This window comes from uncultured Marivita sp., assembly GCF_947488135.1.
Lineage (GTDB): Bacteria > Pseudomonadota > Alphaproteobacteria > Rhodobacterales > Rhodobacteraceae > Marivita.
In genome coordinates this window covers 284,751-328,170 of the sequence record NZ_CANKYW010000004.1, presented here as the reverse complement: position 1 = coordinate 328,170, position 43,420 = coordinate 284,751, and the positions used below count along the sequence as shown (strand labels likewise).

The 43,420-nt window shown below is 61.4% G+C and carries 40 protein-coding genes, 2 rRNA genes and 1 pseudogene; 22 read left to right on the top strand and 21 right to left on the bottom strand.

Annotation, left to right across the window (positions count from 1 at the left end; translation table 11 throughout):
- The 3 genes from Q1B16_RS14180 to Q1B16_RS14170 form a co-directional block, all read left to right on the top strand.
- Positions 1 to 107: ribosomal RNA gene (locus tag Q1B16_RS14180) — 23S ribosomal RNA — on the top strand; the annotation flags it as partial.
- Positions 108 to 252: 145 nt separating this feature from the next.
- Positions 253 to 367 (top strand): 5S ribosomal RNA (gene rrf / locus Q1B16_RS14175).
- A 194-nt stretch (positions 368 to 561) separates the two neighbouring features.
- Positions 562 to 1,083 carry an acyloxyacyl hydrolase gene (locus Q1B16_RS14170; protein ID WP_299789889.1) on the top strand — a complete coding sequence of 174 codons (522 nt, stop codon included), beginning with the start codon at positions 562 to 564 and terminating at the stop codon, positions 1,081 to 1,083.
- A 10-nt stretch (positions 1,084 to 1,093) separates the two neighbouring features.
- Here Q1B16_RS14170 and ugpC (Q1B16_RS14165) read toward each other — a convergent pair whose 3' ends face one another.
- The gene (gene ugpC / locus Q1B16_RS14165) at positions 1,094 to 2,146 is read right to left on the bottom strand and encodes a sn-glycerol-3-phosphate ABC transporter ATP-binding protein UgpC (RefSeq protein WP_299789887.1); all 1,053 of its coding nucleotides are present in this window, start codon (positions 2,144 to 2,146) and stop codon (positions 1,094 to 1,096) included.
- Entirely contained in the window at positions 2,127 to 2,966 is an 840-nt protein-coding gene (locus tag Q1B16_RS14160) for an IclR family transcriptional regulator (RefSeq protein ID WP_299789883.1), read from the bottom strand. Before Q1B16_RS14160 ends, ugpC (Q1B16_RS14165) begins: the two co-directional genes overlap by 20 nt.
- Before the next feature lie 150 nt (positions 2,967 to 3,116).
- Between Q1B16_RS14160 and Q1B16_RS14155 the strand changes: the two genes are divergently transcribed.
- The 9 genes from Q1B16_RS14155 (at position 3,117) to Q1B16_RS14115 (ending at position 12,759) form a co-directional block, all read left to right on the top strand.
- The gene (locus Q1B16_RS14155; protein ID WP_299789880.1) at positions 3,117 to 4,379 is read left to right on the top strand and encodes an ABC transporter substrate-binding protein; all 1,263 of its coding nucleotides are present in this window, start codon (positions 3,117 to 3,119) and stop codon (positions 4,377 to 4,379) included.
- 127 nt (positions 4,380 to 4,506) lie between these two features.
- Entirely contained in the window at positions 4,507 to 5,433 is a 927-nt protein-coding gene (locus tag Q1B16_RS14150) for a sugar ABC transporter permease (protein WP_299789876.1), read from the top strand.
- Positions 5,434 to 5,521: 88 nt separating this feature from the next.
- A complete protein-coding gene (locus Q1B16_RS14145; RefSeq protein WP_299789873.1) occupies positions 5,522 to 6,370 on the top strand; it encodes a carbohydrate ABC transporter permease in 849 nt (282 codons plus the stop codon).
- Positions 6,371 to 6,381: 11 nt separating this feature from the next.
- Positions 6,382 to 7,722 carry an alpha-glucosidase/alpha-galactosidase gene (locus Q1B16_RS14140; RefSeq protein ID WP_299789870.1) on the top strand — a complete coding sequence of 447 codons (1,341 nt, stop codon included), beginning with the start codon at positions 6,382 to 6,384 and terminating at the stop codon, positions 7,720 to 7,722.
- 1 nt (position 7,723) lies between these two features.
- Positions 7,724 to 8,497 carry an SDR family oxidoreductase gene (locus tag Q1B16_RS14135; RefSeq protein WP_299789867.1) on the top strand — a complete coding sequence of 258 codons (774 nt, stop codon included), beginning with the start codon at positions 7,724 to 7,726 and terminating at the stop codon, positions 8,495 to 8,497.
- The gene (locus Q1B16_RS14130) at positions 8,494 to 9,393 is read left to right on the top strand and encodes a 2-dehydro-3-deoxygalactonokinase (RefSeq protein WP_299789864.1); all 900 of its coding nucleotides are present in this window, start codon (positions 8,494 to 8,496) and stop codon (positions 9,391 to 9,393) included. Before Q1B16_RS14135 ends, Q1B16_RS14130 begins: the two co-directional genes overlap by 4 nt.
- Positions 9,390 to 9,995, top strand: coding sequence for a 2-dehydro-3-deoxy-6-phosphogalactonate aldolase (locus tag Q1B16_RS14125; protein WP_299789861.1), 606 nt, complete (start codon positions 9,390 to 9,392; stop codon positions 9,993 to 9,995). Before Q1B16_RS14130 ends, Q1B16_RS14125 begins: the two co-directional genes overlap by 4 nt.
- Positions 9,995 to 10,840 (top strand): SMP-30/gluconolactonase/LRE family protein, encoded by an 846-nt coding sequence (locus tag Q1B16_RS14120; RefSeq protein WP_299789857.1) that lies wholly within the window; start codon positions 9,995 to 9,997, stop codon positions 10,838 to 10,840. The genes Q1B16_RS14125 and Q1B16_RS14120 overlap by 1 nt, the downstream gene beginning before the upstream one ends.
- On the top strand, positions 10,837 to 12,759 hold the full coding sequence (locus Q1B16_RS14115; RefSeq protein WP_299789851.1) for a beta-galactosidase: 1,923 nt from the start codon (positions 10,837 to 10,839) through the stop codon (positions 12,757 to 12,759). Before Q1B16_RS14120 ends, Q1B16_RS14115 begins: the two co-directional genes overlap by 4 nt.
- Here the strand turns inward: Q1B16_RS14115 and Q1B16_RS14110 are convergent.
- The 3 genes from Q1B16_RS14110 to Q1B16_RS14100 are packed head-to-tail and all read right to left on the bottom strand — an operon-like array spanning position 12,756 to position 16,092.
- On the bottom strand, positions 12,756 to 13,724 hold the full coding sequence (locus Q1B16_RS14110) for a glucokinase (RefSeq protein ID WP_299789846.1): 969 nt from the start codon (positions 13,722 to 13,724) through the stop codon (positions 12,756 to 12,758). The genes Q1B16_RS14115 and Q1B16_RS14110 overlap by 4 nt on opposite strands.
- 1 nt (position 13,725) lies before the next feature.
- Entirely contained in the window at positions 13,726 to 15,054 is a 1,329-nt protein-coding gene (locus tag Q1B16_RS14105) for a GH1 family beta-glucosidase (protein WP_299789842.1), read from the bottom strand.
- A gap of 12 nt (positions 15,055 to 15,066) precedes the next feature.
- Complete coding sequence (locus Q1B16_RS14100; protein WP_299789839.1) at positions 15,067 to 16,092, bottom strand: substrate-binding domain-containing protein; 1,026 nt, start codon at positions 16,090 to 16,092, stop codon at positions 15,067 to 15,069.
- A gap of 239 nt (positions 16,093 to 16,331) precedes the next feature.
- Between Q1B16_RS14100 and Q1B16_RS14095 the strand changes: the two genes are divergently transcribed.
- From Q1B16_RS14095 to uvrA, 6 genes are all read left to right on the top strand, one after another.
- Positions 16,332 to 17,600 (top strand): ABC transporter substrate-binding protein, encoded by a 1,269-nt coding sequence (locus Q1B16_RS14095; RefSeq protein ID WP_299789836.1) that lies wholly within the window; start codon positions 16,332 to 16,334, stop codon positions 17,598 to 17,600.
- Positions 17,601 to 17,744: 144 nt separating this feature from the next.
- The gene (locus Q1B16_RS14090; protein WP_299789833.1) at positions 17,745 to 18,764 is read left to right on the top strand and encodes a sugar ABC transporter permease; all 1,020 of its coding nucleotides are present in this window, start codon (positions 17,745 to 17,747) and stop codon (positions 18,762 to 18,764) included.
- 14 nt (positions 18,765 to 18,778) lie between these two features.
- Positions 18,779 to 19,936 carry a carbohydrate ABC transporter permease gene (locus Q1B16_RS14085; protein WP_299789828.1) on the top strand — a complete coding sequence of 386 codons (1,158 nt, stop codon included), beginning with the start codon at positions 18,779 to 18,781 and terminating at the stop codon, positions 19,934 to 19,936.
- A gap of 73 nt (positions 19,937 to 20,009) precedes the next feature.
- A complete protein-coding gene (locus Q1B16_RS14080) occupies positions 20,010 to 21,668 on the top strand; it encodes an alpha-glucosidase (RefSeq protein ID WP_299789824.1) in 1,659 nt (552 codons plus the stop codon).
- Between the two features lie 25 nt (positions 21,669 to 21,693).
- Positions 21,694 to 22,782 carry a sn-glycerol-3-phosphate ABC transporter ATP-binding protein UgpC gene (gene ugpC, locus Q1B16_RS14075; protein ID WP_299789821.1) on the top strand — a complete coding sequence of 363 codons (1,089 nt, stop codon included), beginning with the start codon at positions 21,694 to 21,696 and terminating at the stop codon, positions 22,780 to 22,782.
- A 153-nt stretch (positions 22,783 to 22,935) separates the two neighbouring features.
- Entirely contained in the window at positions 22,936 to 25,800 is a 2,865-nt protein-coding gene (uvrA, locus tag Q1B16_RS14070) for an excinuclease ABC subunit UvrA (protein ID WP_299789818.1), read from the top strand.
- Between the two features lie 5 nt (positions 25,801 to 25,805).
- On the opposite strand, the gene Q1B16_RS14065 is transcribed toward uvrA, so the two are convergent.
- From Q1B16_RS14065 to Q1B16_RS14040, 7 genes and pseudogenes are all read right to left on the bottom strand, one after another.
- Positions 25,806 to 27,380: a Hint domain-containing protein gene (locus Q1B16_RS14065; protein ID WP_299789815.1), complete on the bottom strand. Its 1,575-nt coding sequence runs from the start codon at positions 27,378 to 27,380 to the stop codon at positions 25,806 to 25,808.
- Positions 27,381 to 27,526: 146 nt separating this feature from the next.
- The gene (mmsB, locus tag Q1B16_RS22365; protein WP_366140156.1) at positions 27,527 to 28,453 is read right to left on the bottom strand and encodes a 3-hydroxyisobutyrate dehydrogenase; all 927 of its coding nucleotides are present in this window, start codon (positions 28,451 to 28,453) and stop codon (positions 27,527 to 27,529) included.
- Positions 28,436 to 29,446 (bottom strand): annotated as a pseudogene (locus Q1B16_RS22360) (enoyl-CoA hydratase/isomerase family protein); the annotation flags it as partial. The gene mmsB and the pseudogene Q1B16_RS22360, both read right to left, overlap by 18 nt.
- A 108-nt stretch (positions 29,447 to 29,554) precedes the next feature.
- Entirely contained in the window at positions 29,555 to 30,694 is a 1,140-nt protein-coding gene (locus Q1B16_RS14055) for an acyl-CoA dehydrogenase family protein (RefSeq protein ID WP_299789805.1), read from the bottom strand.
- Positions 30,695 to 30,770: 76 nt separating this feature from the next.
- On the bottom strand, positions 30,771 to 31,898 hold the full coding sequence (locus Q1B16_RS14050; protein ID WP_299789800.1) for a carboxylate-amine ligase: 1,128 nt from the start codon (positions 31,896 to 31,898) through the stop codon (positions 30,771 to 30,773).
- A gap of 68 nt (positions 31,899 to 31,966) precedes the next feature.
- Positions 31,967 to 32,398 carry a hypothetical protein gene (locus Q1B16_RS14045; protein ID WP_299789797.1) on the bottom strand — a complete coding sequence of 144 codons (432 nt, stop codon included), beginning with the start codon at positions 32,396 to 32,398 and terminating at the stop codon, positions 31,967 to 31,969.
- A gap of 64 nt (positions 32,399 to 32,462) precedes the next feature.
- The gene (locus Q1B16_RS14040) at positions 32,463 to 33,962 is read right to left on the bottom strand and encodes a CoA-acylating methylmalonate-semialdehyde dehydrogenase (RefSeq protein WP_299789794.1); all 1,500 of its coding nucleotides are present in this window, start codon (positions 33,960 to 33,962) and stop codon (positions 32,463 to 32,465) included.
- A gap of 100 nt (positions 33,963 to 34,062) precedes the next feature.
- On the opposite strand from Q1B16_RS14040, the gene Q1B16_RS14035 reads away from it, so the two are divergent.
- The 4 genes from Q1B16_RS14035 to Q1B16_RS14020 all read left to right on the top strand — a co-directional run bounded on the left by Q1B16_RS14035 (position 34,063) and on the right by Q1B16_RS14020 (position 36,947).
- Complete coding sequence (locus Q1B16_RS14035) at positions 34,063 to 34,956, top strand: LysR family transcriptional regulator (protein ID WP_299789791.1); 894 nt, start codon at positions 34,063 to 34,065, stop codon at positions 34,954 to 34,956.
- 62 nt (positions 34,957 to 35,018) lie between these two features.
- A complete protein-coding gene (locus Q1B16_RS14030; protein WP_299789788.1) occupies positions 35,019 to 35,453 on the top strand; it encodes a CBS domain-containing protein in 435 nt (144 codons plus the stop codon).
- An 81-nt stretch (positions 35,454 to 35,534) separates the two neighbouring features.
- Positions 35,535 to 36,032: a pantetheine-phosphate adenylyltransferase gene (gene coaD, locus Q1B16_RS14025; RefSeq protein ID WP_299789785.1), complete on the top strand. Its 498-nt coding sequence runs from the start codon at positions 35,535 to 35,537 to the stop codon at positions 36,030 to 36,032.
- 3 nt (positions 36,033 to 36,035) lie between these two features.
- Positions 36,036 to 36,947 carry a hypothetical protein gene (locus Q1B16_RS14020; RefSeq protein WP_299789782.1) on the top strand — a complete coding sequence of 304 codons (912 nt, stop codon included), beginning with the start codon at positions 36,036 to 36,038 and terminating at the stop codon, positions 36,945 to 36,947.
- Positions 36,948 to 37,002: 55 nt separating this feature from the next.
- Here the strand turns inward: Q1B16_RS14020 and Q1B16_RS14015 are convergent, their stop codons facing one another.
- The 9 genes from Q1B16_RS14015 to gap (Q1B16_RS13975) all read right to left on the bottom strand — a co-directional run bounded on the left by Q1B16_RS14015 (position 37,003) and on the right by gap (Q1B16_RS13975) (position 43,259).
- Complete coding sequence (locus Q1B16_RS14015) at positions 37,003 to 37,167, bottom strand: hypothetical protein (protein ID WP_299789779.1); 165 nt, start codon at positions 37,165 to 37,167, stop codon at positions 37,003 to 37,005.
- Between the two features lie 167 nt (positions 37,168 to 37,334).
- Positions 37,335 to 37,802: a DUF2383 domain-containing protein gene (locus Q1B16_RS14010; RefSeq protein ID WP_299789776.1), complete on the bottom strand. Its 468-nt coding sequence runs from the start codon at positions 37,800 to 37,802 to the stop codon at positions 37,335 to 37,337.
- A gap of 148 nt (positions 37,803 to 37,950) precedes the next feature.
- A complete protein-coding gene (gap, locus tag Q1B16_RS14005; RefSeq protein ID WP_299789774.1) occupies positions 37,951 to 38,952 on the bottom strand; it encodes a type I glyceraldehyde-3-phosphate dehydrogenase in 1,002 nt (333 codons plus the stop codon).
- A gap of 100 nt (positions 38,953 to 39,052) precedes the next feature.
- Positions 39,053 to 39,196: a hypothetical protein gene (locus Q1B16_RS14000; protein WP_299789771.1), complete on the bottom strand. Its 144-nt coding sequence runs from the start codon at positions 39,194 to 39,196 to the stop codon at positions 39,053 to 39,055.
- 54 nt (positions 39,197 to 39,250) lie between these two features.
- Complete coding sequence (locus Q1B16_RS13995) at positions 39,251 to 39,769, bottom strand: LuxR C-terminal-related transcriptional regulator (protein ID WP_299789768.1); 519 nt, start codon at positions 39,767 to 39,769, stop codon at positions 39,251 to 39,253.
- The gene (locus Q1B16_RS13990; RefSeq protein WP_299789765.1) at positions 39,766 to 40,305 is read right to left on the bottom strand and encodes a cytochrome b/b6 domain-containing protein; all 540 of its coding nucleotides are present in this window, start codon (positions 40,303 to 40,305) and stop codon (positions 39,766 to 39,768) included. The genes Q1B16_RS13995 and Q1B16_RS13990 overlap by 4 nt, the downstream gene beginning before the upstream one ends.
- Positions 40,306 to 40,355: 50 nt before the next feature.
- Positions 40,356 to 40,604, bottom strand: coding sequence for a PepSY domain-containing protein (locus tag Q1B16_RS13985; RefSeq protein WP_299789762.1), 249 nt, complete (start codon positions 40,602 to 40,604; stop codon positions 40,356 to 40,358).
- 143 nt (positions 40,605 to 40,747) lie between these two features.
- Positions 40,748 to 42,016: an MFS transporter gene (locus Q1B16_RS13980; RefSeq protein ID WP_299789759.1), complete on the bottom strand. Its 1,269-nt coding sequence runs from the start codon at positions 42,014 to 42,016 to the stop codon at positions 40,748 to 40,750.
- A 238-nt stretch (positions 42,017 to 42,254) separates the two neighbouring features.
- The gene (gap, locus tag Q1B16_RS13975; RefSeq protein ID WP_299789756.1) at positions 42,255 to 43,259 is read right to left on the bottom strand and encodes a type I glyceraldehyde-3-phosphate dehydrogenase; all 1,005 of its coding nucleotides are present in this window, start codon (positions 43,257 to 43,259) and stop codon (positions 42,255 to 42,257) included.
- Positions 43,260 to 43,420 lie beyond the last annotated feature (161 nt).

Sequence of the window (43,420 nt, the reverse complement as noted above, 5' to 3'; positions counted from 1 at the left end):
AAGGTATCCCTGAGGGCCGTGGTAGACCACCACGTCGATAGGCCGGAGGTGTAAGCGCAGCAATGCGTTCAGCTGACCGGTACTAATGGCCCGATAGGCTTGATTTGATCCAGTAACAACGAAACCGTCGCGTTAAAACAAGAACGCGGCGCACTGGACCAATGATCAAAAGCACGACACCAAATACAGCGTACAAAACTTGGACAACACACGATGGGCCGCCAAAAACAGCCCATCGCGTCCTTTTCTCGGTTTGGTGGTCATAGCGTGAGCAAAACACCCGGTCCCATTCCGAACCCGGCCGTTAAGTGCCACCGCGCCAATGGTACTGCGTCTCAAGACGTGGGAGAGTAGGTCACCGCCAAACCTAGTAAAGGACGCAAAACGCGTATCTCTCAAAAACGATGAACAGAATTCAGCCCCTTCGGCACCCGCCGCAGGGGCTTTTTTGTGTCCTGATGCCTGCAAAACGCGCCACTGAGGATCGCGCCTCAACTGGACATCGGCAGCGAATTAACCCAAGTTCCCAAACCAGAGCACTCAGACAGAAAAGCGGGTTTCATGGCAGACGGCACTTTCGCGGCACTCCTCTTCATTATCGGCCTGACCGATATGGGTATGAACCATTGCGGCACGGAAACCGGCTGCCTTGGCGCCTCCGACACAACGCCGAGGTTCTCGATCTCGGGGGGCGAAGTGCTCGAACGCCGCGCCGATGCGGCAGCGGAAATTTACCTGCGTTACGATCTGGGTCAAAAACGTGGTCCGTTCGGGGGTGCCGCTGGTCTGTCTGTCGGTGAGGACGGGGAAACCTGGGTTGGCTTCGGGGCGACCTATGAAATCCCCTTCGGTCGCAGCGGGGCCTATGCGGAGCTGCACGCTATGCCGGGTCTCTATTTCGACAATGGCGGCTTCGATCTGGGGGGTCCGATCGCGTTTCGCTCTGGTATCGAACTTGGATACGAGACCTCGAAGGGCTGGCGCGTGGCCATGACCTATGATCATCGCTCCAACGCGGGGATTTACGATGAAAACCCCGGCGTCGAGACGGTGCAGCTCAAGGTGTCGATACCTCTCAACTGACCGTCATTTCCTAGCGCAGCCGCAATTCGCTCTTTGCGTCAAAGAGGTAGACATGAGCGGGATCGACCACGATGTCGACAGTGTCGCCATCCGATGAGCGATGATCACCGCGTTCTTCCACGATGAGTTTCTCTCCGTCAGGCCCGATGAGATGGGCGTAAGACACACCGCCAAGGCTTTCCGTCAAATCGACCCGGTGCGTCGACCCCGGTTTGAGTTCGAGATGTTCAGGCCGCAAACCGACCAAAACTTCTTGTCCGTCCTGCGCAGAGGTCGGTTTTGCAATCGGGTCGGACAGGCCGTCGGATAGGATCTCATTCCCCGACACCCGGCCGCGCACGAAATTCATTGAAGGCGAGCCGATAAAACCCGCGACAAAGCGATTGTCGGGATCGCGGTAGAGATCCATCGGGGCTCCGACCTGTTCGATCCGGCCCGCGCGCAAGACGACGATCTTGTCGGCAAGAGTCATCGCTTCGACCTGATCGTGGGTCACGTAGATCATCGTCGCGCCGATTTCCTTGTGCAGCCGCGCGATTTCGACACGCATCTCGACCCGCAGCTCGGCATCGAGGTTGGACAGAGGTTCGTCAAACAGAAACACCTCCGGCCCCCGCACGATGGCGCGGCCTATGGCGACGCGCTGGCGCTGGCCACCTGACAGGGCTTTCGGTTTGCGCTTGAGGTAATCGTCCAGTTTCAGAATGCGGCTGGCCTCGGCCACCTTGGATTTGATTTCGGAGGCAGGGTGTCCGGTCATCTTGAGCCCGAACCCCATGTTTTCCTCGACCGTCATGTGCGGGTAAAGCGCGTAGGTCTGAAACACCATCGACACGCCCCGGTCAGAGGGATCGAGCCGGGTCACGTCGCGGGTGCCGATTCGGATCTTGCCTTCGGTGGTTTCTTCAAGCCCCGCCACCATACGCAGAAGCGTGGACTTGCCGCATCCCGACGGCCCGACAAAAACGCAGAATTCGCCGTCCGTCACTTCGAGGTCTACCCCGTGGATGACCTGCGTGTTGCCGTAGCGTTTGATGACGGACTCAAGGATCACTCCGGACATGGGACATCTCTCCGTTGTTATGGGCCGCCGGTGGCGGTGATGTGCGGGGGAAAAGCCAGCTTTCCGCGTCACGCGCGATGGCGTGGGCCGCGGCCTTGAGGCGGGGGCCGAGGGTGCGCAACGTGTCGAGATCCGTGCGCCGGGTCGTTCCCGTCACCGAAAGCGCGCCCAAGGGCCGCATCTGGCTGTTCAGGATCGGAGCGGCGACGCAGACGATCCCGGTCTCATGTTCCTCGCGGTCGAAGCTGAGCCCGTCTTCGCGGATCTCGGCAAGTTCGCGGCGCAGACTGTCGGACGATCCATGTGTGGTCGCCGTGAACCGGTGCCAGCTTTGCTGGGCGAGGGCGGTTTCAAGTTCGGCCTCGGGCAGGAAGGCGAGCATGGCTTTGCCGACCCCGGTGCAATAGGCCGGGCCGACCTTGCCGGCCTGGCTGAACATCTCCACCGGGTCGCGGGCGTTGCGCTTGTCGACATAGAGCACCTGCGCGTGGTCGAGCTGCGCCAGATGCACGGTCTCGCCGGTTTCGGCGCTCAGCGCGTCGATATGGGGGCGCGCGACCGGAGCCAGCGAGGATTGCGCCCAAGCTGTATGGGCCAGGCGCACGAGGCGCAGGCCGGGGGCGTAGGTCTGGCGATCGGGATCGTATTGCAACATGCCCTGGTTGGTCAGGGTTTGAACGAACCGGTAGAGCGTGGCTTTCGGCATGTCCGACTCTGCCAGCAACTCGCCAAAGCGCACGGGCCGTCCGTAGGACGCGATTTGGTCCAGCACGGCCAGCGCCTTGCCCACGGTTCCGTCGTTTCGTTCGACCGCCGTCATCGTCGCGATATCCCTCCCATGCCGCAGGTCGCGTGCCGACGGCTGTTGACAAGCATAGGCGAGTCGCTGTTATGATTTCAATATGCAAAACAAGGTTTCGAATAATGGAACCAATCTTGCACCAGAGTTGGGAGCATAAGGGAGGATACCATGCGTTCCACATTGACGGCGTCGGCACTGGCGCTCACGGCTGCATTTGCGGCCTCGACAGCGTTTGCTCAAGGCGATGCGCTGAGTGGCGATCTCAAGATCTTTCTCGACACGTCGAACCCGGCACCGCGCGCCACGATGGAAGCGATGATCGACCGCTTCGGCGAAATGCACCCGGAGCTGAACATCGAAACCACGGTAATCGACCGCGAGGCTTACAAAACTCAGATCCGCAACTTCCTGACCGCCGACGCGCCCGATGTGGCGACATGGTATGCGGCCAACCGGATGCGCCCCTATGTGGAGGCGGGTCTTTTCGAGGATGTGTCCGACCTTTGGGCCGAACCGGAAATCGCCGACAACCTCGCCTCGACCAAGGGCGCAATGACCATCGACGGCAAACAGTGGGGCGTGCCCTATACCTACTACCAGTGGGGCATCTATTACCGCAAAGATCTCTATGACCAGTACGGTCTGTCCGAGCCTGCGACCTTCGACGAGATGAAATCCAACTGCCAGACGCTTCTGGACAATGGCGTGAAGTGCTACACCATTGGCACCAAGTTTTTGTGGACCGCCGGCGGCTGGTTCGATTACCTGAACTTGCGCACGCATGGCTATGATTTCCATATGGAAATGGCAGCCGGGGAAGTGCCGTGGACGGATGATCGCGTGCGTCAGACCTTTGCAAATTGGCGCGAGCTGATCGACATGGGGGCCTATGTCGACAATCACCAGAACTACTCCTGGCAAGAGGCACTGCCCTTCATGGTCAACGGCGATGCCGCGGCCTACCTCATGGGCAACTTCGCCGTGGCGCCACTGCGCGAAGCTGGCCTGAGCGACGATCAGATCGATTTTTACCAGTTCCCGGCGATAACCGAAGGTGTCGAGATGGCCGAAGACGCGCCGACCGACACGTTCCACATCCCGGCCAATGCCTCCAACAAGGAAGCGGCACGGGAATTCCTGCGTTTCGTGGTGTCGGCAGAGGAGCAGACCATCATCAACAACGGTGAAAACCTTGGCCAGTTGCCGGTGAACGCGTCTGCGTCGATCGACGATGACAAGTTCCTCGAGCAGGGCTTCGCGATGCTGTCGTCGAACAGCCCCGGCGGCGTCGCGCAGTTCTTCGACCGCGACTTCCCGGCTGAGATGGCAGCCGAGGCGATGCAAGGCTTCCAGGAATTCATGGTGTTCCCGGACAACCTTGACGACATCCTTGCCCGCCTCGAGCAAGTGCGCGAGCGCGTCTACAAGTAAGCAATGGGGGTGCGTGAGATCACGCACCCTACGCCCAATCGGCAGGGTGCGTGGTTTACGCACCTTGCCCTTCGGCCCATCCGCAAGCCCAAACGGGTTTTCGCATGTGCCGTCAGGAGATCCGACCATGACCGTGACAGCCTTACCCGACACAGAGCCGCCGAAACGCGGCTGGTACAAGCGCAACGAGATCGCGGTCACGCCGTGGCTCTTCCTTGCGCCCGCGATCCTGTTCTTCGCGGTCTATGTCGTCATCCCGATCTTCCAGAGCTTCTCGATCTCGCTTTACGATTGGGACGGGCTGGGGCAGGCGGAATATATCGGCCTCGGCAACTATGCCGAACTGATGAACGACCGCGCCTTCGAGGTGTCGCTCTGGAACAACCTGAAATGGCTTGTCTTCTACCTCTTGGCCATTCCCGCCGGACTGTTCATCGCGCTGTTTTTGAACCAGACGGTGACGGGCATCCGCATCTACAAGTCGTTGTTTTTCTTTCCCTTCGTGCTGAGCCAGGTCGTTGTCGGGCTTGTCTTCGCGTGGTTCTACCTGCCCAACGAAGGGCTCTTGTCGAACATGCTTGCGCTTGTCGGCTTTGGCCCGGTCAACGTGCTGGGCGATCCGACCTGGGCCACCTACGGGATCATTGCCGCCGGTCTTTGGCCGCAGACGGCCTATTGCATGATCCTCTACCTGACCGGCCTCAACGCCGTGGACCCCGAACAGGTCGAGGCCGCGCGGCTGGACGGTGCGAAGGGCTGGAAGATGCTCTGGTACGTGATCATCCCGCAGCTCAAGCCTGCGACCTTCATCGCCTTCGTCGTCACCATCATTGGTGCGCTTCGGTCGTTCGACCTCATTTCGATCATGACCAATGGCGGCCCGTTCGGTCAGACCCGCGTGCTGTCCTTCTACATGTTCGAAAAGGCGCTGTCGGAATACGGGTTCCGCATGGGCTACGGCGCGGCCATCGCGGTGGTGCTTTTCCTCATCATGCTGGTCTTCATCAGCTATTTCCTGTGGTCGATGTACCGCGACGAGCAAGGGGGGCGGTGAGCATGTGGGATCTGACGGGAGCCTCCGGCGGGAGTTTATCTGGCAAGATGAAGGTCATGCCGTGTTTCAATGATCGGGGGGCGGTCTAATGTTCCCGCGTCCGATTCAGCAGGCGAGCGCACCAGCGCAGACCGCTTACAAGACGATGCTGCCCATCGCCCTCATTCTGTGGCTCTTGCCGCTCATCGCGGTGGCTGTGTTTTCGGTCAAACCGGCCTCGGATTTCACCCAGGGCAACTACTGGGGTGTGCCGGGGTCGTTCAACATTATCGAGAATTACGGTCAGGTGTTCTTCAACTCGGACATGCCGCGCTACATGCTCAATTCGGTGTTGATCACGGTGCCAACGGTCATCGGTGCCGTGGCGCTGAGCGCGATGGCGGGGTTTGCGCTTGGCATCTACAATTTCCGCTCGAACCTGTGGGTGTTCTTCATGTTCGTTGCGGGCAATTTCGTGCCGTTCCAGATCCTGATGGTGCCGGTGCGCGACCTGACTTTGGACCTTGGGCTCTACAACACCAAGACGGGTCTCGTGTTGTTCCACATTGCGTTCCAGACGGGGTTCTGCACGCTCTTCATGCGCAACTTCATCCGCGCGTTGCCGTTCCCGCTGATCGAGGCGGCGCGGGTCGAAGGCGTTGCGGAATGGCGTATCTTCTGGTTCGTCGTGCTGCCCCTGATGAAGCCCGCGCTTGCGGCGCTGGCGGTGCTGATCTTCACCTTCATCTGGAACGATTATTTCTGGGCGATCGTGCTGACGCAAGGGCCGGATGCGCAGCCCGTCACCGCTGGGATCACCAGCTTCAACGCACAATACCGCGCCGCCTATCACCTGATGAGCGCGGGCAGCATCGTGGCGGCCCTGCCGCCGGTGCTGATGTTCTTCCTCATGCAGAAACACTTTATCGCGGGCCTGACACTGGGCGCGGTGAAATAAGGACCAGGACCATGACACGTATCGCTTTTATCGGTGCGGGCTCGACGATCTTCATGAAGAACATCGTCGGAGATGTGCTGCACTTTCCGGCGCTGGAGGGGGCCACCTTTGCGCTGATGGACATCAACGAGCAACGGCTGGAGGAATCCGCGCTGGTCGCGCGCAAGCTGATCGCGGCTTCGGGACGGTCTGCGCAGGTGGAGACGACCCCCGACCAGCGCCGCGCGCTGGCCGGGGCGGATTTCGTTGTCACCGCGTTTCAGATCGGGGGCTTTGAGCCGTCCACCGTGATCGACTTCGACATTCCCAAGAAATACGGCTTGCGCCAGACCATTGGCGACACGCTGGGCGTGGGGGGCATCATGCGCGGCTTGCGCACAGTGCCGCATCTCTGGAGCGTCGCGGCGGACATGGCGGAACTCTGCCCGGAGGCCACCCTTCTGCAATACGTCAATCCGATGGCGATCAACACCTGGGCGCTGGCAGAGCGGTATCCCCATGTGAAGCAGGTGGGCCTGTGCCATTCGGTGCAAAACACGGTTGAGGAACTCGCTCATGATCTGGACCTGCCCAAGGACAAGATCCGCTACCGCGTGGCCGGTGTGAACCATGTGGCGTTCTTTCTGGACCTTACGCATCAGGGCCGGTCGCTCTATCCGGTGCTGCGCGAGGGCTACCGCAATGGCAGCCTGCCCAAACCGCCGCTGCTCATGCCGCGCTGTGCCAACAAGGTCCGGTACGAGGTGATGGACCATCTGGGCTATTTCTGCACCGAAAGCTCCGAACATCTGGCCGAATACGTGCCTTGGTTCATTAAGTCGGGCCGCGACGATCTGATCGAGGCTTTCAGCGTGCCGCTTGACGAATACCCGCAACGCTGTATCGAACAGATGGCCGATTGGGCGGAACAGGCCAGGGCGTACCGCACGACGGATCAGATCGGGTTCAAAAAAAGCCACGAATTCGCGGCCGAGATCATGAACGCGATGGTCACGAACCAGCCCTACACGATCTACGGAAACCTGCCGAACCGGGGGCAGGCGCCGCAACTGCCCAAGGGCGCGGCGGTCGAGGTGCCCTGCATGGTCGATTCGAACGGTATCAAGCCTACGGTGATCGACGACATCCCGCCGCAACTCGTGGCGCTGATGCGCACCCAGATCAACGTGCAGGAACTTGTCGTCCGCGCTTTGGTTGATGAAGAAATCGACCACATCTATCACGCCGCCATGATGGACCCGCACACAGCCGCCGAATTGGACCTGCGCCAGATCCGCAGCCTTGTCACCGATCTGCTGGTTGCGCATGGCGACATGCTCCCGCAATTTGCCCGACAGAAAAAGGCCGCTTGATATGACCTCCAACGCAACATTTCATGATCTGAAGGACACATCTGTTTTCATCACCGGCGGCGGCTCGGGCATCGGCGCGGCACTGACCAACGGGTTTCTGGAACAAGGTGCCAACGTCGCTTTCGTTGGCCGATCGGACGCGTCCAACTTCGTGACCGAGATGGAGGCCAAGCACGGCACGGCGCCGCTTTTCATCCAATGCGACATCACCGATACGAACGCCCTGCGCGACGCCATCGAGAAGGCTACCGATACAAACGGCCCGATCCGCGCATTGGTCAACAATGCCGCCAACGACGAGCGCCATACCGCGCTTGAGGTCGACCGAGATTACTGGGACTGGGCGCTGTCGATCAACCTCGATGCCTATTTCTTTGCCTGTCAGTCTGTGATCCCGACCATGCAAAAGGCGGGCGGTGGGGCGATCGTCAATTTCAGCTCGACCAGCTATATGATCGGAAACGCGGGATACATCGCCTATACAACTGCGAATGCAGGCATCACCGGCATGACCCGCTGCCTTGCGCGCGAATTCGGGCCGGTTAAGGTGCGCGTCAACGCCATCGCTCCGGGCTGGGTTCTGACGCCCAAGCAGAAAGAGATGTGGGCAGATGAAAAGTCATTGGCCGCGCATCTGGACAAGCAGTGCCTCAAGGAACACCTCGTGGAGCAGGACATCGTCGATGCCGTGCTTTTCCTTACCTCGGACACCAGCCGCATGGTGACGGGGCAGACGCTGGCGGTGGATGGCGGCGTGGTCACGGTGGCGGCATGACCGATTGGCTGGCTGTCGATTGGGGCACGTCGCATCTGCGCGTCTGGGGCATGTCCCGCGCAGGCAGCGTGACGTTCCGCACCTCCAGCGATGCGGGGATGGGCAGCCTGAACCGCGCCGGATTCGAACCGGCGTTACTTGCCCTTGTTGGCGACAGGCTGACCGACAAGACGCCGGTAATCGTCTGCGGCATGGCCGGATCGCGGCAGGGATGGGCCGAGGCGAAATACGTCGCCGTCCCGTGCATCCCGCCGGGCATTGATCGCGCGACCCAGGTGCCGACCGACGATGCCCGCCTGTCGGTCCACATCCTGCCCGGCGTCAAGCAGACGAGCCCGGCGGATGTGATGCGCGGCGAGGAAACGCAGATCGCGGGGTTCCTTGCGCTCAATCCCAAGTTTGATGGCGTGATCTGCCTGCCCGGCACGCATACCAAATGGGTTCATATCAGCGCGGGTGAGATCGTCAGCTTCCGCACTTTCATGACCGGAGAGCTCTTCGCGCTGTTGTCGCAGCAGTCCGTCCTGCGCCACACGGTTGCCGGTGACGGCTGGGACAGAATCGCCTTTGACGAGGCGGTATCAACCGGCATGTCCAATCCCGCCGAACTGGCGGCGCGGCTTTTCTCCATACGGGCCGAGGGGTTGCTGAATGATCTTCATGCGGGTCAGGCGCGTGCGCGCCTGTCCGGCCTGCTGATCGGCGCAGAGCTTGCCGCGGCGCGACCCTATTGGCTGGGCCAGCATGTGGCGCTGATCGGCGATGATGCGTTGTGCAAAGCCTATGGAGATGCGCTCGGTGCACAAGGGTTGCCGGTGGAGCGCACGGATGCAGAGCGCATGACGCTGGAAGGGTTGAAGGCCGCCTATGCGGGCCTCAAGGAGACGACACAATGAGCCGCAAGATCATCGCCATCCTGCGCGGGATCACCCCGGACGAGGCCGTGCCGATCACCGAAGCCCTGATCGACGCCGGGATAACACGCATCGAAGTGCCACTGAACTCGCCCGACCCGTTCACCTCGATCAAACGAATGGTTGATGCGTTCGGTCAGTCGGCCCTGATCGGCGCCGGCACGGTCCTGAACCCCGATGATGTTCTGCGACTGCACCGGATCGGCGCGGGCATGGTGGTGTCGCCCGATTGCAACCCGCGCGTGATCGTGGCGACGAAACAGGCAGGTATGAAAAGCTTTCCCGGCGTGATGACACCCACGGAATGCTTCACCGCGCTGCGCAACGGCGCGGATGGGCTCAAGCTGTTTCCCGGGTCTCTGATCGGACCCGAGGGGTTGAAGGCGATCAAGGCAGTTTTGCCGCAAGGCACCCAGACCTTTGCCGTGGGCGGGGCCAGTCCGGCAAATTTTGCCGACTGGTTCGCGGCGGGCGTGGACGGGTTCGGCATCGGATCGGCGCTTTATGCGCCGGGGTCATCCGTCGCCGACATCAGCGCCCGCGCCGTCGACATTGTCGCGGCCTATGATGCAGGGGTGGCGTGATGGCCGATGTGTTCAGCAGTACGGTGTGCAAATTGGGCGAAGGCGCGCTTTGGCACTCGAAGGAACAGGTGCTCTACTGGTTCGATATTCTTGACAAACGGCTTTACCGTAGTGACGGGACGGATGAGGAAAGCTGGGAGTTCGACGAACATGTCTCGGCGGCGGGATGGGTGGATACTGGCGTTCTGCTGATCGCCAGCGAAACGTCGCTGTCGGTGTTCGACACGGCGACGGGCGAAAGCACGTTCATTCATCCGCTGGAATCCGACAATCCGGTGACACGCTCGAACGATGGCCGCGCCGACCCGTGGGGCGGGTTCTGGATCGGCACGATGGGCAAGAATGCCGAACCCGGCGCGGGCGCGATCTATCGCTACTACGACGGTACGCTGACCAAGCTTTTCGACAAGATCACCATTTCCAACGCGATCTGCTTCACGCCGGGTGGCGGCCATGCGTTCTACACGGACACCCGTAAACGCAAGATCCTGCGTGTGGCGCTGGATGACGAGGGCTATCCAGAGGGCAAACCCGCGCTCTTCGCCGATCTGACCGAGGCCGAATTGAACCCCGACGGTGCGGTCGTGGATGCCGAGGGCAACCTCTGGGTTGCGCAATGGGGGGCGGGGCGTGTCGCCTGTTACGGCACGGATGGCACCCTGATCCGGGCCATTACCGTGCCCGGCGTACAGGCCAGTTGCCCGGCTTTCGGTGGGCCGGACCTGAGCACGCTTTTCGTCACCACAGCCTCCGTAGGCCTGAGCCCGGCAGGCGGCAGCGATGGCATGACATTTGCTGTCCCGTCGGGCACCAAGGGCCAGAAAGAACACCAAGTCATCTTATGAAACGAACGCTTGGCACCTGCTATTATCCCGAACATTGGCCGCGCGAGATCTGGGAAGAGGACGCCGCGCGCATGGCGGCGCTTGGCCTCACCTGGGTGCGGATCGGCGAATTCGCGTGGTCCCGCATTGAACCTGCGCCGGGCGAGTTCCAATGGGAGTGGCTGGACGACGCGATCGACGGGCTCGGGGCGGCGGGCCTGAAGGTCGTGCTGGGCACACCCACCGCCACGCCACCGCGCTGGGTCTGCGACAAGGACCCGGATATGTTCGCCGTCGATGCGCAAGGCCGCCCGCGTGGGTTCGGGTCGCGGCGGCACTACTGCTTCAGCCACCAGGGCTACCTCAACGAATGTCGGCGCATCGTCACCGAACTGGCCAAGCGGTACGGGCAGAACCCCAATGTCGCCGCGTGGCAGACCGACAACGAATACGGCTGCCACGACACGATCCTGTCCTACTCGAACGCCGCGCGACAGGCGTTCAGGGGTTGGCTGCGCGCGCGTTATCCGGGGCAGGGCAACGATGGCGATATCGATGCGCTCAACGCCGCGTGGGGCAATGTGTTCTGGTCAATGGAGTATGGCGATTTCGACCAGATCGACCTGCCGAACCTCACCGTGACCGAACCCAACCCGGCCCACGCACAGGCGTTCCGGCGGTTTTCCTCGGATCAGGTGGTGGCCTTCAACCGCGCGCAGGTCGAGATCATCCGCCAGTATTCCGACGCGCCGATCTCGCACAATTACATGGGGCGGATCACGGATTTCGACCATTTCGCGGTGGGTGAGGATTTGGAGATCGCCACATGGGACAGCTATCCGCTCGGGTTCCTGGAAGACCGCGTCGGCGCAACACCGGAAGACCAACGCCACTACGCGCGCCAAGGCGACCCGGATTTTCAGGCGTTCCACCACGATCTTTACCGCGCCGTGGGCAAGGGTCGCTGGTGGGTAATGGAACAGCAGCCCGGCCCGGTGAACTGGGCGCCCTACAATCCCGCACCCTTGCCCGGCATGGTGCGCCTCTGGACGTGGGAGGCGTTCGCGCATGGGGCCGAAGCGGTATGTTACTTCCGGTGGCGACAGGCCCCCTTTGCACAGGAGCAGTTGCACGCGGGGCTCTTGCGTCCCGACAGCGTGATCGCGCCGGGCCATGCCGAGGCCGAACAGATGGCGCAGGACCTGGCCGGGGCCCCCGATGTGGCAATCGCCCAAGCGCCCGTTGCGTTGATCTTCGACTATGACGCCGCCTGGGCGTGGGAGGTGCAGCCGCAGGGGCAGGGCATGGATTATTTCGGCCTGGTCTTCGACCTCTACCGCGCGTTCCGCCGGGCGGGGGTGAGCATCGACATCCTGCCGCCGACGCAGCGGGATTTCGGCGGCTACCGCATCGTCGCGGCCCCCGGCATGATGGTGATGCCCGATGACCTCAAGACCGCGCTGGCCACAAGCGGTGCGGAGGTGCTGATCGGCCCGCGCTCTGCCGCGCGCGACCGGGATTTCCGCATTCCGGTGCCGCTGCCGCCCGCATGGCCGGATCTCGAAGTGACCGTAACACGGTTGGAGACGTTGCGGCCCGATATGCCGATCCCGGTCAAGGGCGGCGGCCACGTGAAGAACTGGTTTGAACATCTTGAAGGTGCGGCAGAAATCATCTTCGCTACAGAAGAAGGAATGCCCGTCGCGATGCGATCGGGGGCCGTAACCTATTGCGGCGGTTGGGGCGACGATGCGTTTTTTGACCGTTTGGTAAAAGATCTATGCGCACGGGCCGAAGTGGCGACCACGGCGCTGCCACGCGGCGTGCGTTTGCGTGATACCGGGGCAGAGCGATTCTGGTTTAACCACAGCCCGCATGACGTTGAGATCGCGGGAAAAACCCTTGGTCCTGCCGGGATATTGCGCGAGGCGAAAGCCTAACCCATCAGCTCCATCAGATGCGCGGCCGATCCAGTCAGTGCCGCGTAATCGTCATCGACCAGATGGACCGGGAACTGCTCCATAAACCCGGAAAACCGGCCCTTGTCGTAGAACGCCTCGCGGAAGCCCAGACGGTCGAGATGCGGGGCGAAATGGCGGGCCACGCCGCCGATCAGGTAGATCCCGCCGAAGGGCAGATGCACCAGCGCCAGATTGCCCGCCGCGCGGCCCATCATGCGGATGAACACCCGCGCGGCCTCTTCCGCGATCTTGTTGGATCCGTCATTGACCGCCTGCATGATCCCGCTCGCGTCCAAAGGCGCATCCACTCCGGCCTCGTCGCAGAGCCATTCGTAGACCCGTTCGAAGCCGCGCCCGGACAGCACGTCCTCGAACCCCGGTGTGCCGTGCTTTTTCGCGATCCAGTCGAGCAGGCGCAGCTCATCGGAGTTCTGCGCGGGCAGGGACACGTGGCCCGCCTCGGATGGGGGCACCAACGTGCGCTCGTCCAGCCGGTAGACGGCCGCGGCGTTCATGCCGGTGCCCACGCCGATCACCAGACGCGCCGCGCGATCCCCGGCTTTCTGCCCCGGCAGGATGGTTTGCAAAACGTCCGACCTAAGATGGTCGAGCGCGTGGCCCTGTGCCTGAAGATCGTTCAGCACCGCAACAGTTGCAGCCCCCGTCGCCTCGGCCACGAGCGCGCGATCCACCGACCAGTTCAGATTGGTCAACTCGCCAACACCGTCTCGGACCGGCCCCGCCATCGCGACGCAGGCGGCATCCGGCACCACGCCTTGTTCCGCCTTATAGGCGCGCAGCACCGACAACAGGTCGGGATGGTCGGCGTTTCGGAAGCGTTTGATGGTCTCGGTCCGTACCGTGCCGCCGTTGGTGAGGCCGACGCGGGTGTTCGTCCCTCCCAGGTCGGCGACCAGCGCGGTGAATGTCTTGGTATCGGTCATATCAAGTCCCGGTCAGCGCGGATTTGAGCGCGTGATAGGAGGATTTGGGCGTCCGGTCCAGTGTGTCGAAATCCACGTGAACCAGCCCGAAGCGTTTGTCGTACCCCAGCGCCCATTCGTAATTGTCCATCAGCGACCAGATGAAGTAGCCCTTCACCGGCGCACCATCCGTTATGGCGCGCTGGACGGCGGCGACGTGTTGATTGAGGTAGTCAATGCGGTGCGGATCGGCCACCGCTCCGTTTTCGATCACGTCCGGGGCCGCCATCCCGTTCTCGGTCACGTAGAGCGGCAGGTCTCCGGTGTAGTCTTTCGCAGTGCGGGTGAGGAAATTGTAAAGCCCTTCGGGATAGATCTCCCAATCCATGTAGGTCTTCGGCAGGGGGCCTTCGACCTCTTCATGGCTGGGCCAGGGGCCGTCATTGGGCGCGATGATCTTGCGGGTGTAATAGTTGATCCCGCACCAGTCGAGCGGGGCCTGGATCACGCCGAAATCATCCTGCCAGCCCTTGGGCATATGCGGCTCAAGTCCCTCCATTACATTGGCGGGGTATTCACCCTTGAACACGCCGGACATGAAGAAGTGGTTGTAGTATCCGTCATAAAGCGCCGCGGCTTTCCGGGCGGCGTCGCTTTCATCGACCGGCGTGGCCCATTCCATGTTGAACACGCCGCCGAGGTTCCCCATGCCCAGCCCGCGCATCACCTTGATCGCCGTGCCGTGCGCCTTGAGCACATGGTGCATCGCGTGCGCCGTCGCGCGAATGTCACGCAAACCGGGCGCATGATGGCCCAGGAAATGCGACAGCCAGCCGACGCACCACGGCTCATTGATCGGCGCGACAGAAAACATCCGGTCGCCGATGCGGGACATGATGATTTCGGTGAACTCGCCGAACCATTTGGGCATGTCCGGGTTGCGCCAGCCGCCCAGATCGGCAAGGTCCACGGGCAATTCCCAGTGATAGAGTGTGGCGCAGGGTTTCAGGCCGCGCTCCAGCATGGCGTCGGTCAGCCGGTCGTAGAAATCCAGCCCCTCGGCATTCGGCGTGCCGCGCCCCTCGGGCAGCACCCGCGCCCAACTGGTGGAAAAGCGATAGGCGTCGAGACCGGCGGCGGCCACCAGATCAAGGTCGTCTTCGAACCGATGATAGTGGTCACAGGCCCGATCCCCGTTTTCGGCGCGCACGACATTGCCCGGTGTGGCCGCGAAGGTGTCCCAGTGGGTCTTGCCCGCGCCGCCGAAGGCATGGCCCTCGATCTGGTAGCTGGAGGTGGCGGTGCCGAAAAGGAAATCGTCAGGAAAATCCTGCCGTTTGAAGTTTAACATGACCGGAGTCCTTCAGGTTGCGGCGGGTCCGGTGGACCGGCCGATGATGAGATCCGCCTCGAGCAGGCGGGTTTTCGGGGCGCTCTTGGGCACGGCGATCAGCGACAGCAACATCTCGGCGGCCTCGCGACCGGCATAGCGCACGGACGACCGCAGCGCGGTGAAGATCGGCACATCGTCGCCGTTCTGAAGATAGCTCAGCGCGTCGTCATGCGTGATGATCGACACGTCCCGCGCCAGAACGAGGCCCGCGTCATGGATCGCCCGGCGCACACCGATGGCGGTGATGATCGAAGAACAGACGAAGGCTGTCGGAGTTTCGGACCGCGCAAGCATCTCGCGCGCCGCGCGGTAGCCGTAGACCTCGGTCATTTCCTCGCTGCGCATCAGGGACGCATCGACCGACAGGCCGTTGTTGCGCAGGGCGGTCTCGTAGCCCTTGCGCCGGCGAAAGGCGAAATCCATGTGCTCCAAACCGTTCAGCAGCGCGATGCGGCGATGCCCAAGTTCGATCAGGAATTGCGTGCCGCGTTCGAAGGCGCCGCGGTTGTTCACGTCGATCCAGGAGTAGGGCAGGTTCACATCGGTGGAGCGGCCATGCACCACGAAGGGCAGCCCGATGCGCGACAGAAGTGCGATACGTTCGTCGTTGATCACGGGGCCATGCACGATGATCCCGTCAACGGTGCCGCGTGACCGGATATCCTGATAGGTGCGGGCCTCTTCCTGATCGGGCACCAGCGTCAGCATCATGTCGTAGCCTGCCTTGGCATAGCTTTCGCCCGCTCCGGCGATGAAATCGCCGAAGACCGGATTTACCATCTCGTGCTGGGTCGAGACCGGGATGACATGGCCGATCGCCAGCGCGCGCCCTGTGGCCAGCCCTTTGGCCCGGATGTTCGGACGGTAATTTAGGTCCTGCGCTGCCTTGAGAACACGGCTGCGCGTGTTCTCGCTGACTTCGGGGTAGCCGTTCAGCGCACGGCTTACCGTGGTCTGGGACAGTTTGAGATGCTGCGACAGTTGCTTGAGATTCACGACCGGTTCCAAAGCGCTTTGAATTGTGCGCTCGAGTAAGCCACAAAAGCGAAACCGATAAAAGCCCCTTTGCGCGCGTAAAGTTTCTGCAAAGCAGCGTAATTGTTGGGTTTTTCTGCGTATGCACTGGATTGACAGACTCAGGCAAATCAGGGACTTTGACGCATCCAAAGCGCTTTGGGGTGATTCCGGGGCGGGGAAAAGTCAGGCGCTAACATGCGCAACTTGGGAGGTTACTCATGAAAAAGACACTCACCACGAGTGCGGCCGTCGCAGCGTTGTGTGCAAGCGCCGCAGCAGCCGAAGATGTCACTGTGTTCGGCCCGTGGCTTGGCCCGGACCAGGAACTCGTCGAGGCGGTTCTGTCCGACTTCGCTGAAAAATCCGGCCACAATGTCAGCTATGTCGGCTCCGACAGCTTCGAACAGCAGATCGTCGTGGATGCCGAAGCAGGCTCTGCGCCGAACGTGGCGGTGTTCCCGCAGCCGGGTCTCGCATCCGACATGGCGGCGCGTGGGTTCCTGACGCCGCTCCGGGACGGCACGGCCGAGTGGGTCTCCGAGAATTATGCGGCGGGTCAATCCTGGGTCGATCTGGGCACCTATGCGGGCCCTGACGGGGAAGAGGACCTGTACGGCTTTTTCTACAAGGTCGATGTGAAATCGCTGGTCTGGTACTCGCCCGAGAACTTCGAGGACGCGGGCTACGAAATTCCGGAGACGATGGAAGAGCTCAAGGCGCTGACAGACCAGATCGTCGCCGACGGCGAAACGCCGTGGTGCATCGGCCTGGGATCCGGTGGTGCAACGGGTTGGCCCGCGACCGACTGGGTCGAAGAGATGATGCTGCGCACGCAGCCGCCAGAGGTCTATGACCAGTGGGTGGCCAACGAGATCCCGTTCGACGATCCGCGTGTCGTCGCCGCGATCGAGGAGTTCGGCTATTTCGCCCGCAATGACGATTACGTCGCCGGTGGTGCCGGGGCTGTGGCCTCGACCGATTTCCGTGACAGCCCCAAGGGTCTCTTTGATGCGCCGCCGCAGTGCTACATGCACCGTCAGGCCTCGTTCATCCCGGCCTTCTTCCCGGAAGGGACCGAAGTGGGGCTGGACGCCGACTTCTTTTACTTCCCGGCTTACGAGGAAAAGGATCTCGGCTCGCCGGTTCTGGGGGCTGGCACGCTTTGGGCCATCACCAACGAGAACGAAGCGGCGCATGACCTGATCGCCTATCTCCAGACGCCCGAGGCGCACGAGATCTGGATGGCAAACGGAGGCTTCCTGACACCGCATACCGGTGTGGACCTGTCGAAATTCTCGACCGAGGCGGCCGCCAACATGAACCAGATCCTCCTGGATGCCACGACCTTCCGCTTTGACGCCTCCGACCTGATGCCGGGCGGTGTGGGTGCGGGCACCTTCTGGACCGGGATGGTCGACTATGCCGGTGGCGCGGACGCTGCCGAAGTGGCGAGCGACATCCAGGACAGCTGGGACTCGCTGAAGTAGGTACGTTTTGCAAAAATGCAGGGCTGCGCGGGCAATCGCGCGGCCCATCCCGACAAAGCTGCAAAGCCAAGACCCCGGATAAGGGGCCGCCGGTGAAACGCACCGGACCCGCCAATCACTGGCCATCATTTTGGGAGGGACAGCATGAATCCCGCACTACAAGGTCTTCTGACCATCGCCATCGGCGTCGGCGGATGTCTGGGCTACTTCTACTTCTCGAACCAGTTTCTCGACAAGGTGCTGTTCCCTGCCAAGGGGCCGAACGCAGGCAAGAATATCAACCGCGCGAACCTGGTGCGCCCGTGGCTGTTCCTTCTGCCGGCACTTCTCGCGCTTGGGCTGTACCTGGCCTACCCGGTGGTCGAGACGATCCGCCTGTCGCTGACCGAACGTGAGACCATGCTGGACGGGACGACCGTCTACAATTGGGCCGGGTTGGACAATTACCGTCAGATGGCGTCCGAGCCGAAATTCTGGGAAGCGATGCGCAACAACATGCTCTGGCTCATCGTGGTGCCTGCGCTGTCGACCGCCTTTGGCCTTCTGGCGGCGCAACTGACCGACCGGATCAAGTGGGGCAATATCGCCAAGTCGCTGATCTTCATGCCGATGGCGATTTCTTTTGTGGGTGCCGCCGTGATCTGGAAACTGGTCTATGACGCGCGCCCACCGGGAACCGAGCAGATTGGCGTGCTGAACGCGATCTATGTCTGGATGACGGGCAATGATCCGCAGCAATGGCTGACCATTCCATTCTGGAACAGCTTTCTGCTGATGATCGTGCTCATCTGGATCCAGACGGGCTTTGCGATGGTGATCCTGTCGGCCGCCCTGCGCGGTATCCCCGAGGAAACCATCGAGGCCGCCATCGTGGACGGGGCCAACCCGTTCCAGATTTTCTTCAAGATCAAGATGCCGCAGATCGCGGGCACCATCGTGGTGGTCTGGACGACGATCACGCTGGTGGTTCTCAAGGTCTTCGACATCGTTTTCGCGATGACCAACGGCCAATGGGAAACGCAGGTTCTGGCAAATTACATGTTCGACAAGCTGTTCCGCGCCAATGACTGGGGTGTGGGGTCGGCCAGCGCCATCGTGATCATGTTGCTGGTGACGCCGATCCTTGTCTGGAACGTGCGCAACGCGCGCAATGAAATGCGCTGAGGGAGACCGGGACTATGGATAATATCGCTGGAACCAAATCCTCTCTCACATGGGCGGTTCACATCTCGGTGGTGGCGCTGGTGGCGCTGTGGCTCTTCCCGACGGTCGGTCTCTTCGTGTCGTCCTTCCGCACGGCGGACCAGATCTCGACATCGGGCTGGTGGAAAGCCCTGTTTCCCACCGAGCAAAGCCTGACACTGCGCACCGCGGCACCCGACGAACAGGTGCTAGTGAACGGGGTCTACGTGATCGAAGGGAACCTCTTTGCCGGCGAAGACCTGTCGGATGAAATCGACATGTCGGCTTGGGGCACCTCGTCCCGTGACGTAGCGGCCTACGTGCCCGGCGACACGGCAGAGCTGCGCGACGGGGAAACCATCACCGTCGAAGCCAATGGCGACTACAGGCTGGAAAGCCCTGTCGAGATGGAGGGCGGACGGGGGCAACGGATCTTCGTCACCGCCGAACTGCCCCCGGACTTCACGCTGGAAAACTACCAGCAGGTGCTGTTGTCGGGCAACGCGACCGACAGCATGGCAAAGGCGTTCTTCAACACGCTGACCGTGACCATCCCGGCGACGATCATCCCCATCGTGGTGGCGGCCTTCGCGGCCTACGCGCTGGCCTGGATGGATTTCGCCGGCAGGGCGCTTTTGATCGCCGTGGTGGTGGGCCTTCTGGTGGTGCCGCTGCAACTGGCGCTGATCCCGCTTCTCAAGCTGCACTTGGGCATCGGTATCGGAAAGGGGTATCTGGGCACCTGGCTCGCGCATACCGGGTTCGGGCTACCGCTCGCGATCTACCTCTTACGAAACTACATGGTCGGTCTGCCCCGTGACATCATCGAGAACGCCCGTGTCGATGGCGCGACGGAATTTCAGATCTTCGTCAAGATCATCCTGCCACTGTCCTTCCCGGCACTGGCGAGCTTTGCGATCTTCCAATTCCTCTGGACATGGAACGATCTGCTTGTCGCCAAGGTGTTCCTGATCGACGCCACGGGCCAGACCACTGTGATGACCAACCAGATCGTGGAGCTTCTGGGCACCCGTGGCGGCAACTGGGAAATCCTCGCGACCGCGGCCTTTGTGTCGATCGCGGTGCCCCTACTGGTGTTCTTCGCGATGCAGAAATACCTGGTGCGCGGCCTGCTGGCTGGCTCTGTCAAATAACGCGTCCCGCCATATGGCGGGGCACCTTCTTCTCTAACGGCGCCCGCATAGGTGGGTGCAAGGATACAGGACGATGAACGTGGCAAACACCTTGGCCGCCAAGAACCCCGCAATTGACGCCGATTGGTGGCGCGGTGCCGTGATCTACCAGATCTACCCGCGCAGCTTTCAGGACAGCAATGGCGACGGCGTCGGCGATCTTCTGGGCATCGCGCACCGGCTTCCCTATGTGGCATCCCTGGGTGTCGACGCGATCTGGATCAGCCCCTTCTTCACCTCTCCGATGAAGGATTTTGGCTACGATGTCAGCGACTATTGCGACGTCGATCCGATGTTCGGGTCACTCGCTGATTTCGACGTGCTGGTGCAGACCGCGCACCGGCTGGGCATCCGGGTGATGATCGACCTTGTGCTGTCGCACACCTCGGACCAGCACCCTTGGTTCATCGAAAGCCGGTCCGACCGTACGAATGACCGCGCTGGTTGGTACGTTTGGTCCGATCCCAAAGAGGACGGCACGCCACCCAACAACTGGCTGTCGATCTTCGGCGGCCCGGCCTGGCAATGGGACGCGCGGCGCGAACAGTATTACTTGCACAACTTCCTGACCTCGCAGCCCGACCTGAACTTCCACAATCTGGATGTACAACAGGCGCTGCTGGACGTGACGCGCTTCTGGCTGGATCGCGGCGTCGACGGCTTCCGTCTCGACACGATCAACTTCTACTTTCACGACAAGGATCTGCGGAGCAATCCGGGCCTGCCCAAGGAAAAGCGCAACGCCAATATCGCGCCGTCGGTGAACCCGTATAATCACCAGGAACACCTCTATTCCAAGAACCAGCCCGAGAACCTCGCCTTTCTTGAACGGTTCCGCGCGCTGCTGGACGAATACCCCGGCACCACGTCCGTGGGCGAGGTGGGCGACGCGCAACGCGGGCTCGAGATCATGGGCGAATACACCAAGGGCGAGAACCGCGTGCATATGTGCTACGCGTTCGAATTCCTGTCAGGGGTGGAGCCGACGGCGGATCGCTTCGTCGAGGTGCTGGGCCAAGTTGACGAGGTGGCTGCCGATGGCTGGGCGTGCTGGGCGTTTTCCAACCACGACGTTACGCGCCACGCCTCCCGCTGGAACCTGTCACCGGCGGCACAGCGCCTGTTCGCCACGCTGATGATGTGCCTGCGCGGATCGGTGTGTCTCTATCAGGGCGAAGAGTTGGGATTGAACGAGGCCGAGGTCGGCTTCGAGGACCTGCAAGACCCATACGGGATCGAGTTCTGGCCAGAATACAAGGGCCGCGACGGCTGCCGCACCCCGATGGTCTGGGAGCCGTCGAACCAGAATGGCGGCTTCACCAGCGGCCAGCCGTGGTTGCCCGTCAGCCACGAACACCTGCACCGCACGGTCGCGCAGCAGGAAGACGACCCGGCGGCGATCCTGCACCATTACCGCCGCGCCATCGCCTTCCGCCACGCGCAACCGGCGCTGGCCAAGGGCGACCATGATGGCGTCAAGAGCTTGGACAGCATCGTCCACTTCAAGCGCAGCTTTGAGGGCACAACCATCTTCTGCGCCTTCAATCTTAGCGACCAGCCCGCCACGATGGACATGCCATCGGGCAACTGGGCGCAGATCGGTCTGGAACTGGGGAGCGCCGGACCGCAGGCGGATGGAAAATTGCATCTTGGCCCGTGGCAGCCGTGCCTCGCGCTAAAAATGAATTCCTGACAGATCAGGACAGGGAGGGACGGACATGGCCAATTTGAAGCTGACGGATGTCGAAAAGACCTATGCGGGCGCGGTCAACGTGCTCAACGATATCAATCTCGACATCAAGCAGGGGGAACTGATTGTCTTTGTCGGCCCGTCGGGCTGTGGCAAGTCCACACTTCTGCGGATGATTGCGGGGCTGGAAAAGATCACCGGTGGGACGCTTGAGATCGACGGGCAGGTGGTCAACGATATGCCGCCCGCCATGCGCGGGATCGCCATGGTGTTCCAGTCCTACGCGCTCTATCCGCACATGACCGTGCGCGAGAACATGAGCTTTGCGCTCAAGATCGCGAAGAAACCCCAGTCCGAGATCGACGCGGCGGTGAACCGTGCCGCGAAGATGCTGCAACTCGATCCGTATCTCGACCGCTTGCCCAAAGCCCTCTCGGGTGGTCAGCGTCAGCGTGTGGCGATCGGGCGGTCCATCGTGCGCGACCCGAAGGTGTATCTCTTCGACGAACCGCTCTCGAACCTCGACGCGGCGTTGCGCGTGGCTACACGGATCGAGATTGCGCAGCTCAAGGAACAGATGCCCGAGTCGACGATGATCTACGTCACCCACGATCAGGTCGAAGCGATGACACTCGCCACCCGCATCGTTGTGCTGGCCAACAAGGGCATCGCCCAAGTCGGCGCGCCGCTCGAGCTTTACGAACGGCCCAACAGCGAATTCGTCGCGCAATTCATCGGCTCGCCGTCTATGAATTTGCTGCCCGGCGAGATCGTCGGCACCGGTCAGCAAACGACCGTCAAGATGGACGGCGGCGGCACAGCCGTGTCGGATTACCCGTCCACCGATCCGGATATGGGACTGAAGGTGAATGTCGGCGTGCGGCCCGAGGATTTTCTCGAAACGGACGGGGACTACATCTTCGAAGGCAAGGTGAACATCACCGAAGCTTTGGGCGAGGTCACGTTGCTTTACTTCGAACAGCAAGGCGACGCCCACGCGGTGATCGGCAAACTGCCCGGCATTCACGCTGAACTGCGCGGCAAATCGGTCAAGCTGGGCGCAACCCCGGACAAGGTGCACGTTTTCCACAACGGCACCTCTTTGTTGTACCGTTAACGAGTGACGTGTCGTACCGGACGGCTTCGGGGCGACCCGGGGCCGTCCTCTATTTCTGTGGACACTTTCAGGTGTTCCACATTCGTTCTCATTTTTCGATTGGCGAAACCGGCACCAACCCCTATGTGTTAACCAAGCGTATCGGGGGATAGCATGGCCGAGCTTAAGAATATCGAGGTGCGCGGCGCGCGCGAGCATAACCTCAAGAACATCGATGTGGACATTCCGCGCGATCAACTGGTGGTGATCACCGGACTTTCGGGGTCGGGCAAATCATCGCTGGCGTTCGATACAATCTACGCCGAAGGGCAGCGCCGTTACGTTGAATCGTTGTCGGCCTACGCGCGGCAGTTCCTCGATATGATGGAAAAGCCGGATGTGGATCACATCTCCGGCCTTAGCCCGGCAATTTCCATCGAACAGAAAACGACCTCCAAGAACCCGCGCTCGACCGTCGGCACCGTGACCGAGATCTACGATTACATGCGCCTTCTCTTTGCGCGCGTCGGCACGCCCTATAGCCCCGCGACCGGCCTGCCCATCGAGGCGCAGCAGGTGCAGGACATGGTGGACCGCGTCATGGCGATGGAGGAGGGCACGCGCGCTTACCTTCTGGCCCCGATCGTGCGCGACCGCAAAGGTGAGTATCGCAAGGAATTTATGGAGTTGCGGAAGCAGGGCTTCCAGCGCGTCAAGGTCGACGGTCAGTTCTACGAATTGGACGAACCACCGACGCTCGACAAGAAATTTCGCCATGACATCGACGTGGTGGTGGATCGTCTCGTGGTGAAAGAGGGGCTGGAAACGCGCCTCGCCGACAGTTTCCGCACGGCGTTGGACCTTGCAGACGGCATCGCCATCCTTGAAACCGCGCCCAGCGAGGGCGAACCGGAGCGGCATACGTTCTCCGAAAAATTCGCCTGCCCGGTCAGCGGCTTCACGATTTCCGAAATCGAACCGCGCCTGTTCTCGTTCAACGCGCCTTTTGGGGCCTGCCCGGATTGTGACGGTCTTGGGGTCGAGCTGTTCTTCGACCCGAACCTCGTGGTGCCCGACACCACCCTCAAGATCGCCGATGGCGCGTTGGCCCCGTGGCGGAAGGGGAAAAGCCCTTATTTCCTGCAAACGATCGAGGCTCTGGCCAAGCATTACGAGTTCAACAGATCGACCCGCTGGAAAGACCTGCCCGCGCATGTGCAGCAGGTTTTCCTCTATGGCTCCGGCGACGAGGAAATCGCCTTCCGCTACGATGAGGGCGGGCGTATCTACAACGTCACGCGGACGTTTGAAGGCGTGATCCCGAACATGGAGCGCCGCTACCGCGAGACGGATTCCAACTGGATCCGCGAAGAATTCGAGCGCTACCAGAACAACCGCTCCTGCGGCACCTGCGGCGGCTATCGTCTCCGGGAAGAGGCGCTGGCGGTCAAGATTGCTGACCTGCATATCGGGCAGGTCGTGCAGATGTCGATCAAGGAAGCGTTCGACTGGTGCAACACGGTTCCCGAGCGACTGACCGCGCAGAAAAACGAAATCGCAAAGGCGATCCTCAAGGAAATTCGCGAACGTTTGGGGTTCCTGAACAATGTCGGCCTTGAATACCTGACGCTGTCGCGCAACGCGGGCACACTGTCTGGCGGCGAAAGCCAGCGTATCCGTCTGGCCAGCCAGATCGGCTCTGGGCTGACAGGGGTGCTTTACGTTCTGGACGAGCCGTCCATCGGCCTGCATCAGCGCGACAATGACCGGCTGCTCGGCACGCTGAAATCGTTGCGCGATCAGGGCAACACGGTGATCGTGGTCGAACATGACGAGGAAGCGATACGTGAGGCGGATTACGTGTTCGACATCGGCCCGGGCGCGGGTGTTCACGGTGGACAGGTGGTCAGCCACGGAACGCCGAAACACGTGGCCGACGACCCTGCTTCCTTGACCGGTCAGTACCTCAGTGGCGCGCGTGAAATCGCGGTGCCCGCCGAGCGGCGCAAGGGCAAAAAGGGCAAATCGATCAAGGTGGTCAAAGCGTCGGGCAACAATCTTCAGAATGTCACCGCCGAATTCCCGCTAGGCAAGTTTGTCTGTGTGACCGGGGTGTCGGGTGGTGGCAAGTCCACGCTGACCATCGAAACCCTGTTCAAGACCGCCTCCATGCGGCTGAATGGTGCGCGCCAGACACCCGCGCCCTGCGAAACGATCAAGGGCTTGGAACATCTGGACAAGGTCATCGATATCGACCAGCGACCAATTGGGCGAACTCCGCGGTCGAATCCAGCGACTTACACGGGTGCCTTCACCCCGATCCGCGACTGGTTCGCCGGTCTGCCCGAGGCAAAGGCGCGTGGCTACAAACCGGGACGTTTCAGCTTCAACGTCAAGGGTGGGCGCTGCGAGGCGTGTCAGGGCGACGGCGTTATCAAGATCGAGATGCATTTCCTGCCCGATGTCTACGTCACCTGCGAGACCTGCAAAGGTGCGCGCTACAACCGGGAAACTTTGGAAATCAAGTTCAAAGGCAAGAGCATAGCCGACGTTCTCGATATGACGGTTGAAGACGCGCAGGAGTTCTTCAAGGCGGTGCCCAGTATTCGTGAAAAGATGGACGCTTTGGTGCGCGTCGGTCTTGGCTACATCAAGGTCGGCCAGCAGGCGACCACACTATCCGGTGGCGAAGCGCAGCGCGTGAAGCTGTCGAAAGAGTTGGCGAAACGGTCGACGGGACGCACTCTGTACATCCTTGATGAGCCGACAACTGGCTTGCATTTCGAGGATGTACGCAAACTTCTTGAAGTGCTGCATGAACTTGTGGATCAGGGCAATTCCGTCATCGTGATCGAACACAACCTGGATGTCATCAAGACGGCGGATTGGCTGATCGACATCGGGCCGGAAGGCGGTGATGGCGGTGGCCAGATCGTGGCGACCGGTACGCCCGAGCAGGTGGCAGAGGTGGTCGAATCCCACACGGGACGGTATCTCAAGCCGATGCTCAGCTCGAAAAAGCAGTTGGCGGCGGAATAAGTGATTTACGAAGTGCGCGCTTGAAGGGCGTGTGCTTCGTAGGTTTTCAGGATCGGTCGGGCCGCGCTCCAGCCGGATGAATCGATCTCCGCAAGCTCAGGGAAAAGCGTGATAATCTCGTCGCAGCATTCCTGCGAAAAGGCGTGTTTCATCATCGGGCCGGGCAGGTAGCTTTCAGAAAGCAGCCCCTGCGATGTCAGGATCTGATGTGCGTCGAACAGGAGGTGCACGTAAGTCACCGACGTATCGCGCTCTTCCCGGCGTACGGTCTTGTCGTTCACCAGGTCCTTGGCTTTCACCAAAACCTCGGATTCTCCGAACAACAGCTCTGCCCAGATGTCGCGCACCAGCACGCGGTGCTGCGGGGACAGCCAGACGTCCTGAGTGGCTCCGTAGCTTCCGGCACTGATGCAGATGGGCGCGAAGTCGCCTTTGGCGTCGATCTCGCGCGATCCGGCCCAGCGAATGGGCTGCGCCCCATCGTCGAGCGTGAACACAATATCGCCGGGGCGCAATGTTTCGACGGGCACAGGACCGCTGGGCGTGTCGATCAGGGTGCCTGCCACGAAGCAGGGGAGCTGGTCGACCTGGACGATTGCTGTGTCCTGCTGACCCAGTCCATTGTTGACCGTGTAGGTGAAATACGCGGTTTCCACGTCCCCATCGGACAGGACAGTCAGCGTACCGTCGGCATTCAGGGTGACGACCTGCCCGGAGGTGAGCGTAATGTTGGAGCCGACACTGACCGCGACGCCGTTGATATGGGTGATGGTCAACGTGCCGCCGGTCGAGCTGTCATTGTCGAGAACGGCGATTGTCTTGCTGCTGTTCAGCCCGATATTCGCCGCGTCGTCGACGGCGACGAGGGACGCCTGTGCCGATCCGCCTGCGATCAGGAGGTTGGTGTCATAGGTCGCGTCCGATACGTCGGCCACACCGATCTTGATCGTGTTCGGGACGCCCGCGTTAACGGGCGCGGCAACGCTGAGCGTGACAGTAAACCCGTCCATCTCGGTGTTGAACTGGTCGGACGTGTTGTCGTTGTAGAGGTTCGCCGCGGTGTTGCCATTGATGTTGCCGACCGACACGTTGCCGTTGCCGACGGTCACCGTGGCCTGAACACCGTTAACCCAGATTCCGACGACGTCGAGGAACGCCGAGTTGATGTATTCCGGGTATTCTTCGGAGCTGATGACAAAGTCGAGAGTCAGAAGATTGCCGTTCGGCGTGAAATTGACCTCGAGGAACGACGCGTCAAATGTATTCAAACCCCCTGAAATCGCGGTAAAATCGCTGTCACCGGGCTGGCCGTTATTGGTGGATCGACCACCTGTCGTGTTGGTGTTCAGCGAGCCAGAGTTGTTTGTGATCCCGGTCGCGCGACCGGTGGACAGAATGACGCCCGTGTCGCCGGGGGTGAGTTCCGGTGAGATCGCGTCGCCATTGCTGTAGATGCCCGACGCAAGGCCCGCGCCCGTATAGGTCGCGCTATTGACCGTGATGCCCGCGCCGAAAATGGTGTTTGCCATCTGGGTCGCGGTTGCGCCCGTGTTGATGGGAAGAGCCTGTGCGATAGGCATGGGGATGCCGCCTTACCTTTGGTCACGTTTGACCGAAGGTATGACGAGGCAAGGCGGCTATTCTTTGCGCGAATTGAGTTAACTTTTAGGTAGTTGGCACTCCAAGTCGTTGAGAATTTGTCGAAATATGGCGCGGATGCATTGCGTTATTCGCGCCCGCGCTTTTCGAACCGGGGGAGCATGGCGGAGAAATCGCGCCCGGTGCCGTCCTCTTCCTCGACGAAGCGCCGGTAGAGGTCCGTCGCCGCCTTGCCCAGCGGCGTGTCCGCATCCGACGCCTCGGCGGCCTGCTGGCTCAACCGCAGGTCCTTGAGCATCAATTCGGCAGCGAAGCCCGGCTTGTAGTCATTGTCCGCAGGGCTTTTCGGCCCGATCCCCGGAGCGGGGCAGTAGGCGTTCATCGACCAGCTGTACCCGGACGACGTGCTGACCACGTCGAACATGGCCTGCCGATCAAGGCCGAGTTTGTCCGCCAAAGCGAAGGCTTCGCAGGTGGCGATCATGGTGACGCCAAGGATCATGTTGTTGCAGATTTTGGCCGCCTGACCGTTTCCGGATGGGCCACAATGGACGGATTTCTGCCCCATTGTCTCGAAAAGTGGTAGGGCGATCTGGTACGCCTCCTTGGATCCGCCCACCATGAAGGTCAACGTTCCGGCGGCCGCACCGCCGATCCCACCGGAGACCGGCGCATCGAGCGGCAGAAGACCGGCGGCGTCTGCATCAGCGGCCACGGCCCGCGCGCTTTCCACATCGACGGTTGAACAATCGAGCAGGACCGCGCCATTTTTCATGGCGGGAATGACCTCAGCGGCGACCGCGCGCAGGATCGACCCGTTGGGCAGCATCGTGATGACCACATCCGCGTCGGAGGCCGCTTCGGCGCCGTTGCGGGCGTTGGACACGCCGTTGACCGTGACCGTCGCCATGTCGTAGCCGATCACCTCGTGGCCCGCCTTGGCGAGGTTGGCGGCCATCGGCGCCCCCATGTTGCCCAGACCGATAAATCCGATTTTCATCCCTTGCGCCTTTCGTTCGAACGTCAGCTTTTCGCCGGTCACGGGGCGCAGCATCGTGTCGATCGCGTCAGCGGGCACCCCGCCCAGATCATGACTCCAGTGCGGGGATTTGTCTTTGTCAATAATCGCGGCGCGGATGCCTTCGATGAAATCGCCATGCTCCATCGCGCGGGATGTGAACCGGTACTCCAGATCAAAGGCATCGCGGATATCCAGTTGTTCGCGGCGCAGGCGATGCAGGATTTCCACCGTACAGGCCATCGACAGCGGCGCGTTGCGCGAAACGCGGGCCAGAGCGTCCGCCGCAAATTCGTCGGTGTCGCCCTTGAGCGCGTTGACGATGTCGCCAAGGCTTTGCCCGCCGAAAAGCGCGTCGATCCTTGGTTGCATCGCCGCAAGACGCGCGTCCGGTGCGGGCTGGGCAGCCTCGTTGAGCGCGGCGACGTTGCCCTCGGCGCAGATCGCCGCCTTGACACCGGCCCATGACTCTTCCGGCACATAGAGGTCGGCAAACCCCGCGTGGATGGCATCGCCCGGTCCCATGCGATCCGTCGTCAGCCCGAGATATTCCCCGAGCCGACCGGGCGCGTGGGCCAAGAGGTATGACCCGCCGACATCCGGGATCAACCCGATCCCGCATTCCGGCATCGCGATCCGGCTGCTGTCTCCGACGACGCGGTGCGAGCCGTGACAGCCAACGCCGACACCGCCGCCCATTGTGAAGCCTTGCAGGAAGCTGACAACCGATTTGGGATATTCGGCGATCAGGGCATTCATGCGGTATTCATCACGCCAGAACCGTTGGCCATAGCCGAAATTTCCGGCGGTGCCGGTGGCGTACATCTCGGCGATATCCCCTCCGGCGCAGAACGCCTTGTTGCCTTCGGCGTCGATCAGCACCAGCTTGACCGTCGGATCATCCCGCCACGTCCAGAGCGCCTCTTCGATGGCGAGACACATCTCGTAGGTCAGGGCATTCAGTGCCTTGGGACGGTTCAGGGTGATGCGGCCAGCGTGGCCGTCTTTGCGGATGTCGATATCTGTCATGTCGATCTGCCGTTTCGTATCAGGTGGACGGGGAAGCGGGGCGCTGCCCCCGTCCGCCGAAGGCGGACTCCCCCGAGGTATTTTGAGCCCAAAGAAGCCGGGGAGGTGTCAGTGCGCCAGCATCTGTCGCGCCACGATCAGGCGCATGATTTCGTTCGTGCCTTCGAGGATCTGGTGGACGCGCAGGTCGCGGACCAGTTTCTCGATCCCGTAATCCGCCAGGTAGCCGTAGCCGCCGTGCAGTTGCAGGCATTGGTCGACCACTTTGCTTCCCGCTTCTGTGACGAATTTCTTGGCCATGGCGCAGAACTTGGTGGCATCGGGCTGTTGCGTGTCGAGCTTCCATGCCGCCTGTCGAAGGAAGGTGCGCGCGGCTTGCAACTCGATCTCCATATCGGCGAGCCGGAACTGGAGCGCCTGGAACTGGTCGATGGATTTTCCGAACGCCTTGCGTTCCGCCATATAGGCCAAGGTCGCGTCCAGACCGGATTGCGCCGCCCCCAGCGAACAGGCGGCGATGTTTAGCCGTCCGCCGTCAAGCCCTGCCATCGCATACGCAAAGCCACGGCCTTCTTCGCCCAGCAGGTTTTGTGCCGGGATCTTGCAATCGTCGAACTGAACCTGACGTGTCGGTTGCGAGCGCCAGCCCATCTTGTCTTCCAGCCCGCCGAAGCTCAGCCCCGGTGTGCCATCCTCGATCAGGACCGCCGAAACGCCCTTTGGCCCGTCTTCGCCGGTGCGCACCATGGCCACGTACAGATCCGAATAGCCGCCGCCCGAGATGAACGCCTTGGTGCCGTTGAGCGTGTAACCTTCGTTGGTCCGATCCGCGCGCGTTTTCAACGCAGCCGCGTCCGAGCCACTGCCGGGCTCTGTCAGGCAGTAGCTGAGCACGGTCTCCATCGTCATCGCCTTTGGCAATACGCGGGATTTCATCTCGTCGTTGGCGAAACTGTCGATCATCTTGGCGCACATGTTGTGGATCGACAGGAACGCCGCGACCGAGGGGCAGGCCATGGACAGCGCCTCGAAGACCAGCGTCGCGTCCAAGCGGCTGAGACCCGATCCACCGCTCTCTTCGGAGACGTATAGCCCGGCAAAGCCCAGTTCGCCCAAGCGCGGCCAAAGATCTTTCGGGATGGTGCCCTGGGCCTCCCAGTCGCGGGCATGCGGCGCGATATGGTCCTGCCCGAAGGCGCAAGCCATGTCGAAAATCGCGGTCTGTTCTTCTGTCAGGGCAAAATCCATCGCGCCGTCCCTCCCTTGGAGCAAGTGAATTGAACGCTTGTTTAATTCCCAACTGTTTCAGAATTCTTGCACAAGGTCAAAGCCCCGCGTGAAATTCCTCGACCAGGTGGCTGACCACCGCGCGCATCTGTTCGTCGCTGTCTTTACCGGCCTCTTTCGCTTCGGCCACGATGGCGCGTTGACGCGCGGTACCGTTGCCCTTTTCCACGATATCCCGGCTGTGTTCCAACTCGCGCAGGCAGCGCAGGATGCCCGCATCCTGTTCGATCAGTTCGATCAGTTCTTCGGTCAGTTCCGGCATCGGGACGATCTCACCGCGGCCGAAGTCGATCAATCCGTCGCTGACCCCGTAACGCTGCGCGCGCCAGCGGTTTTCGGCAATCAGAAACGGATCGTAGCGCCGCCAGCGTTGGTTGCGCACCCGAAGCCGCCAGAGCATCCGCATCAGGCACTGGTTGATCGCCGCCAATGTCAGGGTGTCCTCCAACCGGGGTTGCACATCCATGATGCGCGTCTCGAGCGTCGGGAAACTGTGCGACGGGCGCAGGTCCCACCAGATTTTCGAGCTGTCCTCGATCAGGCCCAGATCGATGAGCACCTGAACCGAGCGTTCGTATTCCTCCCAATTGTCGAATTGCGGAGGGAGGCCGGTGCGGGGCAGGTTGTCGAAGACCGAGATTCGGTAGGACGCAAGCCCGGTGTCTTCGCCCTGCCAGAACGGGGAGGAGGTGGACATGGCCAGAAGATGCGGCAGGAAATAGGCCATTTGCCCCATCAGGTCGGCCCGCAGCGCGTCGTTGTCCAGCCCGACATGCACATGCATTCCGCAGATCAGCATCCGGCGGACCACACCGCCCAGAGCATCCTGAAGGTCATTGTAGCGGTCCTTGTCGGTGTGATGCTGGTTCTTCCAGTCGCCGAACGGATGGCAGGACGCGGCAATCGGGGCCAGGTTGTGCTCTTTCGCGCAGCGCGCCACGGTGCTGCGCAGGCGTTTGAGATCCTCGCGGGCGTCGTTGATATCAGCGCAGACCTTGGTGCCGATCTCGATCTGGCATTGCAAAAATTCCGGGCTGACCTGCTTTTCCAGCTCCGCCGCGCAGGCCTCCATCAGCCCTTCCGGTGCTTGTGCCAGCGCCATGCTGTCGAGATCGACCAGAAGGTACTCTTCTTCGATGCCAATGGTGAAATCCGGTTCCTGCATGGCGCGTCTCCCAAGCCTGTGGTGGGGCAGTTTAAATCCTTTCGCGGGCTTGTCACCTTCCGGCGCCGCTAGGCTGGTCGGGATTGCTGCGCATTCAACAAAGCGTCCAGACTGTCATGCGACAGGCCGAGCGCGTCGAGTGCCGTGCGTTCGGTTTCCTGTACGATGGCGACGACACCCTGACTTGCCGACCAGCCGTTCTTGGCCAGTGCTGCCGCTTTCAGCGACAGGGGGGTGTTGGCGAAATAGACCATGAGTGTCTCGGCTTCGCGCATGGCCAGTTCGGCCCCCTTGATCGCCTGCAATTGCATGATCTTGGCAAAGTTGGCCTCCATCTCCGTGATCCGCGTGAGATCGATCAAATGGCGTTGCCCGGGACGGGCGTCGGGATGCTGCGCATAGGCGGCAAAGGCCTTGAGACTGTCCTCGACCAGCATTGTGCCGGTGTAGCGTACATAAACGAGATTGTGGGACGGGAGAATCTGGAACGTCGCGGGCATGTCACCTCAAATAAAAAGGGCGGCATTGACCGCCGCCCTTAGGTTCATGATTTCGCGCCGAAAATCAATCCATCGCCTTGAAATTGAACTCGCCGCCTTCCTTGATCCCCGACGGCCAGCGCGAAGTCACGGTCTTGGTGCGCGTGTAGAACTTGAACGCATCCGGCCCGTGCTGGTTCAGGTCGCCGAAGACCGATTTTTTCCAACCGCCAAAGGTGTGATAGGCCAGCGGCACCGGGATCGGCACGTTGATGCCCACCATGCCGATATTGATCCGGTTGGCGAAATCCCGCGCCGCATCGCCGTCGCGGGTGAAGATCGCGGTGCCGTTGCCGTATTCGTGGTCCATGGCCAGCTTGATGGCTTCCTCGTAGCTGCCCGCGCGCACGGTCGACAGGACGGGGCCGAAGATCTCTTTCTTGTAGATGTCCATATCCGGCGTCACGCGGTCGAAGAGATGCGGGCCAACGAAGAAGCCATCTTCATATCCCTGAAGGCTGAAATCGCGCCCGTCAACGACAAGCTCTGCACCTTGGTCGACACCCGACTGAATCAGTCCAAGGATGTTTTCCTTCGCCGCCGCCGTTACGACCGGTCCGTAATCCACATCATCGCCAGCGGTATAGGGGCCGACCTTCAGCTTCTCGATGCGCGGCACCAGCTTTTCGATCAGGCGGTCGGCGGTCTCGTCGCCCACGGGAACAGCCACGGAAATCGCCATGCAGCGTTCGCCAGCCGCGCCGTAGCCCGCGCCGATCAGCGCATCTGCGGCCTGATCCATGTCGGCGTCGGGCATGACGATCATGTGGTTCTTGGCGCCGCCGAAACACTGCACGCGCTTGCCGTTGGCGCAGCCCGTGCCGTAGATGTATTCCGCGATCGGGGTCGAGCCGACAAAGCCGATGCTTTGCACGACCGAATGATGCAGCAGCGCATCCACCGCTTCCTTGTCGCCGTTGACGACTTGCAGCACACCCTTGGGCAGGCCCGCTTCCTCCATCAACTCGGCCAGCATCAGCGGCACCGACGGGTCGCGCTCGGAGGGTTTGAGGATGAAGGCGTTGCCGCAGGCCAGGGCCGGGGCGAACATCCACATCGGGATCATGGCGGGAAAGTTGAAGGGCGTGATGCCAGCCGTGACCCCGAGCGGCTGTTTCATCGAATACATGTCGATGCCCGGGCCCGCGCTGTCGGTATATTCGCCCTTGAGCAATTCCGGCGCGCCGATGCAGTATTCCACCACTTCCAGACCGCGCTGCACATCGCCCTTGGCGTCGGGCAGTGTCTTGCCATGCTCGCGGCTCAGAGCCTCGGCCAATTTGTCCATGTCGCGGTTGAGCAGGCCGACGAAGGCCATCATCACCCGTGCGCGGCGCTGCGGGTTGGTGGCAGCCCAGGCGGGTTGCGCCTTGGCGGCGATCTCGACGGCTTTGGCCACCTCATCGGTCGATGCAAGCGGCACCTTCGCCTGAACTTCGCCGGTTGCGGGGTTGTAGACATCGGCAAAGCGGCCGGACGAGCCTTTGACGTGCTCTCCGCCAAGATAATGGGTCAGTTCTTGCATGGGATCCTCCTTGGGTGATTGCGCGCAGTCTATCCTTGCAAAAATGCTGGGCAAAGGGGCAATATCTCAATGAGTTTTGCAAAAATGCAAAGGGTAGAGCGTGCAGAGCTGGGATGACGTGCGCATTTTCCTGTCCGTCGCGCGCAGCGAAACCCTGTCTGGCGCGGGGCGGGCATTGCGGATGGATCCGGCGACGGTGGGCCGACGCGTTGCGCGGTTGGAAGAAACGCTGGGGCAGGCGCTTTTCGTGAAAAGCCCGCTGGGCTACACCCTGACCGAAGCCGGAACGCGGCTTGTCGATCACGCCGAACGGGCCGAGGCCGCGATGCAGGGGGCGAGCGCCGTTCTGTCGGGTGATGCCGAAACCCTGTCGGGCCAGATCCGCATCGGCGCGCCGGATGGCTGCGCGAATTTCGTGCTGCCGCGTGTGTTCGCCGATCTTTCCGAAGCCAATCCTGACCTGGATCTACAGATCGTCGCCCTGCCGCGCGTTGTGAACCTGTCCCGACGCGAGGCGGATATGGCGATCACGGTCAGCCCGCCCACGGCGACGCGGCTGTCGTATCAGCGGATCACCGATTACAAGCTGCATCTTGCCGCCAGCGAGACCTACCTGTCGACCAAACCGCCGATCCAAAGCGTCAGCGATCTGCATCAGCACCGGATCGTCGGCTATATCCCGGACATGATCTTCGACAAGGAACTGGACTACCTGAGCGACCTCACCCTCGATCGAGTCGCACTGGCCTCGAACTCGGCTTCGGTCCAGCTTCAGCTCTTGCGCCAGCATGGCGGCATCGGGATCGCGCATGATTTCGCGCTGCCCTTCGCCCCGGGCGTGCGCCGGGTTTTGACCGATGCCCTGTCCTTCACCCGGAGTTTCTACCTTGTCCGACATGCCGAGGACCGCCGCCTCGACCGCATCAGCCGCTTTGCCAAAGCATTGGTTCAAGGGGTCCGTTCTGAAGTGGCGCGACTTGAGGCGCTGCTTTGAAACACTTGACAGAACCCGGGCCAGTGAGGACGCTGGGGTGAACCGGGACCGGAGGACAGACCATGCAAGTACATCACATTCTCAAAAGCAAGGCGACCGACGCCGTTGTGACAGTGACATCCGGAACCACCATTTCCGATGTCGCCAAGATCCTGTCGGAAAAGCGGATCGGCACCGTGGTGATTTCGAACGACGGCGAAACCGCTTTGGGCATCCTGTCGGAACGCGACATCGTCCGCGAACTGGCGAACCGGGGGGCGACCTGCCTGACGGACACTGTCGACACCTACATGACAACACAGCTCGTCACCTGCGGCCGCAACGATGATGCCGACCACATCCTGTCCCAGATGACCGAAGGGCGTTTTCGCCACATGCCGGTTGTCGAGGATGGAAAACTGGTCGGGTTGATCACCATCGGGGACGTGGTCAAGGCCCGCTTGACCGAACTGTCGATGGAGCGTAACGCGCTGGAAGGTATGATCATGGGTCATTGACCCGGCACCCGTCATCTACTTGAACTCCCTGCGCATTTGATGCCAGACAGACGCAACCTGACGACACTGCGGAGATGGCCCATGCGCATCGGTCTTTATCCCGGGACTTTCGACCCGATCACCATGGGCCATATCGACATCATCCGCCGTGCGGCGGCGCTGGTCGACCGATTGGTGATCGGAGTGGCCATCAACCGGGACAAGGGGCCGTTGTTCGATCTGGAAGAGCGTGTCGCGATGATCGAGGCGGAATGCGTGTCCTTGTCCGAACAGACCGGGATCGAGATCGTCGTTCATCCGTTCGAGAACCTGCTGATCGACTGCGCCCGTGATGTGAACGCGACGATCATCGTCCGCGGCCTGCGCGCGGTGGCCGATTTCGAATACGAATTCCAGATGGTCGGCATGAACCGCGCGCTCGATGACAGGATCGAGACCGTGTTCCTCATGGCCGAGGCCCGCCACCAGGCCATCGCCTCCAAGCTGGTCAAGGAAATCGCGCGATTGGGTGGGGATGTGTCGAAATTCGTCACGGCACCTGTCATGCGTGCCCTGGTCGACAGGTTCGACCATAAATAAGCCATGACACAATCCGCGCCGACCGGCCTTCCGTCAGAGCCCCCGGCGACGCCCACCGTGTATGATTTGGCCCGCATGTCCGAGGCGGTGTACCAAGACGATGCGTCCAGCATCTATGCCGCGTCGATCCCAGAGCCTCCGATACGTCGTCCGGACGCTGCGCTGGACTGTATCGACCTCGTCGACAAGGACGGGTTCGGGGCCGCCATTTACCGCGACGGCGATGTTCATACGATCACCTACCGGGGCACGAAAAACGCGCCACATGACATTCACGACACGACGGGACGTCTGGAAACGCCGCCGCAGTTTGTTCGGGCGACCCAATACGCGCTCGATGCGATCGACAGGCTGGGCCTGACGCCCGAGGTGACCTGTTTCACGGGCCATTCGCTGGGCGGGGCCTTGGCAAAGTATGTCGCGCATAACCTTGCCCGGAAGGGGTGGGGCGCTGGCATCGTCGTGTCGTTCAATGCGCCGGGCCTGACCGTGAACATGCTGGAAAAGGTGTTGGTCAACGGGATCCTGCGCTTGTCCGAAGGCACACCCGTCGCCCTGGGGTTGCGTGCTGTGGATCGGTTGATCCGGGAAAAGGATTTGCCGCAGAAGGGTCAGACCGCTGCGCGGATCCTGAATGTGAATGTTCAGGGCGACACGGTCAGCCAGATCGGTGACTCCGCCGGGATGACCTACACGCTGATCGCGCCGCCTTTCGTCTTGCTGACCGATCCGAAACTCGTGCCACCACTGGGCAATCCGTATGTCGCCCGGGCTAGAGCGGTGCGTCTGCGCCTGCAATACCTCCACAGCATCCACACGGTGCGGCGGCTTCTGGAAGACGATGCCCTAGGGCGCCAAAGCGCGCTGAACGTCTTCGGCCCGCCTGCCTCTTTGAGAGGCGGGGGCCAGAAATGACAAAAGCCGCGCTGGTTTGCGCGGCTGTGTCATTGATCAACGCTTTTGACGTTGTTTAGCGGCCGTAGATGGCCTCTGCTGCGATTTTTTCCGCATCGCCTTGGTAGATGTTCAGGTCCAGCGCCACGTCGAGCGGCATCGACCGGATTTCCCGAACAGTACGGTTATAAGCGGCCCGCTTGTGAAGACGGTCCCGCAGGGAAGACATGATATGGGCCATGGTAAGTCCTTTCCTTGCTCTATGGTCCGGCGCTTGGTGACTGTTAGCGCCACCAGCGTCACGATTGAAGATAGGGATGCTGCGGAGCAGAACAATGCACAGTTATGAAAGGCCGCCCTGCACCAGACGCAAGGCTAAGCCGTTGTCATATCGGAGTTCTGAAACCTTCAATCCAGATGCGCCGTACGCTCCAAAAGGTTTTCGAGCTCGGCCCGCATCGCGATCAGTTCGGCCTCATGCGGTGCCGCACAGTTCGCTTCGGCCTCGCGGAAGGACTCCAGAACCCATTTCTCGCCCTGGCGGACTTGGTCCATCACATCTTCGTCGATCTCGTCGAAAAACGCCCGGAGAGAGACGACCGCCTTGTTGACTGTTCCCATGAGCGACCCGTCTTCGTCCACGTATCCGTGAAGCATCTCGCGCAGCTTTTCGGCATGGCGGGTGTGCATATCGCGAAACGATGTGGCCACGTCCCGAAACTCGGGTTCGGCCTTGTCCACCATCACGTCGAAACCCGCCTTGGCGTCGATGATCCGTGTATAGAGATCACGCAGACGGTCGTTCGGCGTGGTGGGTTCTGTCTCGAGCGTGGGGTCGAGATGCGGTTTGCCGGGGTTGAGCGCGCTGTCGGTCATGCTGTCTCCTGTTCTGTCGGGGTTTTCCCGATCACACAGGGGAAATTCGCGGAACCGAAACTTGTTCCGCCGGTTGCGCACGGGCGGAGCATTGGCGGCACAAAAGCGCCGATGCGGCGCGCCAGGTCTCCGGCGCGCCACGGAGTCTTCAGATCAGCTTGCCCATCGCCACGGCGGTGTCCGCCATGCGATTGGAGAAACCCCATTCGTTGTCATACCAGCTCAGGATACGGACCATGTTGCCGTCCATCACCTTGGTCTGGTCGGTGTGGAAGATCGACGAATGCGGGTCGTGGTTGAAATCCGACGACACGAGCTTTCGATCGGTGTACCCGAGCACTCCCTTCAGCGGGCCATCGGCCGCGGCACGGATGGCGTCGTTGATCTCTTCGACCGTTGTGTCGCGCGAGGCGGTGAAGGTCAGATCGACCACCGACACGTTTGGCGTCGGCACCCGGATCGCCACACCGTCCAGCTTGCCGTTCAGTTCGGGCAGCACCAGACCCACGGCCTTGGCCGCACCGGTCGAAGTCGGGATCATGCTGAGGGCGGCGGCACGCGCGCGGTAGAGATCCTTATGCATCGTGTCCAGCGTCGGCTGGTCGCCGGTATAGCTGTGGATGGTGGTCATGAAACCGCGTTCGATGCCGATGGCGTTGTTCAGAACGTAGGCCACAGGCGCAAGGCAGTTGGTCGTGCAGGACGCGTTTGACACGACGATGTCGTCGGCGGTCAGGCTGTCATGGTTCACACCGTAGACGATGGTCTTGTCCGCGTCCTTGCCGGGAGCCGAGATCAAAACTCGGCTCGACCCGTTGTCGAGATGCGCCTGGCAGGCTTCTTTGCTGGTGAAGATGCCGGTACATTCGAGAACCACATCGACATCCGACCACGGCAGGTCCGCGGGGTTGCGCATCGCGGTGACCTTGATCGGCCCACGGCCAACATCGATCGTGTCTTCGGAGGTTTTCACCTCGGCCGGGAAGCGGCCATGGACGCTATCGTATTGCAGCAAATGCGCGTTGGTTTCCACCGGTCCGAGGTCGTTGATCGCAACCACCTCGATATCGGTGCGACCGGATTCGATGATCGCACGCAGGATGTTTCGGCCAATGCGGCCAAATCCGTTGATGGCGACTTTGGTGCTCATAAAAAGGTCCTCACTGGTTCTGACAGGGAATGCTGTCCGGAAGTGTTAACGCTAACAAACAGAACAGCGCAGAGCTGTCAAGCAAGGCACACACGCATGTTCAGCGCCAGAAGGCGATCCATTCAAGAAGATCGATCCCCTTGCCAGCGAGAAACACCAGGCCATCGCCGCCGGTCAGAAACGCATCGATGCCGATGCCGCCCAGGATCAACAATCCCAAACCGATTGCGATTGAATTGGTCATCGCGTGCCTGTTCCCTTGCTCTTGACGGCACCATGCCAGAGCGGAAACCTCTTGTCACGCAACCGCGTCAGGCGCGCGATGGGGGGTGGTCATCAGGTCTTCGATGAAGAGGCCGACAAAAGCGCCGCGCCCGGTGACGCCCGCCTTGCGGTAAATCCCGTTCAGATGCGCCTTGACCGTGCCTTCGGCGGATCCCCGCATCTGGGCGATTTCCGCAATGCCGAAACCCTTGAGCGTGAAATGCGCCACGTCCCGTTCGGACGGGGTGAGAGACCACGCATCGAACCGTGCTTCGACGATATCGTGAAAGGCCCCGGCGGCCAGGCCCAGTTGCTCTTCCAGATGGGCCTTGCGGCGAAGCAGGGTGGACAGGTAGCGCGCTTCGAAGATCACACCGGCGATCAGTGCCAGAACGGCCAGAAACTCCACGATGAAGTGGCTCGAGACGAATGCGGTCAGGCCCATGTCGAACCCGTCGACGATCACGTCCCAGAGAAAGAACGCCGCGCAGAGGGTCTGCGCGACGATCAGAACCAACAGCGATACAGGTTTCGTCGAAGAGTGAAGCGTCACGGTTCTGTCCTGACTCCGTTCGGCACGATCTTGACGCCCGTGATCATCGCGCGGGGCAGGTTGACGCCTGTTCGCCGGCTTTCCCAGATCACCGCAAGTACATGCAGCACGATGGAAATCTCGGCCCAGGTTACCAATGCCTCGTGCACCTCTTCAACCCAATCCAGACCCCAATAGGCGTCGGTGGTCATCATGAAGCCGGTCAGCGCGATCAGCAGCACCACCGCAAGAAGGTTGAAGATCATCACCGCACCCAGCGGCGTATGACCCAGGTGCAGTCGCTTGCGCCCCGTCGCCATGTCCGACACTTGCGCCGTGACGGTGGAGGGCGTCGGCCAGAAGCTGCTGAACCGGGCGTAATAGGGGCCGATTACCCCCCACAGCAGGCGAGCCACGATCAACGCGGCGATGCTGTAGCCAAGCCATTCGTGCAGCTTGCTTTCGTCATCGGTGAACAGCGCATTTGCGGCGAACCCGACCACAAGCGACCAGTGAAAGACCCGGACAAACGGGTCCCAGATTTTATAGGATGTCATGTCGGCCTCCGAGAAAAGCGGTCCGCGCACCGGGCGCGGACCTGCCGGGATCAATCGTCGACCTTGGTGCGAACGACATTCAGCGCGGTATCGAGATAAAGCTCGAGGCGTTGTCCATCCTTGAGCACATAGGCCTCTATCATGCCGTCCTCCATGTCGATCTTGCGCACTTCGTACCCTTCGTTGGTCAGCTTGGTGCGGATTTCCGTCATCCGTTCGGTCGTCAGTACCGCATCGCTTGAGGCGAAGGCGGAAACGGGCAGGGCGAGGGTCAGGGCAAGGGCAAGAATACGAGTCATCGTAAGGTCTCCTTTGGGTCAGTCAGGCGCCGCGACATGCGGTGCCGATGACCGGGAGATGCCACCTCGGGACGGGTCACGGTATTGGTCTGCGGTCGAGTTTTACCCGCTTGCAACTTTGGTTTAGGGCCGAGAACCGCCGATCAGACGTGCCCCGCCTCCGCGTCGCGCTCGATTTCGGCCTGCTCGGCAGCCCAGGCCCCTGCGGCTTCGACGACCACGGGTGACGCGGTTGGAAGAACGCCCAGATAGCTATCGGTATCGGCCGCCGAGACCGACGCGCGTTGCGTCATCCGGTAGAGCGCATAAAGTGCGATCAAGATGAAGGTCGCACTCAGCACCATCCAGAAGGCCGAGGGGCCCAACCATTGCATCGCGCCCCCTGCGGCCAGAGGCCCCAGGATCGCACCGATGCCGAAGACCAGAACCAGACCACCCGACGCGGCGGGCATGTCCTCGGGATCGAGCGCGTCGTTGGTATAGGCGAGGATCAGCGCGTAAAGCGGTGTCGTGACGCCTCCGGTCAGGAACGCCGCTCCCATCAGGAACCAGAGATCGGACCCGCTGCCTGCACCCGCCGCGCAGAACGCAGCGCCAAGCACCGCACACCCCAGGATCAGCTTGCGACGGTCGATCCGGTCCGACAGCCAGCCAATCGGATACTGAAGCAGCAACGCACCGCCAAACAGCATCGCGATGAAGAGCGAGATTTGATCCGCGCTCAGACCGATCTGGGTGCCATAGACCGCGCCCATGCCCGATTGCGTCGCGTAGATCGTCCCCAAAAGGAACATACCCGCCGTCCCGAGCGGCGCCGCGGAAAAGAGCGCCCGAAGTGGCATCGGGCGGGTGACCTCGGCGACTGGCGTCGGGACAACCGACAGAAGGATCGGTCCGAAGGAAATCGACACAAGGATCGAAGCTCCGATGAACAGCCCTGCCGTGGCCGCATCGCCAAGCGTCAACAGGCCCTGCGCCCCGATCAACCCCAAGGTCTGGGCAATCATGTAGGCCGACAGAACCTTGCCGCGTGTCTCGTTGGTGGCCGAGGCATTGAGCCAGCTTTCCGCCGTGACATAGATGCCGGACATGCAAAAGCCGACGATCACCCGCAACACGGTCCAGAGAATCGGATCGGTGAGCAGCGGAAAGGCGATCAGTCCGGCCGACATGAAGCTGCCAAGCGCCGCGAAGACGCGCACATGACCGACACGCCGGATCATACCCGGGGTCAGCCGCGCGCCCGAGAGAAAGCCAAGGAAATATCCCGATGCCACGATGGCAAGCTCCGCAGCCGAAAACCCTTCGAGCCCTCCGCGCACACCGATCAGGGTGAAATGCATGCCGTTGCCGAGCATGATGAACACGATCCCGATCAGCAACGCCCAGATCCCGGCGAATATCTGAGTCATGTCGCGCGCTCCTGTTCGGCATCAAAGCTACTGTCCTCGGACGCTAGCGAAGGGTCTCACGATTCTCCATGCTGCAACGCCGCATCATCCGCCAATGGCGACATTGAGGTGCTCGCCAAGGAAAGAGCGGGCCTGCGGAGGTTTTGGAAGGTGCACGAAACAGAACGCCTCGCACGAGGTGCAAGGCGTCAGGTAAGCTATTTTGCCAGAGCAGGGCGCCGGCGAGCAATCGCCGGTTTCAGTGCAGCAAACGGCCCATCGCACCGGCGACATCCGCCATCCGGGCCGAGAAGCCCCATTCGTTGTCGTACCATGCCAGAACACGCACCATGCGCTTGGCCACGACCTTGGTCTGGTCGGGCGCGAAGATCGACGATTGCGTGGTGTGGTTGAAGTCGATGGAGACCTTGGGTTCGGGATCATAGGCCAGAACGGTGCCCATATGGGTGGCGGCGGCTTCGCGCACGACCTCGTTCACGTCGTCCACGGTCACGTCCTTGCCCGCGTAGAAGGTCAGATCCACGGCAGACACGTTCGGCGTCGGCACCCGCACGGCAGACCCGTCAAGCTTGCCTTTCAGGTTTGGCAGCACTTCTCCCAATGCCTTTGCGGCACCTGTCGAGGTCGGGATCATGGCCATCGCCGCCGCACGGGCGCGGTAGAGATCGGCGTGCCGCCGGTCCAGCGTCGGCTGGTCGCCAGTGTAGGAGTGGATCGTGGTCATGATGCCGCTCTCGATGCCAAGCGCTTCGTCCAGCACCTTGGCCAGCGGCGCGAGACAGTTCGTCGTGCAAGACCCGTTCGAGATCATCGTGTCGCCCTGCGCCAGCGACCGGTGGTTCACTCCGTAGACGATGGTTTTCTGAACGTTTTTCGCCGGAGCCGAGATCAGAACCGATTTCGCGCCGCGCTCCATATGAACGCCGGCCTTGTCGCCGTCATTGAACTTGCCCGTGCATTCCAGAACGACGTCGCAGCCGGACCAGTCGAGCTCTTGCGGATCATAGGTCGAGAACACTTCCATCGGGCCACGGCCCAAATCCATCGTGTTGCCCTTGATCGACACGTCTCCGCCGAAACGCCCATGCACGCTGTCGTAGCGCAGGAGATGCGCGTTGGTTTCGATCGGGCCGGTGGCGTTGATCTTGATCACTTGCACATCATTGCGCGAGCTTTCGGCGATATGCGCCAGGGTGCAGCGGCCGATGCGACCGAAACCGTTGATTCCAAGAGTGACGGTCATGAACGTGTCTCCTACGCAGTCCGATTGCGCGTGGTATACCGATGTATGCTGCACCCGCAAAGTGGAAAAGCCACGATTTCACAGCATGTTAGCGCAAAATCTGGATGTTGGCGCTAACGATCTTGGTGGGTTTGCGGTAACATCCCATCGCCTCATAAGGA

What these genes read in the sequence shown, in the direction of transcription:
- Q1B16_RS14150 (WP_299789876.1), top strand. Translation starts at nt 4,507, where the DNA reads ATGACCGTGACAGCCTTACCCGACACAGAGCCGCCGAAACGCGGCTGG.
- Q1B16_RS14115 (WP_299789851.1), top strand. Translation starts at nt 10,837, where the DNA reads ATGAAACGAACGCTTGGCACCTGCTATTATCCCGAACATTGGCCGCGC.
- gap (WP_299789774.1), bottom strand. Translation starts at nt 38,952, where the DNA reads ATGAGCACCAAAGTCGCCATCAACGGATTTGGCCGCATTGGCCGAAAC.
- Q1B16_RS14120 (WP_299789857.1), top strand. Translation starts at nt 9,995, where the DNA reads ATGGCCGATGTGTTCAGCAGTACGGTGTGCAAATTGGGCGAAGGCGCG.
- Q1B16_RS14125 (WP_299789861.1), top strand. Translation starts at nt 9,390, where the DNA reads ATGAGCCGCAAGATCATCGCCATCCTGCGCGGGATCACCCCGGACGAG.
- Q1B16_RS14050 (WP_299789800.1), bottom strand. Translation starts at nt 31,898, where the DNA reads ATGCAGGAACCGGATTTCACCATTGGCATCGAAGAAGAGTACCTTCTG.
- Q1B16_RS14090 (WP_299789833.1), top strand. Translation starts at nt 17,745, where the DNA reads ATGAATCCCGCACTACAAGGTCTTCTGACCATCGCCATCGGCGTCGGC.
- Q1B16_RS14140 (WP_299789870.1), top strand. Translation starts at nt 6,382, where the DNA reads ATGACACGTATCGCTTTTATCGGTGCGGGCTCGACGATCTTCATGAAG.
- Q1B16_RS13980 (WP_299789759.1), bottom strand. Translation starts at nt 42,016, where the DNA reads ATGACTCAGATATTCGCCGGGATCTGGGCGTTGCTGATCGGGATCGTG.
- Q1B16_RS14085 (WP_299789828.1), top strand. Translation starts at nt 18,779, where the DNA reads ATGGATAATATCGCTGGAACCAAATCCTCTCTCACATGGGCGGTTCAC.
- Q1B16_RS14015 (WP_299789779.1), bottom strand. Translation starts at nt 37,167, where the DNA reads ATGGCCCATATCATGTCTTCCCTGCGGGACCGTCTTCACAAGCGGGCC.
- Q1B16_RS14105 (WP_299789842.1), bottom strand. Translation starts at nt 15,054, where the DNA reads ATGTTAAACTTCAAACGGCAGGATTTTCCTGACGATTTCCTTTTCGGC.
- Q1B16_RS14055 (WP_299789805.1), bottom strand. Translation starts at nt 30,694, where the DNA reads ATGGATTTTGCCCTGACAGAAGAACAGACCGCGATTTTCGACATGGCT.
- Q1B16_RS14145 (WP_299789873.1), top strand. Translation starts at nt 5,522, where the DNA reads ATGTTCCCGCGTCCGATTCAGCAGGCGAGCGCACCAGCGCAGACCGCT.
- Q1B16_RS14135 (WP_299789867.1), top strand. Translation starts at nt 7,724, where the DNA reads ATGACCTCCAACGCAACATTTCATGATCTGAAGGACACATCTGTTTTC.
- mmsB (WP_366140156.1), bottom strand. Translation starts at nt 28,453, where the DNA reads ATGCTGCGCCCCGTGACCGGCGAAAAGCTGACGTTCGAACGAAAGGCG.
- Q1B16_RS14020 (WP_299789782.1), top strand. Translation starts at nt 36,036, where the DNA reads ATGACACAATCCGCGCCGACCGGCCTTCCGTCAGAGCCCCCGGCGACG.
- Q1B16_RS14000 (WP_299789771.1), bottom strand. Translation starts at nt 39,196, where the DNA reads ATGACCAATTCAATCGCAATCGGTTTGGGATTGTTGATCCTGGGCGGC.
- Q1B16_RS13990 (WP_299789765.1), bottom strand. Translation starts at nt 40,305, where the DNA reads ATGACATCCTATAAAATCTGGGACCCGTTTGTCCGGGTCTTTCACTGG.
- Q1B16_RS14045 (WP_299789797.1), bottom strand. Translation starts at nt 32,398, where the DNA reads ATGCCCGCGACGTTCCAGATTCTCCCGTCCCACAATCTCGTTTATGTA.
- ugpC (WP_299789821.1), top strand. Translation starts at nt 21,694, where the DNA reads ATGGCCAATTTGAAGCTGACGGATGTCGAAAAGACCTATGCGGGCGCG.
- ugpC (WP_299789887.1), bottom strand. Translation starts at nt 2,146, where the DNA reads ATGTCCGGAGTGATCCTTGAGTCCGTCATCAAACGCTACGGCAACACG.
- Q1B16_RS14065 (WP_299789815.1), bottom strand. Translation starts at nt 27,380, where the DNA reads ATGCCTATCGCACAGGCTCTTCCCATCAACACGGGCGCAACCGCGACC.
- Q1B16_RS13985 (WP_299789762.1), bottom strand. Translation starts at nt 40,604, where the DNA reads ATGACTCGTATTCTTGCCCTTGCCCTGACCCTCGCCCTGCCCGTTTCC.
- Q1B16_RS14095 (WP_299789836.1), top strand. Translation starts at nt 16,332, where the DNA reads ATGAAAAAGACACTCACCACGAGTGCGGCCGTCGCAGCGTTGTGTGCA.
- Q1B16_RS14160 (WP_299789883.1), bottom strand. Translation starts at nt 2,966, where the DNA reads ATGACGGCGGTCGAACGAAACGACGGAACCGTGGGCAAGGCGCTGGCC.
- Q1B16_RS14110 (WP_299789846.1), bottom strand. Translation starts at nt 13,724, where the DNA reads ATGACCGATACCAAGACATTCACCGCGCTGGTCGCCGACCTGGGAGGG.
- Q1B16_RS14170 (WP_299789889.1), top strand. Translation starts at nt 562, where the DNA reads ATGGCAGACGGCACTTTCGCGGCACTCCTCTTCATTATCGGCCTGACC.
- coaD (WP_299789785.1), top strand. Translation starts at nt 35,535, where the DNA reads ATGCGCATCGGTCTTTATCCCGGGACTTTCGACCCGATCACCATGGGC.
- Q1B16_RS14130 (WP_299789864.1), top strand. Translation starts at nt 8,494, where the DNA reads ATGACCGATTGGCTGGCTGTCGATTGGGGCACGTCGCATCTGCGCGTC.
- Q1B16_RS14030 (WP_299789788.1), top strand. Translation starts at nt 35,019, where the DNA reads ATGCAAGTACATCACATTCTCAAAAGCAAGGCGACCGACGCCGTTGTG.
- Q1B16_RS14040 (WP_299789794.1), bottom strand. Translation starts at nt 33,962, where the DNA reads ATGCAAGAACTGACCCATTATCTTGGCGGAGAGCACGTCAAAGGCTCG.
- Q1B16_RS14010 (WP_299789776.1), bottom strand. Translation starts at nt 37,802, where the DNA reads ATGACCGACAGCGCGCTCAACCCCGGCAAACCGCATCTCGACCCCACG.
- uvrA (WP_299789818.1), top strand. Translation starts at nt 22,936, where the DNA reads ATGGCCGAGCTTAAGAATATCGAGGTGCGCGGCGCGCGCGAGCATAAC.
- gap (WP_299789756.1), bottom strand. Translation starts at nt 43,259, where the DNA reads ATGACCGTCACTCTTGGAATCAACGGTTTCGGTCGCATCGGCCGCTGC.
- Q1B16_RS14155 (WP_299789880.1), top strand. Translation starts at nt 3,117, where the DNA reads ATGCGTTCCACATTGACGGCGTCGGCACTGGCGCTCACGGCTGCATTT.
- Q1B16_RS14080 (WP_299789824.1), top strand. Translation starts at nt 20,010, where the DNA reads ATGAACGTGGCAAACACCTTGGCCGCCAAGAACCCCGCAATTGACGCC.